General features: G+C 59.7%; 53 protein-coding genes, 3 tRNA genes and 2 pseudogenes (1 of these 58 running past the window's edge). 35 read left to right on the top strand and 23 right to left on the bottom strand.

Features of this window, described 5'->3' with window-relative positions:
• On the top strand, positions 1-28 hold the 3' portion of the coding sequence (locus tag FEV16_RS03220; RefSeq protein ID WP_138166136.1) for a hypothetical protein. 266 nt of this gene lie to the left of the window's left edge; only the last 28 of its 294 coding nucleotides appear in the window; its start codon lies off the left edge, out of view; its stop codon occupies positions 26-28.
• Positions 29-38: 10 nt separating this feature from the next.
• Here the strand turns inward: FEV16_RS03220 and FEV16_RS03225 are convergent, their stop codons facing one another.
• The 4 genes from FEV16_RS03225 to FEV16_RS03240 all read right to left on the bottom strand — a co-directional run bounded on the left by FEV16_RS03225 (position 39) and on the right by FEV16_RS03240 (position 3,608).
• Positions 39-1,865 carry an AsmA family protein gene (locus FEV16_RS03225; RefSeq protein ID WP_246657143.1) on the bottom strand — a complete coding sequence of 609 codons (1,827 nt, stop codon included), beginning with the start codon at positions 1,863-1,865 and terminating at the stop codon, positions 39-41.
• A 164-nt stretch (positions 1,866-2,029) separates the two neighbouring features.
• On the bottom strand, positions 2,030-2,467 hold the full coding sequence (locus FEV16_RS03230; RefSeq protein ID WP_138166137.1) for a response regulator: 438 nt from the start codon (positions 2,465-2,467) through the stop codon (positions 2,030-2,032).
• A 32-nt stretch (positions 2,468-2,499) separates the two neighbouring features.
• A complete protein-coding gene (locus FEV16_RS03235) occupies positions 2,500-2,910 on the bottom strand; it encodes a DUF423 domain-containing protein (protein WP_246657144.1) in 411 nt (136 codons plus the stop codon).
• A gap of 128 nt (positions 2,911-3,038) precedes the next feature.
• Complete coding sequence (locus FEV16_RS03240; RefSeq protein ID WP_246657145.1) at positions 3,039-3,608, bottom strand: polysaccharide biosynthesis/export family protein; 570 nt, start codon at positions 3,606-3,608, stop codon at positions 3,039-3,041.
• Between the two features lie 159 nt (positions 3,609-3,767).
• Between FEV16_RS03240 and FEV16_RS03245 the strand changes: the two genes are divergently transcribed.
• Both FEV16_RS03245 and FEV16_RS03250 read left to right on the top strand, forming a co-directional pair.
• Entirely contained in the window at positions 3,768-5,378 is a 1,611-nt protein-coding gene (locus FEV16_RS03245; RefSeq protein WP_138166138.1) for a hypothetical protein, read from the top strand.
• A gap of 116 nt (positions 5,379-5,494) precedes the next feature.
• Entirely contained in the window at positions 5,495-6,730 is a 1,236-nt protein-coding gene (locus tag FEV16_RS03250) for a M48 family metallopeptidase (protein WP_138166139.1), read from the top strand.
• A gap of 52 nt (positions 6,731-6,782) precedes the next feature.
• Here FEV16_RS03250 and nagA read toward each other — a convergent pair whose 3' ends face one another.
• A complete protein-coding gene (nagA, locus tag FEV16_RS03255) occupies positions 6,783-7,928 on the bottom strand; it encodes an N-acetylglucosamine-6-phosphate deacetylase (RefSeq protein WP_138166140.1) in 1,146 nt (381 codons plus the stop codon).
• The gene (locus FEV16_RS03260) at positions 7,925-8,959 is read right to left on the bottom strand and encodes an SIS domain-containing protein (protein ID WP_138166141.1); all 1,035 of its coding nucleotides are present in this window, start codon (positions 8,957-8,959) and stop codon (positions 7,925-7,927) included. The genes nagA and FEV16_RS03260 overlap by 4 nt, the downstream gene beginning before the upstream one ends.
• Positions 8,960-9,170: 211 nt before the next feature.
• Between FEV16_RS03260 and FEV16_RS03265 the strand changes: the two genes are divergently transcribed.
• Complete coding sequence (locus FEV16_RS03265) at positions 9,171-10,124, top strand: N-acetylmuramic acid 6-phosphate etherase (RefSeq protein WP_138166466.1); 954 nt, start codon at positions 9,171-9,173, stop codon at positions 10,122-10,124.
• An 87-nt stretch (positions 10,125-10,211) separates the two neighbouring features.
• Here the strand turns inward: FEV16_RS03265 and FEV16_RS03270 are convergent, their stop codons facing one another.
• The 3 genes from FEV16_RS03270 to FEV16_RS03280 all read right to left on the bottom strand — a co-directional run bounded on the left by FEV16_RS03270 (position 10,212) and on the right by FEV16_RS03280 (position 12,099).
• Complete coding sequence (locus FEV16_RS03270; RefSeq protein ID WP_138166142.1) at positions 10,212-10,508, bottom strand: hypothetical protein; 297 nt, start codon at positions 10,506-10,508, stop codon at positions 10,212-10,214.
• Positions 10,509-10,632: 124 nt separating this feature from the next.
• The gene (locus FEV16_RS03275) at positions 10,633-11,112 is read right to left on the bottom strand and encodes a ferritin family protein (RefSeq protein ID WP_138166143.1); all 480 of its coding nucleotides are present in this window, start codon (positions 11,110-11,112) and stop codon (positions 10,633-10,635) included.
• Between the two features lie 81 nt (positions 11,113-11,193).
• Positions 11,194-12,099, bottom strand: a complete 906-nt coding sequence (locus tag FEV16_RS03280) for a 2Fe-2S iron-sulfur cluster-binding protein (RefSeq protein ID WP_138166144.1) — start codon at positions 12,097-12,099, stop codon at positions 11,194-11,196.
• Positions 12,100-12,965: 866 nt separating this feature from the next.
• Between FEV16_RS03280 and FEV16_RS03285 the strand changes: the two genes are divergently transcribed.
• Both FEV16_RS03285 and FEV16_RS03290 read left to right on the top strand, forming a co-directional pair.
• Complete coding sequence (locus FEV16_RS03285; RefSeq protein WP_138166145.1) at positions 12,966-13,562, top strand: hypothetical protein; 597 nt, start codon at positions 12,966-12,968, stop codon at positions 13,560-13,562.
• Between the two features lie 675 nt (positions 13,563-14,237).
• Positions 14,238-14,495, top strand: coding sequence for a hypothetical protein (locus FEV16_RS03290; RefSeq protein WP_138166146.1), 258 nt, complete (start codon positions 14,238-14,240; stop codon positions 14,493-14,495).
• Positions 14,496-14,671: 176 nt separating this feature from the next.
• On the opposite strand, the gene FEV16_RS03295 is transcribed toward FEV16_RS03290, so the two are convergent.
• The gene (locus FEV16_RS03295; RefSeq protein WP_138166147.1) at positions 14,672-15,106 is read right to left on the bottom strand and encodes a four-helix bundle copper-binding protein; all 435 of its coding nucleotides are present in this window, start codon (positions 15,104-15,106) and stop codon (positions 14,672-14,674) included.
• 1,894 nt (positions 15,107-17,000) lie between these two features.
• Between FEV16_RS03295 and FEV16_RS03300 the strand changes: the two genes are divergently transcribed.
• A complete protein-coding gene (locus tag FEV16_RS03300) occupies positions 17,001-17,225 on the top strand; it encodes a hypothetical protein (RefSeq protein ID WP_016921284.1) in 225 nt (74 codons plus the stop codon).
• A gap of 87 nt (positions 17,226-17,312) precedes the next feature.
• On the opposite strand, the gene FEV16_RS03305 is transcribed toward FEV16_RS03300, so the two are convergent.
• Complete coding sequence (locus FEV16_RS03305; RefSeq protein ID WP_138166148.1) at positions 17,313-17,510, bottom strand: hypothetical protein; 198 nt, start codon at positions 17,508-17,510, stop codon at positions 17,313-17,315.
• Positions 17,511-17,949: 439 nt separating this feature from the next.
• Here FEV16_RS03305 and FEV16_RS03310 point away from each other — a divergent pair, with 439 nt between their 5' ends.
• Positions 17,950-18,219 (top strand): TIGR02300 family protein, encoded by a 270-nt coding sequence (locus tag FEV16_RS03310; RefSeq protein WP_138166149.1) that lies wholly within the window; start codon positions 17,950-17,952, stop codon positions 18,217-18,219.
• A gap of 445 nt (positions 18,220-18,664) precedes the next feature.
• Positions 18,665-19,993: a UDP-N-acetylglucosamine-peptide N-acetylglucosaminyltransferase gene (locus tag FEV16_RS03315; protein WP_138166150.1), complete on the top strand. Its 1,329-nt coding sequence runs from the start codon at positions 18,665-18,667 to the stop codon at positions 19,991-19,993.
• A 304-nt stretch (positions 19,994-20,297) separates the two neighbouring features.
• Here FEV16_RS03315 and FEV16_RS16780 read toward each other — a convergent pair whose 3' ends face one another.
• The gene (locus FEV16_RS16780; protein ID WP_171015118.1) at positions 20,298-20,462 is read right to left on the bottom strand and encodes a hypothetical protein; all 165 of its coding nucleotides are present in this window, start codon (positions 20,460-20,462) and stop codon (positions 20,298-20,300) included.
• 154 nt (positions 20,463-20,616) lie between these two features.
• Between FEV16_RS16780 and FEV16_RS03320 the strand changes: the two genes are divergently transcribed.
• The 9 genes and pseudogenes from FEV16_RS03320 to FEV16_RS03360 form a co-directional block, all read left to right on the top strand.
• Positions 20,617-20,946, top strand: a complete 330-nt coding sequence (locus FEV16_RS03320) for a hypothetical protein (protein WP_138166151.1) — start codon at positions 20,617-20,619, stop codon at positions 20,944-20,946.
• 996 nt (positions 20,947-21,942) lie between these two features.
• Entirely contained in the window at positions 21,943-22,245 is a 303-nt protein-coding gene (locus FEV16_RS03325; protein ID WP_138166152.1) for a hypothetical protein, read from the top strand.
• A gap of 257 nt (positions 22,246-22,502) precedes the next feature.
• Positions 22,503-22,725, top strand: a pseudogene (locus tag FEV16_RS03330) (transposase); the annotation flags it as partial.
• 379 nt (positions 22,726-23,104) lie between these two features.
• Positions 23,105-23,317 (top strand): cold-shock protein, encoded by a 213-nt coding sequence (locus FEV16_RS03335; protein ID WP_138166153.1) that lies wholly within the window; start codon positions 23,105-23,107, stop codon positions 23,315-23,317.
• A 463-nt stretch (positions 23,318-23,780) separates the two neighbouring features.
• Positions 23,781-23,918: a hypothetical protein gene (locus FEV16_RS17125; RefSeq protein WP_246657146.1), complete on the top strand. Its 138-nt coding sequence runs from the start codon at positions 23,781-23,783 to the stop codon at positions 23,916-23,918.
• 23 nt (positions 23,919-23,941) lie between these two features.
• Positions 23,942-24,211: a hypothetical protein gene (locus FEV16_RS03345; RefSeq protein ID WP_138166155.1), complete on the top strand. Its 270-nt coding sequence runs from the start codon at positions 23,942-23,944 to the stop codon at positions 24,209-24,211.
• A gap of 1,204 nt (positions 24,212-25,415) precedes the next feature.
• Positions 25,416-27,203, top strand: coding sequence for a DUF3363 domain-containing protein (locus FEV16_RS03350; protein WP_246657147.1), 1,788 nt, complete (start codon positions 25,416-25,418; stop codon positions 27,201-27,203).
• A 136-nt stretch (positions 27,204-27,339) separates the two neighbouring features.
• On the top strand, positions 27,340-27,570 hold the full coding sequence (locus FEV16_RS03355) for a hypothetical protein (protein WP_138166157.1): 231 nt from the start codon (positions 27,340-27,342) through the stop codon (positions 27,568-27,570).
• A gap of 27 nt (positions 27,571-27,597) precedes the next feature.
• Positions 27,598-28,683 (top strand): annotated as a pseudogene (locus FEV16_RS03360) (recombinase family protein); the annotation flags it as partial.
• Positions 28,684-29,193: 510 nt separating this feature from the next.
• Here the strand turns inward: FEV16_RS03360 and FEV16_RS03365 are convergent.
• A tRNA-Glu gene (locus FEV16_RS03365) sits at positions 29,194-29,269 on the bottom strand.
• A 153-nt stretch (positions 29,270-29,422) separates the two neighbouring features.
• Between FEV16_RS03365 and FEV16_RS03370 the strand changes: the two genes are divergently transcribed.
• The 3 genes from FEV16_RS03370 to FEV16_RS03380 all read left to right on the top strand — a co-directional run bounded on the left by FEV16_RS03370 (position 29,423) and on the right by FEV16_RS03380 (position 33,387).
• Positions 29,423-31,279 carry an ABC-F family ATP-binding cassette domain-containing protein gene (locus FEV16_RS03370; RefSeq protein WP_138166158.1) on the top strand — a complete coding sequence of 619 codons (1,857 nt, stop codon included), beginning with the start codon at positions 29,423-29,425 and terminating at the stop codon, positions 31,277-31,279.
• 322 nt (positions 31,280-31,601) lie between these two features.
• Positions 31,602-33,023, top strand: a complete 1,422-nt coding sequence (locus FEV16_RS03375; RefSeq protein ID WP_138166159.1) for an HWE histidine kinase domain-containing protein — start codon at positions 31,602-31,604, stop codon at positions 33,021-33,023.
• Between the two features lie 46 nt (positions 33,024-33,069).
• Positions 33,070-33,387: a response regulator gene (locus FEV16_RS03380; RefSeq protein WP_171015120.1), complete on the top strand. Its 318-nt coding sequence runs from the start codon at positions 33,070-33,072 to the stop codon at positions 33,385-33,387.
• Positions 33,388-33,436: 49 nt separating this feature from the next.
• On the opposite strand, the gene FEV16_RS03385 is transcribed toward FEV16_RS03380, so the two are convergent.
• The gene (locus FEV16_RS03385; protein ID WP_138166161.1) at positions 33,437-33,736 is read right to left on the bottom strand and encodes a GNAT family N-acetyltransferase; all 300 of its coding nucleotides are present in this window, start codon (positions 33,734-33,736) and stop codon (positions 33,437-33,439) included.
• Between the two features lie 172 nt (positions 33,737-33,908).
• Between FEV16_RS03385 and proS the strand changes: the two genes are divergently transcribed.
• Genes proS through FEV16_RS03400 form a run of 3 tightly spaced genes read left to right on the top strand, consistent with a single transcriptional unit; the run spans position 33,909 to position 37,215 of the window.
• A complete protein-coding gene (proS, locus tag FEV16_RS03390; RefSeq protein ID WP_138166162.1) occupies positions 33,909-35,249 on the top strand; it encodes a proline--tRNA ligase in 1,341 nt (446 codons plus the stop codon).
• Positions 35,246-36,526, top strand: a complete 1,281-nt coding sequence (locus tag FEV16_RS03395; RefSeq protein ID WP_138166163.1) for a lipoprotein-releasing ABC transporter permease subunit — start codon at positions 35,246-35,248, stop codon at positions 36,524-36,526. The genes proS and FEV16_RS03395 overlap by 4 nt, the downstream gene beginning before the upstream one ends.
• A 5-nt stretch (positions 36,527-36,531) precedes the next feature.
• The gene (locus tag FEV16_RS03400) at positions 36,532-37,215 is read left to right on the top strand and encodes an ABC transporter ATP-binding protein (RefSeq protein WP_138166164.1); all 684 of its coding nucleotides are present in this window, start codon (positions 36,532-36,534) and stop codon (positions 37,213-37,215) included.
• A gap of 7 nt (positions 37,216-37,222) precedes the next feature.
• On the opposite strand, the gene FEV16_RS03405 is transcribed toward FEV16_RS03400, so the two are convergent.
• Positions 37,223-37,792 carry a hypothetical protein gene (locus FEV16_RS03405; RefSeq protein ID WP_138166165.1) on the bottom strand — a complete coding sequence of 190 codons (570 nt, stop codon included), beginning with the start codon at positions 37,790-37,792 and terminating at the stop codon, positions 37,223-37,225.
• Positions 37,793-38,223: 431 nt separating this feature from the next.
• On the opposite strand from FEV16_RS03405, the gene FEV16_RS03410 reads away from it, so the two are divergent.
• Positions 38,224-38,916 carry an enoyl-CoA hydratase gene (locus FEV16_RS03410; protein ID WP_138166166.1) on the top strand — a complete coding sequence of 231 codons (693 nt, stop codon included), beginning with the start codon at positions 38,224-38,226 and terminating at the stop codon, positions 38,914-38,916.
• A 12-nt stretch (positions 38,917-38,928) separates the two neighbouring features.
• Here FEV16_RS03410 and FEV16_RS03415 read toward each other — a convergent pair whose 3' ends face one another.
• From FEV16_RS03415 to FEV16_RS03425, 3 genes are all read right to left on the bottom strand, one after another.
• Positions 38,929-41,220, bottom strand: a complete 2,292-nt coding sequence (locus FEV16_RS03415) for an EAL domain-containing protein (RefSeq protein ID WP_138166167.1) — start codon at positions 41,218-41,220, stop codon at positions 38,929-38,931.
• 12 nt (positions 41,221-41,232) lie between these two features.
• Positions 41,233-42,147 carry a crotonase/enoyl-CoA hydratase family protein gene (locus FEV16_RS03420; protein WP_138166168.1) on the bottom strand — a complete coding sequence of 305 codons (915 nt, stop codon included), beginning with the start codon at positions 42,145-42,147 and terminating at the stop codon, positions 41,233-41,235.
• Positions 42,148-42,365: 218 nt separating this feature from the next.
• Positions 42,366-43,718, bottom strand: a complete 1,353-nt coding sequence (locus FEV16_RS03425; RefSeq protein WP_138166169.1) for a multicopper oxidase domain-containing protein — start codon at positions 43,716-43,718, stop codon at positions 42,366-42,368.
• A 110-nt stretch (positions 43,719-43,828) separates the two neighbouring features.
• On the opposite strand from FEV16_RS03425, the gene FEV16_RS03430 reads away from it, so the two are divergent.
• The 5 genes from FEV16_RS03430 to FEV16_RS03450 all read left to right on the top strand — a co-directional run bounded on the left by FEV16_RS03430 (position 43,829) and on the right by FEV16_RS03450 (position 48,771).
• On the top strand, positions 43,829-44,146 hold the full coding sequence (locus tag FEV16_RS03430) for a hypothetical protein (protein WP_138166170.1): 318 nt from the start codon (positions 43,829-43,831) through the stop codon (positions 44,144-44,146).
• Positions 44,147-44,345: 199 nt separating this feature from the next.
• Positions 44,346-44,430, top strand: a tRNA-Leu gene (locus FEV16_RS03435).
• Positions 44,431-44,506: 76 nt separating this feature from the next.
• Positions 44,507-45,853 (top strand): trigger factor, encoded by a 1,347-nt coding sequence (gene tig / locus FEV16_RS03440; protein WP_138166171.1) that lies wholly within the window; start codon positions 44,507-44,509, stop codon positions 45,851-45,853.
• 193 nt (positions 45,854-46,046) lie between these two features.
• Positions 46,047-46,682, top strand: a complete 636-nt coding sequence (clpP, locus tag FEV16_RS03445; protein WP_138166172.1) for an ATP-dependent Clp endopeptidase proteolytic subunit ClpP — start codon at positions 46,047-46,049, stop codon at positions 46,680-46,682.
• Positions 46,683-46,761: 79 nt separating this feature from the next.
• Positions 46,762-48,771: an acetyl/propionyl/methylcrotonyl-CoA carboxylase subunit alpha gene (locus FEV16_RS03450; RefSeq protein WP_138166173.1), complete on the top strand. Its 2,010-nt coding sequence runs from the start codon at positions 46,762-46,764 to the stop codon at positions 48,769-48,771.
• A gap of 21 nt (positions 48,772-48,792) precedes the next feature.
• On the opposite strand, the gene FEV16_RS03455 is transcribed toward FEV16_RS03450, so the two are convergent.
• Both FEV16_RS03455 and purE read right to left on the bottom strand, forming a co-directional pair.
• Positions 48,793-49,872: a 5-(carboxyamino)imidazole ribonucleotide synthase gene (locus tag FEV16_RS03455; protein ID WP_138166174.1), complete on the bottom strand. Its 1,080-nt coding sequence runs from the start codon at positions 49,870-49,872 to the stop codon at positions 48,793-48,795.
• On the bottom strand, positions 49,869-50,333 hold the full coding sequence (gene purE, locus FEV16_RS03460) for a 5-(carboxyamino)imidazole ribonucleotide mutase (protein ID WP_138166467.1): 465 nt from the start codon (positions 50,331-50,333) through the stop codon (positions 49,869-49,871). The genes FEV16_RS03455 and purE overlap by 4 nt, the downstream gene beginning before the upstream one ends.
• Before the next feature lie 189 nt (positions 50,334-50,522).
• Between purE and FEV16_RS03465 the strand changes: the two genes are divergently transcribed.
• Positions 50,523-51,728 carry a sodium:proton antiporter gene (locus FEV16_RS03465; RefSeq protein ID WP_138166175.1) on the top strand — a complete coding sequence of 402 codons (1,206 nt, stop codon included), beginning with the start codon at positions 50,523-50,525 and terminating at the stop codon, positions 51,726-51,728.
• Between the two features lie 11 nt (positions 51,729-51,739).
• Here the strand turns inward: FEV16_RS03465 and FEV16_RS03470 are convergent, their stop codons facing one another.
• The 3 genes from FEV16_RS03470 to FEV16_RS03480 all read right to left on the bottom strand — a co-directional run bounded on the left by FEV16_RS03470 (position 51,740) and on the right by FEV16_RS03480 (position 53,766).
• Positions 51,740-51,958, bottom strand: coding sequence for a DUF465 domain-containing protein (locus tag FEV16_RS03470; protein ID WP_138166176.1), 219 nt, complete (start codon positions 51,956-51,958; stop codon positions 51,740-51,742).
• Positions 51,959-52,057: 99 nt separating this feature from the next.
• A complete protein-coding gene (locus tag FEV16_RS03475) occupies positions 52,058-53,476 on the bottom strand; it encodes a protein adenylyltransferase SelO (RefSeq protein WP_138166468.1) in 1,419 nt (472 codons plus the stop codon).
• Between the two features lie 110 nt (positions 53,477-53,586).
• Entirely contained in the window at positions 53,587-53,766 is a 180-nt protein-coding gene (locus tag FEV16_RS03480) for a DUF465 domain-containing protein (protein WP_138166177.1), read from the bottom strand.
• Positions 53,767-54,031: 265 nt separating this feature from the next.
• Between FEV16_RS03480 and FEV16_RS03485 the strand changes: the two genes are divergently transcribed.
• The 4 genes from FEV16_RS03485 to FEV16_RS03500 all read left to right on the top strand — a co-directional run bounded on the left by FEV16_RS03485 (position 54,032) and on the right by FEV16_RS03500 (position 55,284).
• Positions 54,032-54,106 (top strand) — tRNA-Val (locus FEV16_RS03485).
• 235 nt (positions 54,107-54,341) lie between these two features.
• Positions 54,342-54,542, top strand: coding sequence for a hypothetical protein (locus FEV16_RS03490; RefSeq protein ID WP_138166178.1), 201 nt, complete (start codon positions 54,342-54,344; stop codon positions 54,540-54,542).
• 129 nt (positions 54,543-54,671) lie between these two features.
• A complete protein-coding gene (locus FEV16_RS03495) occupies positions 54,672-54,887 on the top strand; it encodes a hypothetical protein (protein WP_138166179.1) in 216 nt (71 codons plus the stop codon).
• A 118-nt stretch (positions 54,888-55,005) separates the two neighbouring features.
• On the top strand, positions 55,006-55,284 hold the full coding sequence (locus FEV16_RS03500) for a hypothetical protein (protein ID WP_138166180.1): 279 nt from the start codon (positions 55,006-55,008) through the stop codon (positions 55,282-55,284).
• The last annotated feature ends 32 nt before the right edge of the window (positions 55,285-55,316 follow it).

Below are 55,316 nucleotides of genomic sequence, written 5' to 3' on the forward strand. Positions count from 1 at the left end.
GCACGAAACGCAGCTTGAGGAGGTCTAGCGGTCCTCAATCATTGCCGCGGGGGGCCGCGATCAGCCGGCGCGCCTTGTGGCGTCAGCAGCGGCGCGGCGGCGTCCGAGCGTCGGATGAACGCTTGCGTATCCAACCCTAGCGACAAGTCGTCCCAGCGGCCGACCACATCGAAGGCGATGCTGGGCGCAGACGGGTCTGTCTTGTCGGCGCTGGCCGTCTTACGCGCGATGGCTTTGAGAGCAAGACGGCGATCCGTCAGCGGCGCATAGCCGCCGAAGGCGACTGAGAAATCCGGGCCACGCGCGTCTCCTTCGGAAATCTCGGCGAGGCCATTCTCAATTTTAATCGCGGCGCTCGCGGCGTCGAGCGTCGAGCGGCCCGAGCGGATGTCGAAGGCGCTCGACAATGGGCGCTTCTCCAATCCCTGCAACGCCTTCTCCAAATCGATGCCGGAAATCTCTCCGTCCACGAGAGCGAGGTTCGCCCGGCCGTTCAGGCTTTGCATGAGCGTCGACATCCGATCGCCAAAGCCGTCGAATGCAAGAGTGGCGTTAAGGGCCCCGGCAAGCACTGGTTTGCCGTAGGCGTCCCAAAATAGCGGGCCTGCCTCCACCGCCGTCGCTTGCGCATTGGCCCGCAACGCGAGTCCGTCTGTTCCTGGCGTGATCGACGCTCGAACTTTAAGGCCGCCGCGATAGGCTCGCGCCTGGGTTATCGCGAATTCCGCAGCGCCGTCGCGTAGCGTGACTGCGATCGCCGCGTCTTCAATTTTGAGGCGGCCCAGTCGGGCGTGTCCAACCGCGATGTTAAGATCGACGTCGGCGCCAGCGAGATCGGGCAGTTCGAAGGGCTGCGTGCTCCACTGTCCGTCAGAGTCGACAAGGGGCGGCGCGTCGGCGAGAAGCGGCCTGAGCGAAAGAAAATCGCTCTGGAGCGCCGCCGTCACCGTCGGTCGGCCGCCAACTTTCCGAAAGTCGAGATCGCCGCGGAACTCGTTTCCGTCGACAAAAACGCGCGCGCCGCTGAAGTGCGCTTCGTCAGTTGCGAGCGTCGCCTGCGCGGAGAATTGCGCGTCATTGAAAGGGCCAGGCAAGGGCGCCGCGACGCCGAACAACTTAAGCGCCTCTCGTACGGAATCGGCGGCGGCGGCGGCGCGCCCCTCGAAGCGCGCGTTGGCGCCGAGTTGGGCCAATCCCTGCCCCTCGAAATGGAAGAGTGAGCCGTCAAGCCGCGAGGTGACGACGGATTGTTCGCCGCGCAGCAGCGCGCCCGGACGCGCGACCCACAGGATGCTCTCGAGCCGTTCTCCATTGAGATCGAAGGCGGCTGTCAGAGCGGCCGCCTCGCCAATGCGACGCCAGTCGAAGTTCGCGTTGACTTTCTGCAGCCTGTATAGCCGGCCGCGATAGGCGATCTTCACGTCGCCGTCGACGATCGACACGGTTCCAAATCGCACATTGTCCGCAGCCGCGGCTTCGAGCGTCGCCGGTTTTGCCGCGGCCGCCCGGGCTGCCGCCGCCGGCGGGCCGACTGGCCTCTTATCAAAATCGATGAGCGCGCGCGGCCGGACCAGCTTTGCCGCCGCAACCTTGAGCCGTCCCGCTAGCAGCGCCAAGACGTCGACGTCGCCATGGAGCTCGTTCGATTCGATCAGCAGCGCGCCGTTGCGATCCGCGAAGACAACGCCTTCGACGGCGATGCTGGGGCGTGGCAAGAGCGAAAAGCTCGTGCGTCCGCGGGCGACGACATAAAGCCCAGAAGAGCCTTGAAGCTGATCGGCGACAGCGTCGATCAGGGCCGCAGGCGAGAACAGCCAAGGCGCTATCGCGGCGGAGATCGCGACAAAAGCCACGGCGGTCGCCAACGCCGCTCCTAGGGCGCGCGCCGCTGCGCTCGAAAAGCGAAGTTTAGCTGACGATGGCTTGTCGCTTACGGCGGATGGCTGCAACCAGCAATGCTCCTGAGCGAGTCTTTGGACTTCGCTTGTCGCGGGCAAGCGCGGCGATAAAGTGGCGAAAATCCGAGAGTCTAACGCTCTTCTGCGCGTGCGAGCTCGGCGCGTAGCGCGGCCAGAATCTCCTCGACATAAAATGGCTTTTCGACCATGGCGCGCTCGAGATGCGCCTCGGGCAATCCAGCCCGCCCACAGCCCGTCGTAAAGATGAAGGGGCAGCCGCGGGCGGCGAGCGCGTCGGCCACGGGATCGATCTTTTCGTGACCGATGTTGACGTCGAGTAGGGCGAGATCGACGCCGTCTCCGCGCGAAAGTCGAACCGCCTCTTCGAGGCTGCGCGCCATCCCCGCGATAATTAAGCCAAATTCCGAAAGGGTCTCTTCCAGGGCGAGCGCAATGTAAGGATCGTCTTCGACAATGAGCAGCCTTCGCCCGAGCAATGGATCGCTCGCGCGCTGGGAGTCATCGCTCGGCGAGGCCGAGGACGAAAGGTCGGAATTGGAGACCGACATAAATGAATGGTGGGGCGCTTTGCCACAGATGTCTAGCTTTCGGGCGGGGTCTGCAGCGAATTTGCACGCAACATGGCGAACGCCGCCCACACGGCCAGAGCGCACCAGCTTACGATCGTCAGCCCGCCGCCGATCGGCGCGGCGAGAGGGAAAAGTTTCCCGTTCAAAACGACGCGCGCCGTAAGGTCGCCTGCGAAAAGCGTAACCCCTGCCTGGAGCGCCAAGGCGATAAAGGCGAGCCAATTCGCCGCGCGCCGCGGCGTGGTGCGCACAAGCGCGGCGAGGCCGAGGCCAGCGGCGGCATGTATCATTAGAAATTGGCTCGCCGTCGCCAGGAGCGGAGAGGACTCGACATGCGCGGCGGCGCCCGCGAGAGAAACGCCGGCCGCGCCTTGCAAAGCGGCGATGCCGGCGATCAAGAACGCTAATCTCAACGACGACATTCGCATCTTAGCCTCTGTTCAACAGGCGTCGCCAGTTTAGGAGCGCACAACCCAGATGTCGAAAAGGATCGATCAGTTGGCGATGGAGAACACTTCCGCGATTCTCTTTTGACCGCGACCGCGGCGCTTCAAAAGGCGTCTTGAAGAACAGTAATCGTGTCTCCGGGCCGCACTGGGACATCGAGCGTCACGCATGCGGTCACAGGGCGGCGGTCGATCAAGCGCGTCAAGTGGGCGCCGCCCTCATAGGCTCCAGGCTTGAAGCCGCCGGCGGCGGCGATTGCGCTTCGCACCGTCATGTTCTCAACAGAGGAATATTGGCCTGCCCTGGCGACTTCGCCGAGAACGAAGAAGGGCTGAAAAGCCACGATTTGAACGGTGACTTTTGGGTCTCGAATATAGCCGTCTCGCAGCCGCGCGGCGATGACGCGTTCAACGGCGGCGGCGCTAAGTCCTTGCACCTTGACGAAACCGATGAGCGGAAAGGCGATGCGGCCGGCGCGATCAACGAGATAGTTCTTGGAAAGCTCTCTTTGGCCAAGGACAGCGACGCGCAGCCGGTCGCCGGCGGCCGCCGTATAAGATCTCTGCGCCGTCTCAAGTTCGATTTCGGGTCGACAGTCAGTCGTTGGAGATGCGCAGCCTGAAAGCAACGCGCTGATCAGCGCGCCGACGGCGACAATCCTCCACCTGGCCATCTCGACCCGACTGCTTTCTTAAACTTCGATCAATCGTCGCCGCGCGACCGGGCCTTTTTAGTGCTGTATGGTTAACAAACGTTCACCTATGCGCGGGCGCCGGTTAACTTCGCTTAAACCATGAATTTGCGATGGTCTTTGCTGAACTTGGAGCAGGTAATGCCGTCCGGCGATGCAGCGAATGGCGAGGGCGCGGATCGCCCGGGAATCGATCGCGTCAGGAGATGCTGGCGGATTATCGGACCCACGCTCCTGGCCTTCGTCGGCGCCCTGCTTTTCATCGAAATCCTTGGGCCGGGCTATTTCGTCGACGCGCCGCCCTCCGCTGAAAAATCAGGGACGCCTCCTATCCGCGCTGACGAAGGACTCGTCGCCGATTTAAAAGCGCAAGTCGCCGAGGCGGAGGCGCGAATCAAAGAGCGTCGCGCCCGGTCGAACGCCGCCGCCATTGCCGCACAGCAAACTGGCGAACTTGGCGAACTCAACAACCAGTTATCTTCGGCGCGCGCTGCGCAGGCGGATGCGCATGGAAAGGCGAGCCTGCTGAAAAACGCGTTGCGTCAGGGACGAGCCAATGAGGTTCCGGACATCGCGAAGAGTGAGACGATGCGGCGCATCGAAGGACGACGCATCGCGCTTCAAGCGCAGCTTGGGCGAGAATCGCGCACATTCCTGTGGAAGCATCCACGCATCAAGAAGTTGCAAGCGCAGCTTGCCGATGTTGATGCGGAATGGCGTATAGCCGCTGAGCGCGACGCCCGCGTCTATGAAAACGAGGCGCGCCTGGCCAGCGCGCGAGTCAATGACCTGCAGCGTGTAATCGAAGAGAACAGCCGCATCGCTGGCGACGCAAGCGCGCAAGAAGCGCATCTGCGCAAGCTCGAACGCGCGGCGAGACTGGTGAAGGAGCAGTTGGAGACGGAGACAGCAAAAGATCAGTCGGCGTTTGTGCGCGAACGTCAGGCGCCCTCCGCCGCCGGCATCGTTCAGCGCGTCACAGCGCGGCTATTTCCCGCGTTGCCACGAGAGACAGTGATTATCGGTCTTGCGACGCTTGTGGCCTTCATTCTCGCAATCGGAGCGATCGTTTCCAGGGAACTCCTCAGCGGCGCTTCCAGAAACATCGCTCCCGCGCAGACGCGGCAATTGAAGTTTGAAGCGACTTCGCAGGAAGACGTCGGCGATGCAATAGCGTCGGTCCGATCACCCGACAGCGCGAAGGAGATAACTTGTCTGACCCGCGTCGCGTGCGTGAAAGTGTTGGTCGCGCCGTGCGACGCAAATCACAAATCGCAGGATGCGGCGATCGCGCTCGGCCGAAATCTCGCGCGTCGCGGCCGCGCGTTGCTGATCGCAGCCGATCGCGGTTTGACGCGCATTGACGCCTTGGCGTCCCCCGACGGCGCATCCAAAGGCCTAGCCGACCTTCTAATTGGAGAGATCTCCTATTCCGACGCGATTTACCGCGACGCCGGATCTTGCTTGCATGTCGTTCCAGGAGGCGTTGGCGATAGCGAAGAAAGCGGAGACGCCAGCGAAAGCCAAGACGAACTCGAATCGGCGATCAACGCTCTCGCTCACGCTTATGATTTTCTCGTCGTCGCCGGATCGTCGGAGACCGCGCGTCGCTTGGCGCCCATCATTGATCTCGCCTTCGTCATCGGCGGCGCCGAAGCCGAGAACTTGCGCGCCGAACTCGCCGGCGCGGGAGCTGACGCCTTTTTGCTGGAAGAGGGCGTCGACGCCGACGACCTAATCGCAGCGGAATAATCAGCCAATCAGGTAAGCCACGCATCCTCGACGCGACTCTCGTTCAGATAAGGCGCTCTCTCGCAAAGGAGACCGCGCTCTCCTATATTGCCGCAAGAGAATTTTGGGAGCGAAGAATGAGCGCAATTGGCCTAGTGATTTGTCTGGCGATAGCCGCTTCGGCCGGTTTGGGCGTTTATCTGCGGCTCCGACAGATGGCGATGGTTAAAGCCAACCGCGATCAAGTGCCGCCGGATTTCGCGCGCGAAGTGACGCTTAGCGATCATCGTCGCGCCGCCGAATATACGATGGCGAAAACGGAGTTCTCGATTGTCGAAACAATTTTCGACGCCGCGATTTCGATTTTGTGGCTGGCGTTGGGACTTGCGCCGCTCTATGCGGCGATCGCCGCCTTTGTTGAACCGGGGCTCGTGCGCAGCGTTCTTTTCGTTCTCGTCTTCGGCGTGATCGCCAGTTTGATCGACATGCCCTTTGCCGCGGCGCGCGCCTTTTGGCTTGAGGAGCGGTTTGGATTCAACCGCCTGACGCCGGCAAAATTTCTCCTCGATCAAGCGAAGTCCGGCGCCTTGGAGCTTGCTATCTCAACGCCTTTGCTCTTCGGCATGTTCTGGCTGTTGCGCGCCGCGCCCGACACATGGTGGCTTTTCGCCTATATCGCCTTCATCGCGATTGCGATCGCCATGACCGTGATCTATCCGACTGTCATCGCGCCGCTCTTTAATAAATTTACGCCGCTCGAAGAGGGCGACATGAAGCGGCGCATGGAGGCGCTGCTCGCCAGATGCGGCTTCGAGACGAAAGGCCTCTATGTGATGGACGCGTCGACGCGCTCCACGCATGGCAATGCTTATTTCAGCGGATTCGGCAAAGCCAAGCGCATCGTCTTCTTCGATACGCTGCTCGCGAAACATTCGCCGGACGAGATCGAGTCGATTCTCGCGCATGAGCTCGGCCACTTCAAATTCGGCCATGTGCGGCAAATGTTGTTACAAGGCGCCGCGATCGCTTTTGTTGGCTTTGCCGTGCTGTGGTGGGCCTTCGGCTCCGACATGTTCGCCGGCTGGTTCGGTCTGCCGAACGATCCGGGCGTCGTTCTTGTCGCGCTGCTGCTTGCGCGCGACCCGATCTCGCATGTCCTAACGCCGTTGCTCGCGTGGCGTTCGCGTCGCGCTGAATTTGAGGCCGACGCCTTCGCGCGCGATCTCGTTGGCGAAGAGCCGATGATTTCCGCGTTGACGCGGCTCACGCGCGACAACCTCGCGACGCTGACCCCCGATCCGCTTTACGCCACTTTCTATTTCTCGCATCCGCCGGTGCCGCTGCGCGTCGCGCAACTGCGGGCTGGCGCGTAGCTCGAACGCCTTTAGACGCGCTGGTGAGCGCGTCTGCGTTCTCGCGCCATCGTCAGGATTTCTTTCCAGCGACCCAGGTCGCGACAATCGACAGATCAGTCGGATTCAACGCGACGATGTCGGCGCGATAGCCTGGCGCGAGTCGGCCAAGGAAATGGCCGACGCCTAAGAAGTCGGCCGGTTCGCGAGAGGCAAAACGTAAGGCGCGCTCTAACGGCAGCCCCAAAAGCCGAACGCAGTTTTCAACGGCAGTCGCCATGTCGAGCGACGATCCTGCGAGGACGCCGTCCGGCGTAACGCAACGTCCGTCGCCAACCGTGATCTCTTCGCCCTGGAGCATGAATTCTTGCTTCGATCCGCCAACAGGCGGCATGGCGTCGGTGACAAGCATCGGATGGCCGGCGCCGCGGATGGCAAGACCCAGAGTCGCTGGGGCGACATGTTCACCATCGACGATGATTCCATAATAGGCGTTTGCCGATTCAAGCGCTGCTGCAATCGGTCCAGGGTCGCGGGCCGTGAGAGGTCGCATGGCGTTAAATAAATGCGTGAAGCCAGTCAGCCCCTCCGCCATCGCGGCGCGTGTCTGCTCATAAGTGGCCATCGAATGGCCGAGCGAAATCTTGGCGCCCGCCGCAACGAGTTTCGCGATGAAGCCCGCAGGCGCGACTTCCGGCGCTAAGGTGACGAGCAACACGCCTTTCTTGAAAGAGGCGAGCATTTGAAGGTGATGCGGTTCGGGGCGCCGAATGAGGTCGCGGCGATGCACTCCGGGCTTCTCAGGCGACAAGAAGGGGCCTTCGAGATGGATGCCGAGAATGCCGGGCTCCTCTGGCAGCATCGTCTCGATGGCGTTCAGCGCCGCAACCATGATCTCATCAGTGTCGGTGATCAGCGTCGGCAAAAGCGCCGTTGTGCCGAACCTTCGATGTGCGGCGACAATTCTCGCGAGGCCGTCGGGCGTCGGATCAGCATTGAATAACGCGTCGCCTCCGCCATTGACTTGTACGTCGATAAAGCCCGGCGCAAGCCAGGCGCCCTTCGGCGCTTGGAAAACCTCGACGGATTCAGATAGTTCGTCGCGCGGCGTGACTGCCGCGATCTGCGAATCATTGATGAGGATGGCGGCGTCTCGATGAACTATCGCGCCGTCGAAAACGAAATCCGCGACGATGGCGTGCAATCTAGATTCGCTCATCGCGTGCGGGTGATTTTTTTCAAGTGACGGGGCTCGTCTACGTTGACGCCTCGTGCCGCCGCCAGTCGGACGACCATCGCATAGAAGCTTTGGATCTGGCAGATCGCATCGGTTTCCGGCTGATCGGCGGCGAGCGTCTCGAGTTGACCGTGCGGCGCAATGTTCGAACCCGTGGCGAACAAAGCCGCTCCCTTCGTTATCAGATCATGAGCCAACTGGTTCGTGCCCGCGGCTGCGGCGTCGGTTGGCGTGAATATCAAGATCGGATAATCCGAAGAGACCAGGGCGATCGGTCCATGCTGAAATTCCGCCGCAGAAAACGCTTCGGCATGGAGACGCGAAGTCTCCTTCAATTTCAGCGCCGCCTCCCTCGCGATGGCGAGCGTGGGGCCTCGCCCAATAGTGATCAGACTCTCCGCTCGGTTGAGAACGCCAATCAAATTGCTCCAATCGAGTTCGCTCGCGGCGGCGAGACGGTCTGGCAGACGCCGTAAAGCGCCGGCAAGCGCCTCATGTTCCGCCCATAGCGCGGTAAGGCGCGCTAAAATCGAGAGGGACGCCACGAAAGTTTTGGTGGCCGGAATACTGAGCTCCGGCCCGGCCTCCATCGGCAGGACAAACTCACAGCTCTGCGCAAGCTCGCTCGCGGCGTCATTTGTAATGCAGGCGGTGACGGCGCCGGATGCCCGCGCCGCGACGGCTTGCTCGATAAGATCGCCGCTTCTCCCGGACTGCGAAATGGCCAAGAAGAACTGGCCGTTGAGATTAAGACGCTGATGGTAGATTGTCGTAATGCTCGGAGCCATCGGGGCGACGACAATACCAAGGTATCGCTCGATCAAATGTTTGCCGAAGGTCGCGGCATGCGCGGAACTGCCACGCGCGCAGGTGACGACGACTTGCGGCGGCTTGCGCCGTAGCCGCGCGACAAGCGCGGAGAGGACGTCCGTTAGAGGCTGCTGCTCCTGCCGCCTCACGACCTCTGGAGCGGTTCGCAGCTCGGCGGTCATTTGGAAGTTGTCGATGCTCATTACATTGCATTGTTAGCGCTAGCCATTTTTCAATAATCGCATAAGATTCCAAGCGAAGCGAACGTGAAAGAGCGAGTTCGAAGAAGCTTGTTTCGAGAACGCCAGGATGCGCCTGGGCCAAGCTTTTAGTTCCGCCCCTCGGTCACTCTCTTGAATCTGCTTCATAGGTGGGCATATCCCAAAAACCTCGCGATCGCGGTGAATGACGCCGATGGAAACTGAACGCCCGAGCCCTCGTTATTGCAACATCGACCTCTGGGAGCCGGCGGAGATCTTGGAAGCGATGATTGAAGGGCAGTTCGCCGCCGTCGCGGCCGTGCGGGCGGCCCATCCCGCCATTGAAAGCGCAGGGCTTGCGATAGAGCGGCGGCTAAAGCGCGGCGGGAGGCTCGTTTACATGGGGGCCGGAACGTCCGGCCGCCTGGCCGTCCAGGACGGCGCAGAACTCATGCCGACATTCGGTTGGCCAGAGGAGCGGCTCCTGCTGCTCATGGCCGGCGGGAAAAACGCGCTTCTTCAAGCCGTCGAGGGCGCCGAGGATCAGGAGGCGCAGGCAGTAGAGCTTGCGCGGCGCAATGCTATCGGTCCGGCGGACGTCGCTATCGCGGTGGCGGCGAGCGGCACCACGCCGTTCACCGTCGCGTGTTTGCGCGCGGCAAAAGAAGCGGGCGCTCTTGCAATCGGCGTCGCCAACAATCGAGACACGCCGCTCCTTAAGGAAGCCGATCACGCGATATTTCTTGATACGGGCCCCGAAGCGATCGCCGGTTCGACGCGCATGAAAGCGGGGACGGCCCAGCGGATCACCCTCCTTCTGTTATCCTCTCTTGTCATGATCGCGCTCGGACGCGTGTATGACGGCTTGATGGTGGATGTGCAGGCGTCAAACAAGAAACTCGTCCGCAGAAGCGAAAGAATATTGTCGCGCCTGAGCGGCCGATGTCACGAAGATGTGCAAGAGGCGCTGTGCAGGGCAGGGGGAAGCGTTAAGCTCGCCTTTCTTCTTCTCCAGGGATATGGCTGCGACGAGGCGCAGGCCGCGCTCGATCGCGCAGACGGGCACCTACGCCGGGCAATGAGCCTGATTGGCGAATTTCATGAAGACGCTCTTGAAGGAACGCAGCCTTCGACTTCCGGCTCCAGGGCGCGCGCGACTCATGAATAAGCGCGCGTCGCATTGCGGAATTCTCCGATTGTAGAGAACCGGCTTACTCTAGCCCGGACTGGCGCGCCGCTTCCAGAATAAAGCAGGTTAACTGCTCAGCTTTGACTGTTTCGAGCGACGTTGACTTTCCGCGTAAATTTTTGCCGCAGCGAAATGACCTTCGTGACCTTTAATTTTCATATATTCAGCGCAATCCGAAAGGCATCTCAATAGTTTTGGAGACGCATTAGGAAGCTTTATAATACGGTGAATGACCTTCCCAATAATTTTTTGATTAGCGAAGTCTTCTTCGTAAGAAATTTTTCCAACTGCTAGAATGTGAGACACAATAAATAGCATACTCTCTTCAGATATTTCGCTATCCCCCTCTAACGTCTCAGCCATTCATCGTCCTAGGGCGTCTCGCGTGCGCACAGCTTAGATTGGGTAACGAATATTTAGATTGTGAGGCGGCCATCGTATGAGACCGCTACCCATACATAGATGGAGACATGTGCAAGCAAAGAGCTCAACGATTGACCGTCGGCTTTTGCCCAACTTTATTCGCGACAATCCATTTTTTGAGTTCAGCGACGTGAGCCTGCTCCTCAGCGACAAATTCACGAGCGAGCGTCTTTACTTCGGGGTCGGATGTGGCGTCGAGCACGTGCTTGTAATATTCGAAACCAGCAGTTTCGGCGGCGAGAGCGATCTCGAGCGCCTGTTCCCGTCCAATAGCCGGATCGGCGGCCCAGATGGCCGCCGTTTCCGGGCTTTCCAATCCAGGCCAAACAAAATCGCCTGGTTTCATCTTGGGTATTTCGCGGAAGCCGCCTCGGGCGCGCGCGTCCGCTAAATGCAGTCTCGAATAATCCGCCAATCGACGAAATAGTTCAGCTACCTCGCGATTGCCGCATGACTCCATGGCGTCGGCCAATAGTCCATAACGGATTGCTGCTTCGAGTTCGAGGTTGATCGCATAAGCGAGAAATTCCTCGACCGATTCCATACCCAACCCCCGCTGTTGATTTCGCAAGTCAAGCGAACGTGACGCCCGCCCGCCCGCCAATCTCGGGCCGATAAGGCTCCCTCAAGCGTTGTGGCTGGGCGGATTCTTTATGGCCCACTCTTCGCGCGTGATCCAGGCTTCGAGAATCTTTACATGCTCGGCCTCTTCTTTGACGAATTCCTTGGCCATCGCCTCGATCTCTGGCGATTTCGTTTTGGCGACCACAGACCGGTAAAATTCGTAGCCTCGTCTTTCACCCTGCAGAGCGGCCTTCAGCCCGTCCAATCGCGATAATGATGGGTCGGCAGCCCAAATTTCGGTGCGCTCCGGAGTTGCGTGATTGGGCCATACGTAGTCAGGCGGGATGACCGTCGTAAGGTCAATCGAACCGGCGCGCTTCTTGGCTTCGGCGAGGTGCAGGCGCGAAAAGCCGGCGAGCTGCCGAAACAGTCTGGACACTTCCTGGTTGCCGCATTCCTCCATCATGGACGCGAGTTCGTCGAAATGGATCGCGGCGTCTTCTTCGACCTTCACCGCATATCCCAGGAATTCATCAACTGTGGCGATTTCGACGCCGCCCGTGAATCGTTTTGCGGCGTGCGTGATATGGGGGCCTTGCGCGGGCAAGGTTTGATCGCCCTCGAACTTGACGAGGATATCCTCGTTGCGCACGAAACATTGGCAAGCCAAGCGATAGCGCGGCGGCATGTCGTTGACTTCGGCGTCCTCGATCTCGGCTTTGGTAATCTTGCCGAGCTGACGCAACATCTCCTTTTCTTTTTCGGTCAGCGCAATCCCGTATTTGGGGTTTCGACTGAGATGCGTGACCTCGACGAGGCAGGAGCCGCATTCGCCGTCCTGACAATCGAACGGAATGGGGATTTTATGGGCTTTAGCCACTGCCAAGATCGTGCCGCGGTCTCCGGCGACGGCGTATACAGTGACGTCGCGTGCAAGGACGGGCGACGAGAATGTCACATTAGCCACGTTTCTTCCTCCATTGCTCTCTTTTGGACATTGTCCTGCATCCGAAAGTGCGATCCAGTCGAGTCTACGAAAATTGATGCTTTCCGGAGCGGAAATCTAAGCTAATTATTTTGTCAGAGATTTCACAAAGCAGAAATCCTGCCATGTAATACCCCTCAAATACGGACATGTTGTCGCAGTAATAGGGTCCAATACGGACAAATCGTCGCAGTAACATAGATTACTATAGACAAATTGTCGCAGAAACACTGCTCTACTGAACACGAATGCGATAACGCTTGACCAGATTCTCCGAACCTTGCGGCCGCGAAAAATCGGGGATCGTCTGGTCACGACGTATTGATTGGCATAGGAGAAGTCGCGGGCGGTAAATGCGCCAATGAAGATTACCGAAACATTTTTAGCGTCAGCCGCATCGAAGCGATGAATGCGCCTTTGAAGCGGTCGACGTGATTGCTCACCCGACAACGTCACGCGATACGCTAGATAACATTCGCAACGCTTCTTCCATTTATTTGGGAAGAATTCGGCGCTCGAAAATGGCATTCTTATTCCGGAGCGGCTATTGGCGCCCAAGGGGATTCGAACTCCTGTTTTCGCCGTGATGAGCGACGTCTGGGCCCTAGACGATGGACGGGTTGCGCGGGCTGATCGCGCTCTTCGCCCTACTTCCCAGCAATTGATCTTTTGCGACCGCAAGGGCGCTGGCGCCTACTACGTTACTGGCCACTGCTTTCGCGCATTCAAATCAACGCGCTACAGCTGGACAGCAAGATCAGCCGCATTACCTAACGACTTTGATCGCAGCGGCTCGCCCTCGGGGAAGTTCCGGCGGCGCAACTGGCGACGAGTGCTGGGAGGTAAAATTGTCCAGCAGTTCCATCCCCAAGGTCCCCGCACCTGAGAACGAGAAACTGGGGCGCGAACAACTACTCGCGCTCTTGCGCGATGTAACCGAGCAGCGTGACAATCTACTTTCTCAATACGAAGCTATGGCGTTTCAAGTCGACGAGTCGGTCCGAGAAATCGCCGCCGATGTGCTGGACGCGCAGGAAAACGCCAGGAAGGCGGAGGCGTGCGAGCATCGCGCGGAGCAGGAGGCCACGCGTATCGCTGAGCTTTCGCGCCAGCTCAATGAAGAGCGCCGTAAGAGGGCGGAGATCTCCGCCGAATTTGCCCGTTTCCGTGATGCCATGGAGCGTGCGCCGGTTGAAGACCCGTGGAGCGTATTGTGGCGCGCGGTTTCGCAGATCGTCAGCGATTGGGTCGCCTGGGCGCGAGCAAAAATCCCGCCAGACAGTCGATTTTTGCCGTGGTTCGACCGAGCGGTCGAATTAGCAAAAGCAGCAGGGCGCCTCGCATGGAGATTGAGTAAGGCCGTCTTCGAATGGGCGAAGCCGCGCGTCATTGAATTATGGAAATGGCTCAAAGGCGAAGTCGCGCGGCGCATCAACAAGGATTAGCGCAACTTCAAGCGCCAGCTACGAAAAGGATCTCGAAGATCGAGTTTGCGCTGGCGCGCCGCAGTCGACGAAGATGGGCGAATATTGCTTCGCGCGCTATGACGGTGCGCGTTAGAAAGCGCGAAAGTACACCGTGGCTGGACCTCTTTTCCGAAGCCACTTTCTTCGGGGTCAACTGCTCTGCTTCCCCCTTTCCTCGAACCAGCTAACCTCGGACTCGCGCTTGGTGGCGTAATGTTCTCCCAATGCGCCTGACGGTAAGTAGTCGTCGCCACTTCCTCGCTTCATTCACTGTCGGAGCGGCGGCCGATCGGGCGCCAGATGTGCGTCGCTCTGCCTGCGTAAGTCATGATAATTGTTGACTTTCTGGGCCGCGCTAAATTCACTCATGACATTTCAAAGCCCCAATGGAGACAATCAAAAAGGGGGCTTGTAAGCTTGAAGGGAGAATCAAATGGGCAAGATGTTGCTAGTGATCGCCGCGACGCTGGTCGCCACAACATTGCCTGCAATCGCGCAAAACGAAGAGCACGAGAGACATAGCGCAATGTAGCATATTGGCGGCCACGCGCGACACGGGCACCGCGATTGGAGTGACGCTCGGGGACGTGGCCACGTGCATAACGTCTGTTGGGAGTGGGACAGTGGGTTGCCCAATGACAAGGGAGGCTCGACATGAAGAACGATAGACTCAACGGTTCAGCGCTGGCGGTTGCCGCCGTGTCGCTCGTCTTGGCTGGCACCGTTGCCCCGGTCGCCGCGGCGACTACCGCCAAAGTTCATTGCCTTGGCGCGAACAGCTGCAAAGGCAAATCGGATTGCCATACTCCAAAGAATGCATGCAAAGGCATGAACGCCTGTAAGGCGCAGGGGTGGGTGTTCAAAGAAACCGCGCAGGCTTGTGAAGAAGCGGGTGGCAAGGTTCTGGATTAGCGGCCGCAGCATTTGTGTCGCCGCCGTTGCTCATCGCGGCCTCGGCGACGGGTTCATTAGAAGCCTTGTTTTTGAAGCTGGCGCGCCTCGCTTCTTGATCCCAGCGCCCGGAACAAGAAAACGCCCCGACGCCGGATTGGGGCGCGGGGCGCTTTTATGACTCAGATCAACCAGTTCTATGCTGCAATCTTATGGCATTCTTCAGCACAGGTTTTGCACGCGGCGCCCATGGCGTTGCATTCAGCCACTTCCGGAAACTTATCGCACTCTTTCTTGCAGGCCTCACAAATGGCGGCCACGGCCTTGGCCATCGTGGGCGTAAAGGGAGAGTTGACTGACGAGAGGCTTTCCAGCGCTGCACAACCGGCGATAGTGTCAAACGTCGCCTTCGTGCAGGCCGCCATGCTGGTATCATCCATGGACAGCATGCCGAAACAGTGGCGGAGGCAGTTGTTGCCATCTAGCACGCACTTAGCCGCCGCATCCGACAGCGCCTTATATTGCGCTGGATGATGATGGGCGACAGGCTTTTTATCTTCGGCGAGCGCTGAAGACACAGACGCAGCAGCCGCGACAACGCCAAGCGTAGAGATGAATTCACGACGTTCCATGATTGTTTTACCTCTTCCTTAGAACGAACATCCCTCAGCCGGCGTCCGTTACTTTTTTTTCAAACATAGGGAGCGAACCACTAATCGCACTCAAGGCTCTAGCGGTTTACCGGCAAGAACATGCAGCCTTTAGATGTGCATGCGTGAAACTTTTGCCTAGATCATGGCGGCATTTTTATCAGTGGCCCTTGGTGGTGCATGCCGCCTCTATGACCCGTCCAGCGCATGCCGCAATTGTGACGCATCCAACCTCCATCCCATTGACACGCCGCCTTATCAGAGCGGCGTCTCTTTCAAAGATCGCCGGCCGCCTCTTTGTTGAGCGGACTCCCGCTCTATTCGCCGAGATAGAGTCGGCCGCGCGAAGCTCTACGTCCGCAAGCGAGGCGCGGAAGGAACGATGCGAATCGGGCTCATGCATGGTCCGATAGCGTTTCTCTAGACCGAACTGTTGAAGAACTTTAGATGAAGAGTAGTCGAGCGTCCCGCTTGCTTTCGTCGCAGGCGATGCGCGCTAACATGTCGCCTAAATCAAGGAACGAGATCTCGATAGAGCATTCGTCGGCGCGTTGATCCGCGGTCGCAGGGGCGCTTTGCGCACGATCGTCGCCGCATCCGGCGGGAAAATGGCGAGAATTGGCGTTCCCAGCCTTGTTCCGAAGTGGCGCGCCGGACAGGACAAAGGCGCGAACACTTATGTGGTTGAAATATTACTGTGAATTCTCTTGATGACAAAAAGAGCGACGCCATCAGCTATCGCCTTCTAAGAAGAGCTAGTCATGCCCGTCGGGCTGCTTGGCCGGGAGGAATCTCTACACCTTCGTCAGTCCAGAAAATTCATGATCCGAGGCGCAGCCGGACGGATTCGGCCAGTTCCTCGGCGAAGCGAAGCGTAGATCGAAGGACGGCCATTTCATTCCGGGCCGCGGTTCCTTCATCGTGCACCGCGATTGGAAATTCCACTCTACCCTCGCTGGTCTGAACGCGAACGCTGAAGAGCAATCTTCCGTCAGGGTGCTGTTCGACTTTCGCCAGCTGGATATCGGCCATGGATCACCTCTTAGGGATTTATTGACGCGGACACGCATGCCTTAGCCGCCATCCACCCAATTCCAGTTATAGGCTGCACTCGCTGCTAAGCAGCCCTGTCTTTCGCGCTCACCCTCTGTTGGATAACGACGCAAAGCCTGAGCACGCGGCTCGCTCCAAAGACGGGCATTCCCCTTGCTAGAACGAGCGTGCTACCTAGTCCATCAAGAGACCCAGTGCCCTGTTCCGGCCGTCCGATGCCATTGTCCGATATTCTAAACCGCCAGTTGACGCCGAGAGCCGCCAAGACTCTGCTTAACAGCGTAGCCAATCGTGCAAGATTGAAACGGCCGTCCAGAAATCTCAAAAACTGAATGCCTGACGATATTTTCGGAAGCGACCTTAAAGTCACCGAGAAAAGATCGACTATCTACGGCTACGTTAAGATCGCAATCAAGCACCAGCAAAGGGTCGTGCACAGTGTCAACGATTGCTTGTGCGATTACCGCCGCATACCGGGGGTCGTGAGGTTGCTTGGTGATTACGAAAATTCCTTGGACTGCATCAAGATCGCCACGCATAAGTGTAACAACAGTCGTGAATGTGGAGCGAATCAGCAAGCGAGGCTTCACGCTTTTTCGGGTCCGGCTTGGGAACAGATTGCGTCCTCGCTCATTGACTTGCGATCGCATCGATCGTGATCGCTATGATTTTGGGCGGCGTAATGTTGCTGCTGCAGTGAGGTCTTTTGCCATACCTCAGACGCAGTTCGTCCTAATCGAGGCTCGGATCTATCCGGCCAAAGAGAGTGCGAATACGACGATGCGCAAAGCGACTGCGACCGTGACACCTAGAAGGAGCAAAAATGAACCATAGAACCAAGATGGGAATTGCCCTGGGGATTGCAGTTTCTGCCGGGCTCACATCATTTTTGCTCGCCTTGCTCCTTTTGGCGCTAGCGGGGTTTTTAATTGTCTGGGGCAAAGAACCCAAGCGCACGGAGGAATTTGTTGGGGGGTTGCCGTTCGGCAATTACCTTCTCAAGGCAATGGCTCAATTAGATTCAATTATCTCCTCGCGGGAAAATTGAGCAGCCTGGCGCATTGTAGGTAATGAGTGAACCGCTCCGACGCACGATGATAACGCGACGTGATGGCGGCTAGGACAATAGCGCCGGCTAATTTGAATTTTCGTCAGCCAAATTCCATAGCTGGTCCAGCAGGATTTTCAGATCGGCGTGGCAGCGTTCGATATGATCTCGAATGACAACTCGATCATCGTGCGTCAGAGTATCCAGCCTGATGTTAAACCACTCGCGCCGGATAGTTTCACGCAGCGATTCTATTTCTCGGATTAGTTTCTCGGCTTCAGTCATCAGATGGGTCCTTGTGCGCTCGGGCTGCCCAGCTTGCCTCGGCGTGATTCAGAGCTCGTGGGCCGGCGGCGGCTTGCAGAGCGACGATTGTTAGCGCCCTTGCCCACGTTCACAGCCGCGGCGGCTCATTCAGTTTCACTCCAGGCTCGTCGCCGTGTTCATCAGTTAAAGCCGACGCGGCGGTCGTGCGGCCTTGTGTACTGGCCACGGGATACCCAAATAGTGCTTTATCGGGTTTCCGCATCATTTCCCTACTGCCTTCAAGCGCCGCGCGCGGAGCGGCTATGCTGACGCGCGGTTAGCCGACATAGCGGCAACGGCCAATACCAACGGCCAATATCCGGCGCGCCACTGGCGTCGAAAGCCGTGCCGGCGCCGACGTATAACATGTGGCTGCACAGAAAGTCTGCCGGGCCCAAACATCGAAGGACAGATACTCATGGCCAAAGCCGAACTTGGCGCGAAGCGCCGCTGCTTGACGTGTGGGGCTCCCTTTTACGATCTCAATCGCATGCCGATCGTCTGCCCCAAGTGCGCCGCCGCCTTTCAGGTGGTCGAGATCGTGCGTTCGACGCCGAAGCGCGCACCGTTGTCTCGGGCCGCGTATGCGCGATCGACACCTGTCGCGCCGACGATCGTCGACGCCGACTTATTGAAGGAACATGCGGAAGACGGTGAAATGGAAGATGGGGAAGCGCCCGCGATCTGAACCGCGCGCCAAGACGCCGTCAGGCGCGAAGCAGCCTCTTCGCATTGAGCTAGCCCAACCCGTCAGCGAAGCTTTGCGTCGATCGTCGCAGCGGCAGGTTCTCCGCCGATAGGATTCAGCTCGTCGCGTAATTCGAACCTGCGCATGACGCCTTTCGCGTGGCTTATGCGTGCGGGCCGGCGTGTTCGGTGCGCAAACCAGATTGGCCGAAAGAAGGGCAGATCGCGCATATGCGATCCATTCGAGAGCGACGAATCTCCGTTGACACCTATTTCGCCCAAGGGCAGCGAAGAGACACGCGCTTCGGCGCGCCATTCCTTGGCGCGGCTATTGCATAAAAATAAGCTGCGATCGCTTTTTTCCGCATGTCGTGGCTTGCAGACGAGCGCATGAGACGGTTTGCCGTCGGAAAGGCGCGATGCGCTCGTTCATTCGAGCTCGCCGAATGTGCGAATGGGATGATTTCGCCGGCCGTCGAAGCTTTGTGCGCGCCCGATTAGCGGAACCGAGCGCGGCGCTTGTCCCACCCTTCGTGCTGCTCGCGGAGCCCGGCTTTTCCGCCGCGGAACAACGCATCTGTTCTGAAATCTGGATGCGCACGCGGCTGGCGGCGGCCGCTCTGGAGCGCGAGCGGCTCGATTTTCGCTTTAATGCGACACGCCAAGGCGCCGCAAAATTAAAGCTCGGCTATCTCTCAAGCGACTTTCAGAATCATGCGACCGCGCATCTGCTGGTTGAAATTCTCGAAGCGCAGGACCACGCGCGTTTCGAGCTTCATGCCTTTTCCTATGGCGGCAGCGATGGCGGCGCCATGCGCGCACGGCTGTCTCGCGCCTTCGATAGTTTCAATGACATCACGCCGCTTTCCGACGCTGAGGCGGCGAAGGCGATTTATCGGAAAGAGATCGACATTCTCATCGACCTCAAAGGCTTCACTCAGGCGACGCGAACGTCAATCCTCGCACTGCGCCCGGCGCCGATACAGGTAAATTTCCTGGGCTATCCCGGCACGCTGGGCCCGGGGCTGTGCGATTACATCATCACCGATGTTTTTTGCACGCCGCCCGGTAGCGCCGCAGATTATGCGGAATCCTTCGCCTATCTGCCCCATTCCTATCAGCCACATGGACGCCACGATGCTGTGGAGTTTGCGCCGCATCGCGTCGTCGCCGGTCTGCCGGAAGAAGGATTCGTCTTCTGCTGTTTCAATCAGACCTTCAAATTCACTCCAGCAATTTTCGACATTTGGTGTCGTCTGCTGCGCAGCCTGCCGGAGAGCGTTCTGTGGCTTCTTGCGGCCCGTGAGGCAGAAGGCAATCTTCGCAACGAGGCGTGGGGGCGCGGCGTCGATGGTTCGCGGCTGATTTTCGCGCCGGACCTACCGCATGGCGAACACCTCAGGCGTCTCCAACTCGCCGACCTCGTACTCGACACGGCGCCCTATGGCGCCCATACGACCGCGAGCGATGCTCTTTGGGCTGGCGTCCCGATCGTGACGCGGCCCGGCGCGACATTTCCCTCGCGCGTCGCCGGCAGCCTCTTGCACGCCGTCGGACTTCCCGAATTGATCATCGAGGATCAAGACGATTACTTCGACTTGGCCTTCGCTCTTGCGACGGATAAGGAAAGGCTGAGCGGGCTGCGTCTCAGGCTTTCCGGCAACCGGCTGAGCGCGCCCTTATTCGACGTCAAACGCTATACAGTCGCGCTGGAAGCTCTCTACAGTAGGATGTGGGCGCGATATAGATCAGGACTGCCACCAGCCGCAGTCTGAGCCGCCGTCGATCGATCGTCTCCTGGAGAACGATACCGTCGATGCTGGATGCGTCCTATTGCGTCCAGATGGTCAAGCGGAGCAACCTTTAGAACAATTGATCCGAGGGGCGCGCAGTCGCGCATGAAGCAGAAAGGCCTATGGAATCCTCGCCATGTATGAAGGCATCTTTAACGCCCGAATGAAGGTCGAGGAACGCGAAGGCGGAATTTATGTTGGCAGCGTTCGAATCTATACGAGGGACTCGACAGGTCGGCTTGACGATAATGTGCAAGAGGTGCTCGGACTCTTCGATCACGCGCGCCTAAAGCGATGCTGCCAATGTCATGGCCGCTTCATTGGCCACCATGCTGCGCATTGTTGTTCGCCTGAATGTGATCATGCCGCGCGCCAGATCGCGCAGGAAAACGCAAGCGAGAGACGCAAGCGGCGATAGCTCGCCCTGCGCGTTGTTCAGCGCCAGCGCCATATAGGCGGTCGCGGCCTGCATTAAAAGGTCCCGCGAAGCCCGAGGAGAGGTCCTTTGCGTAAGGCGGCGTCGAGCCGAAAGCGCGAAAGACTCTCCATCGGCCCGCGCTGCGCCGGCGCTATAGCTTGTAGATTCAGTCTGCTATATTGCCGTCATGCACGAGATCTCTCGCCGCCAATACGCCGTCGCAGCCGCCATTGCGAACATCGCCAAATCCTCCGATGCCGCTGTCCTCGATGCGCTTTGCGTGAGGATGACGTCGCTCGCCGGCACTGGCCGCATGATGAAACGCCCTTGGCAGGAGCAAGAAGCCCGGAAGATACTCGCCATCGCCGAAAGGCGGCTTGCGGAGTTGCGGGCGAGGGCTGCCCTGACGCCGGACACGATGTATGGCGCAAAGTTGCAGAACTCGCCGCAGACTACTGCCAAGACGGCGATTTCGCGTTTACTGGCGATCAAATGGCTTGGCGCATTCTGGCGATAGCGTTCCGAGGAGACGCGCCGTCATTCTCGGTCAGAGCCACTGGAGATGCTGTCGCCGATAAGAGGCCGGCGGGGCATCCCCTGAACCTTCCAAAGGGGATCACAGTCGGCAAGAAGCGCCGAGAAGATCAGCGAAGCGCTCCAGCGTCGCCGACTGCGACGGCGGCGTCAAACTCATCGTACGCTGGATTCTAATTGCGGGAATCCGTTCTGCTAGGCGCAAACGATCACAGAAATTGTAATCTGTCCGTATGGATCTACGAGCCGGCCGCGGGCCTCGCTTCTGAGGGCTCCGCGATCTTTCCTAGGCGCAGTCGCTCCACGACTTGTGGTTCAGGTTTGGGTCGAACCGCGGAGTCGAGGATAATGCTTAGGTTTGAAGAGCATTTTCTCCTGTTTCGGCGTCACTGGCTATTTCGACGCCATTTCGTGTTTGCCGCGGTCCTGGATATGTGCAACCAACTTAGCTGGAAGCGCGAAGTTAAACCACAACGCAAGAGTTCCGCTGGACAGCCAAGCTGGACATCATCGTCGAGAAGCGCCTCCTTTGCTGCCAATGCCATCTACCGTTTGAAGCCGAGCTAAACTGACTCCAACTGCTTGTTCGTTTCTGTGCGGTGGGAACGAAGTGGCCTACATCAGCACGGCAGTGAACGCTTCCAATATTGGCGGAACCGTCGCGGCCTTTCCCAGGGGCCGTTAAATGACGCCGCAAACAAAAAATGGGGTGAAGCGCGAGTTGGAGGGTGAGCGTCACCTGAAGCAAATCGCGGAGCAGTTGAGGAAGAACTTCGCGTCAGTCGTTGCAGAACCGCTACCCTCCGCGATGCTAGATTTGCTAGACGCGCTCGATCAGAATCCCGCAAGCTCCATTTCGCCTCGGCGAAGTCCAAATTCAGAGTGATGTGTCCTCCGCTTCAATCCGGGCGATTCCATGCCGCAATGCTACCACGGTACGTTGAAACCACTGGCGAGGTCGCGAAACAAGGCAATTATTATGTTTGCGAACAAAACCGCGATTGAGCGCGCCTTTGATTTGGCCCGTTCAGGAGAGTGCAGTCGCATTTCGGACCTTACACGACGCTTGGACCGCGAAGGCTATAACAGCGCCCAAATTTATGGACCGCTTCTCAAGAAGCAGCTCGCAGGCTTAATTGGCGCGGCAAAGAATGCGCATGCTGAAGATGCAGCGGACTTTTCTTTAGACTGCAGCGATGGCGAGCTGCGCCGCCATCGTCGAGTTGCACTCGGAAAACGCGACCGACTTTCCCCTCAGACCGAGGACCTGTCCCCTCTCTAAGGAAGTGAAGGCTCAGCCACTGTCGCGCACTGCCTCTGCACTCCGCGCGCTTGAATACCATCTCGATTGGTCTGAATAGCGCCAACGCGATCTTCTGATATCCATCGGCATCAACTCTCCGTCGTCAACCCGTAACGAATAGCGCCGATCCAATCGCCCGGCGGGATCGTGATGTCTGGCGTCAGGGCCTTTGAGACAAACTGGGCGGATTGCTGAACGGAGGATTTCTGGCTCATCGTAACCGTCAGGGAGTGAAGATGAGCCAGAAATCCGATAGCCTGAAACCGTCGTCCGAACGGCTTGTGAGAGACATCCGGCGCGCGACGCCGGCATTACTCGGCCGAAGAGAAGATACGCATTGTGCTCGATGGTCTGCGCGGCGAACACAGCATCGCTGAGCTGTGCCGGCGGGAAGGCATCGCCGAGAGCCTGTATTACTCCTGGTCGAAAGAGTTCCTCGAAGCCGGCAAGCGGCGCCTTGTCGCGAAATGGGTTTGTTTGGCAGATGGCGTTCCAACGCGCCAAAGCAAGTTAGTTCCGAATATTATTCTCAAATTTGCGTTCAGTCGTAATTTTGAATCTTAAAACAATCGAAGTGTTGGCTGTAATCTTGTATACGGATCAAACATCAAAGGTTGGTTGCATACTGTTGTTCGGCGCAGTTGTTCGGTTTTGGTTGCAAGGCGACGCTTGTAATTTTGCAAATATGCGCTACCTATACATTATCGAAATTTGGCCGAACGATCTTGCTTTCGCTCTCTCTTTGCGCGTCGGCTCCTGACTTCCTCTCCAGAACTTCGATCCACAGGCGCTTTGCAATGGTCAAAGCGCAGTCAGCTTGTTCTTGAAAGGACATGTCATGCAGACCGGCACAGTAAAATGGTTCAACGGCCAAAAAGGGTTTGGCTTCATTCAGCCTGAGTCCGGCGGCCCGGACGTATTCGTCCACATCAGCGCGGTTGAGCGCGCAGGGCTGCTCGGCCTCGCAGAAGGTCAGAAGGTCACTTACGAAATTGCCGTCGACGGACGTAGCGGCAAATCTTCGGCGGACCAGTTGCAAATCGCAGCCTAGCAGGGCTTCGCCCCTGGCGGTTGATCCGCATAGTGATCCCCTCGTCAGCGCGTGAATTCTACTCCCGCCAAAGCGCTTGGGCATCGCTGCCCAAGCGACCATGAAGTCGTCCATATGAGGGGCAAGACGTGGCAAAAGGTCAACGACGCGGGAATCGCGAAGTGAAAATACCCAAGAAAGATAAACCTCATGATGGGAGCGCGGTTGCGGGCAAGGGATCGTCTTGGCTGACTGTTGAGAAGCTCCAAGCGCGCGAAGCCGAAGCGAAACGTCGGCGCTGAACGATGCGCGAGCGGCAGCCTAGCCGTTTACGTCTGATAAAATCTAGGAGCGCTTCCAGGTGTCGAATGACAACGAAAATGCCGCGCGCGCGCGACATCAAGCACATCGCATCATTTCCCGGCCAGCGCATAAATTTCCGATCGGCGTCCGCGTGATCCAAAGGTTCGGGGCGCCAACTGGCATGGGTTCGTTCCACATCACGCGCCATCTTCCCGATGACGGCGCCGGTTTGCAGTATCGGGTGAAGAGAGAGAGCGATGGCCAGGAAAGGGTCGCTATCGAATCCTCTCTCGAACTCGTCCGGCGGGACGACAATTAACTTAAGAGCTTCTGGAGGCGAGCGTGGACGCGAAGGACTACAGAGCCGAAGCCGCCCTCTTTTTTTGCAAGGCGACAAATGCAAATTACAGATCGCTTAGCTTCCGGCGGTTCGCGCGCGCGTCAGAGGCCATCCGCTTTGCGGTAGAGGAGCTTGTGCCAAGGGCCTTGGCCAGTTGCTCCCTGGAAGTGGATCAACAGCACTTTTTTGGCCGCGAGATTCGCTCGCTTTACGACAGCCCCGACTATCCGTTACGTCGCCGGCCGGCAAAGTTCTATATGCGTCGCGTGTAAAAATGTGACTATTGCTGTGCGCAGGGAAGGCTCGCGCGGGGCCTCGCTCTGACGATCGCGTGGGCGTTGACCGGACGGCGCGGCGGTGAGTCAGTCTCTCTGCATCGCCTCAACATAGTTCTACACGCGTTTCGACAGCGCCGATCGTACCGCGCTTAGGCTTGTCGCCGTCATATCCCGCATGAGACCCGCTCTCGGGAGTCAGCGGAAATGCCGTCAAGTTGCATTCCGACTGCAAGAAGTCTGCGGGTGGCGTAAACAAAGGTGGCCCGACAATCGATCGGCGTTCGGTAAACCTGTCATCAGGCAAGGGCCAATCCAAGGTCGAGTATCTTATCAGGAACCGGGCGCGCGACTCTCCATCTTGGCCGGACGAAGTACGTCGAGGCCGGATCGGTTGATGCAGATTGTGAGGTCCACTTCGAACACAACGCTTGCAGTCGGGCAGGCCATACGTTGCTTGTGGCCGTTTAGCCGGACCACGCCGGAATGCCTGTGACGCTGCTCCGTGAATCCGATGGCAATATGCGCCTAGACGGATCCAGAGTCGCTCGACTGTTGCAGCCGAGCGACGAAAATCAGGCCGTCGATGAGCGCGGAAGAGCGCACGGCGCGCCAGAACTCTTGCCTGTCAAAGAGCTGCTTGCTGCTGAAAAGTTTAGAGAAGACTATCGTGCAAGATCGGAGAGACGACGATGTCGAAGAAGTCCACGAAAATGCGCCCGATTAAGAGGGCAAGATTAAAGCAATCGTGCCGATTGCGTGTAAGGTTTTGTCTGCACATTGTTATCTTCGTGTGAAGCGATTCTTCACAGTGTGCGTCTTTCCGCGTTTCATTTCTTTTTCAACGCCATGATGCGAGCTGCGCGGATTTGCGCTTGTTTTGCAGTCGCGCCGGCGCAAGCTCTTGCGCATGGGCAGCGACCACACTTCTGACCTTCGACTCCGAGCCGGAAAAATTCGTGATCGAGGCGGCGTCGCCTCGCGGCGACCTCGCTCTTTCGTTGCGCAAGTGATGAAGGCCGTGACGAAAGCGAAGGGCGCCGGGATCGGGCCGTCGCCGAAGCGCGGTGGCCGATCCGATCGGCGGCGTGATGGCGCGTCGGGTCGAAGCCGGAAAGGGAGATGCTGCCGCATCGGTCGGGGACAGTCGGCGGCCGATCGATTGAAGCTGGTAGCGGAAAGGCGTGGGCCGAGCGAGCGGATGCGCCGGGTCGTCGTGAAGGCTCGGATCGTCCGTTTGAAACTCGGAAGCAAGGGCGCTGACGCGCATCTGCGTTACTTGCTGCGGGACGGAACCGACCGGCAAAGAGAGAAAGGGAGGCTTTGCGGAGCGGAAACTGACGCGGCGGATGGTCGCGCGTTTCTGGAGCGCGGGCGCGAGGATCGGCATCTGTTCCGATTCATCGTCGCGCCCGAAGACGGCGATCAGCTTTCCGACCTTCGCGCCTTCACCCGCGATATGATGAAGCAGATGGAGGAGGACCTCGGAACGAAGCTCGACTGGGTCGGCGTCGATCACTTCAACACTGGCCATCCGCATAGCCATGTCATCGTCCGGGGCAAGGATGATACCGGCAAGGATTTGATCATCGCCCAGGACTACATCACGGACGGGATCAGACAGCGCGCCCAGGAGCTGCTCACGCTCGAATTGGGGCCGGAGACCGACCTCGAACTGCGATCGAAACTCACCGCGGAGATCGCCGCCGAGCGCTTCACCCGGATTGACCGGGCGATGCTCGCCGAGGCCGGCGTGGGAAGGCTCGACCTGAGGCCCGAGACGGGCCAGGTCCGCGCTGACTTCGATCGAACCTTGCGCATCGGCAGATTACAGACTCTCGCGCGCTACGGCCTCGCCACGGAGAGTGAGCCGGGCGTCTGGACACTGTCCGACCAGTTGGAGCCGACGCTGCGCGAACTCGGCGAGCGCGGCGACATCGTCAAGGCGATCAACCGGGCGCTGAAGGCGTGGGGCGAAGAGCGCGCGCTCGAAAGCTATTCCCTTCACGGCGAGGAAGCCAAAACCCGGATCACAGGCCGGGTCATCGACAAGCGGCTGACCGACGAACTCGACGAGCAGCTGGGCCTCGTCGTCGACGGCGTCGACGGGCGCATCCATCATGTCATGCTCGGCTCTGAGGCAATGGCGAGCGCCGCAGAGGAAGCGTCCATTGGAGCAATCGTGGAGATCGCCCCTGCGCCGGCCGGACCGCGACCGGCCGACCGCAACATCGCACAGCTCGCCGGCACGTCAGGCGAGTATCGCCCAAGCATTCACCGCGCCATCGCTGAGGCAAGCCGGGTGCGCGTTCCTGGCGGCGACTATGACGCCTATGTCGATAGCCATGTGCGGCGACTGGAGGCGTTGCGCCGGGCGGGGATCGTGGAACGGATCGACGCCGACCATTGGCGTCTTTCGGCCGACTTCGAGGCGGGCGCCGCAGACTATGACGCTCAGCGGCGCGGACGGGTCATGCTGCGCGTGCTTTCCACTCTCGACCTCGAATCGCAGATCGACGCCAACGGCGCCACCTGGCTCGACCGGGAGATGACATCGTCCAATCGTGCGCCAATCGTGCGCGCCGGATTTGGCGCCGAAGTCGATCGGGCGATGAAACAACGCAGAGAGACACTCGTCGAAATGGGTCATGCCAGGCGCACGCCGGATAACGTCATTCGCGCGCCGGGGGACTTGGTCAGTCGACTGGAGCGGAGCGAGATCGAGCGCGTCGGGAAATCCATGGCGGCGAATAAGCACGCCCCCTTCAAAATGAAAGCGGAGGGGGAGCGCATCTCGGGCGTCTTCACCGGCACGACAAACCTCATCTCCGGTAAATACGCCGTCATCGAGAACGCCTATGAGTTCACGCTTGTTCCGTGGCGGCCGGTCATGGACGATCGGCTCGGACGGCAGATCAGCGGCGTCGTACGCGACTCAGGAATCTCGTGGGACTTTACGCGGACTCGCGGGATCGGAATTGGGATGTAAATACCGACCGCTTCTCGTCGCCATATGCGTGCGCCAGCGCCTCCTTTGATTTCTTCTTTCGCGCTGGCATACGCGGCGTGCTGTATCGAAGGATTGGGCCCTTCGCGCCGCAAATATTTGTCGCCATCCTGCCGGCATGGTTCAGCAGCGCCGCGAACGTCGCAGGATTGCCTCTGTCGATGATGGAAATGACGATGGCGTTCGCGCGCCGACGCGGTATGATTCAGCCTTAAGGAAAGCAGTCACAACTGACCAAATCGTCGTCGACGATTGGCCCGCCGAGGTTCCGATCACCGCCGCCGAGGTCGACGTGCTGGAGATGTTTCTTGGCGATTTACTGGACGCCTTCCTTCGGCCGCGCCACTGAAGCCTAGATCGACCTTGGGAGCCTCGCATGACCGAACTTATTCGCGCAGCGCTTTATTTGCGGGTTTCGACGAGTCGGCAGGCGGAGGTTGATCTTTCCATTCCTGACCAGCAAGCGCAGACCAGCACTTATTGCGCGCGGCATAGCTGGCGCGTCGTCGCGGAATATGTCGAACCGGGCGCTTCAGCCATGGACGACAATCGGCCAGAGTTTCAGCGCATGATCGAGCGCGCGTGCGATGACGATCATCCGATCGACTCCATCGTCGTTCATTCCTTCTCGCGCTTCTTTCGCGACGCGTTCGGCCTGGAGATGTATGTCCGCAAACTCGCCAAGCACAACGTGCGACTCGTTTCCATCACGCAGGAGCTTGGCGACGATCCGGCGCAGGTGATGATGCGGCAGGTCATCGCGCTGTTCGATGAATATCAGAGCCGCGAGAACGGCAAGCATGTGTTGCGGGCCATGAAGGAGAACGCCCGCCAAGGCTTCTACAATGGCTCGCGCCTGCCGCTCGGCTATAGTCTGAGCGAGGTCGATAAGCGGGGCCACCGCACCAAGAAAAAGCTCGTCATCGATCCTGTCGAAGCCGAGACGGTGCGGCTGATCTACCGTCTGTATCTCGAAGGCGAGGCCGGGAAAGGGCCGATGGGCGTCAAGGAGGTGACCAAGGCGCTGAATGCGCGAGGGCTACGGACACGGCTTGGCGCCCGTTTCGGCGTCGCTTCGGTCCACAAGATTTTGACGAACCCTGTCTACGCAGGGCGCTGGCGCTTCAATCAGCGCGAAGCCAAGACCGGGAGGACCAAGCCTGCTGGCGAGATCATCGAAGTTGCGGCTCCCGCAATCATCGAACAGGAAGTTTTCGACAGGGCTCAGACGAGCCTGAAAGCGCGCGATCCCCGCATCCTGCCGCCGCGCGTTGTCACGGGGCCGATCCTTCTCACGGGCCTGGCGCGTTGCGCGACATGCGGCGGGGCGATGACGCTACGCACCGGCACCTCGAAATCCGGCAAAGTGCATCGCTACTATTCGTGCTCGACGGCCGTCCGGGTTGGCAAGACGGGCTGTAAAGGCCGATCCATCGCCATGGACCGACTCGACGGGCTGGTCACAACCCATCTTGCCGATAGGCTGCTTGGCCCAAATCGTTTGGCGGGCCTTCTGACGTCGCTGGCCCAAAAGCGGGCATCGAGCGACGCTGAAGTCCAGAAGCGGGCGCGCATCCTGCACCAGGAGATCGCACAGGCCGACGAAAAGCTACGCCGGCTCTACAAATTGGTCGAGGATGGCGTCACGAATATCGACGCGACGCTGGCTGAGCGGCTCGCAGCACTCAAGTCTGACCGCGACCGCGCCAGAGCGGCTCTCGAACGCATCAAGGTTCAGCTTGCGCCGGAGATCACGTTGGAGCCGGATCAAGTCGAGCGCTTTGGCGCTTTCATGCGGGAGCGGATAACGACCGGCGAGACCACATTCCGGAAGGCCTATCTACGTTCGATCGTTGGCGTCATCGAGGTCGACGACAAAGTCATCCGCATCCACGGCTCCAAAGCCAGCCTCGAACAGGCCGTCATCGCCGGAGAACAAATCGGCAAGGGTGTTCGCAGTTTTATACGCAAATGGCGCGCCCAAGGGGATTCGAACCCCTGTTTTCGCCGTGAAAGGGCGACGTCCTAGGCCTCTAGACGATGGGCGCGGGTCGCGCGGCCGGCTCGCGGCGGCGCGAGGGCGTGTATAGAGGCGCGGACCGCGCAAGACAAGGCCGGCGGTGGCGCCACATCGCCGCGCGACGTCTCGTTTGCGCCCTCAGTTTGCGCGCCCTCCGGCGAGGCCCTAAAGCATCGCGGCGATGCTCACGATCAACGATCTTGTCTACCGGCTCGGCGACCGGCTGCTCTTCGACCATGCCGGGGTTTTTCTCCCCGGACGATCGCGCGCGGGCTTCGTCGGCCGCAACGGCGCGGGTAAAACGACGCTGTTTCGGTTGATCAGCCGAGAAATCGCTCCCGAAAGCGGGGCCATTTCGCTGCCAGCGCGCACAAGGCTCGGACGCGTCGAGCAGGAGGCGCCGGGCGGTCCGACGGCGCTCATCGAATTCGTGCTGGCGGCTGACGCCGAGCGCGCCGAATTGCTGGCGCGCGCCGAGGCCGCGCATGATCCCCATGACATCGCCGAAATCCAGACGCGTCTCGCTGACATCGACGCGCATTCGGCGCCCGCCCGCGCCGCCGCCATTCTGCATGGGCTCGGCTTCGACGCGGCGGCGCAGCGACGCCCATTGTCGGAATTTTCCGGCGGCTGGCGCATGCGCGTCGCGCTCGCGGCGGTGCTGTTCTCCCAGCCCGACCTGCTGCTTCTCGACGAGCCGACCAACTATCTCGATCTCGAAGGGACGCTGTGGCTCGTCGATTATTTGTCGCGCTATCCGGCGAGCGTGATCGTCATCAGCCATGACCGCGATCTGCTCGACGACGTCGCGACTCACATTCTGCATCTCGAGCGCGGCAGGCTGACGCTCTATAAGGGCGATTACTCTTCTTTCGAGAAACAGCGGCGTGAGGCGCAGCTTCTCGCCGCCAAAGGCGCCAAGAAGCAGGAAGAGCAGCGCAAGCATTTGCTGGCTTTTGTCGATCGCTTCCGCGCCAAGGCGACGAAGGCGCGTCAGGCGCAGTCGCGCCTAAAGCTTCTCGCCAAAATGGAGCCCGTCGCGGCGATCGTCGACGATTCGATCCTGCCGATTCATCTTCCATCGCCCGACAAGCCGCTGTCGCCGCCGATCATCGCGCTGGAGAGAGTGGCGGTCGGCTATGGCGATCACGTGGTGCTGTCGCGGCTCTCTTTGTCGATCTCGAACGACGATCGCATCGGCCTGCTCGGCGCCAATGGCAATGGCAAATCGACTTTCGCCAAATTGCTTGCGGGACGTCTTGCGCCTTGCGCGGGCGAGATGGTCCGCGCGCCGAAGTTGGAGGCGGGATTTTTCGCGCAGCATCAGATCGACGAGCTGAACGAGAGCGAGACGCCATACGCCGTCTTTGCGCGGCTGATGCCGGGCGCAGTCGAAGCGCGCATTCGCGCGCGCGCGGCGCAGACGGGATTTTCCGGCGCGCGCGCCGATACGCCGATCGCCAATCTTTCGGGAGGCGAGAAGGCGCGCCTGCTGCTCGGCGTCGCCGCCTTCAACGCGCCGCATCTTTTGATTCTCGACGAACCGACGAACCATCTCGACATCGACAGCCGCGCCGCGCTGATCGAGGCGATCAACGATTACGAAGGCGCCGTCATTCTGGTCTCGCATGACCGCTATCTGCTCGAAGCCTGCGCCGATCGGCTGTGGCTCGTGGACGACGGAACGGTGCGCGCGTTCGACGGCGATATGGACGATTATGCGCGGCTGGTGCTCTCAAAGTCGCGCGACGAAGAACCGAAAGGCGCGCCCGCAGTGGCGCAGGAGAGACCAAAGCAAGAGGCGCCAAAGCGCCGCGACGCTGCGCAGACACGGCGTAAGCTTGCCGCCGCCGAGGAGCGCGTCGAGAAATTCACGCAGCTTCTCGCCCGCGTCGACGAGGCGCTCGCCGAGCCGGACGCCTTTGCGCGTAATCCGCAGGAGGCGGTGCGGCTTGCGTCGCAGCGCGAGGAATTGGCGCAGGCGCTCGCGGCCGCTGAAGAACAGTGGCTGGAGCTCGCAGCCGAGGTTGAAGCCTAGGGCGGCATTGTCCAGGCGTGGATGGCCTGGACAAGCCGGGCCATGACGGCTAATCGGCCGTCACAACGAGGACAGACGCTCATGGAACTAACCAATGCGCAGCGTTTCCGTCGCGTCATGCCCGGCCTTGAGCCGGGCATCCACGCGGCGCAAATGCATCTGCCTTGCTGCAGCGCCACGACGATAATGCCGCATATCGCAATAAAATCAGAATTGATTTTGGCGAACTCTGCCCTATCCAGATAAGGTTGTTCGCCTTCAGCTGGAACAGCTATGCTTGAGGGTTGCGGAACAAAACAGCCAGCCAACTCGGCGGCGTCTCATGGCTAAGCCGGGACATGCCCATCGACCAGCGGCTGTCTCGCCCGCAGCGACAGATGTGTTGAGCGAACATTCGCTGACGTCTGCGATTGTCGAAACCATCGTTGAACCGCTTTTGGTCCTGGATGGGGGGCTGCGAGTCGTGGCGGCCAATCCCGCCTTCTATCGCCATTTCAAGGTAGAGCCTGCCGAAACTCTTGATCATATGATCCTTTCACTCGGCGATGGCCAGTGGAATATCGCTTCGTTGCGACGCCTGCTTGGCGAGGTTTTGAAGAAGGATTCGAAGGTCACCGAGTTCCGCGTGGAGCATGAATTTCAATCCATCGGCGAGCGAGTCATGCTACTCAACGCCAATCGGATGCGCCGCGAGGGCGAGGAGGACGCCATCCTCCTTACCATTAACGACATCACAGAGAGAGAGCGTCTACGCTTCGAAGTGGAAGGCGAACGGGATTTCGCCGAGAAACTCATCGACAGTATTCGAGAGAGCATATTGGTCTTGGGTTGGGATTTGCGTGTCCACTATGCCAACCAGAGTTTTTACGATCATTTCGTCGTTTCTAAGAAAGAAACCGAAGGCGTTTTTGTCTGGGAGCTCGGTAACGGCCAATGGAACATTGCTAAATTGCGCACCCTATTGGAGCGAATTCTGCCAGAGCAGAACAGTTTCGACGACTACGAAATCGAACATGACTTCGAAATAATCGGTCGCCGAACGATGCTGCTTAACGCTCGCCGACTGGATCATTTAAATCTCATTCTTCTCGCCATTCGCGATGTTACCGAGGAGCGCCACAATGAGGTGCGCCAGAAAGCCTTGATGGGCGAACTGCAGCATCGTGTCAAAAACATACTCGGTAAAGTGCGTTCTATGGCGAGGCAGACGCGAAAGCGCCACCGTAGCTTAGATGAGTTCATGGAAGCATTTGACGGGCGACTGGATGCGCTCGCAAGGACGCAAGACCTGTTGCTGACTGCGCCGTCCGGAGCCGTTCAGCTTCGGGAGATTGTGGTCAGTGAGCTGGAGGCTGGCGGCGCGGAACTGGGATTAAATTGTGCGGTTGACGGGCCGGCGGTCGCTCTTTCGCCCCGTGACGCACAGGCCATGGGGATGACGGTTCACGAATTGACGACAAATGCGGCCAAATACGGCGCTCTCAAAGCCGTAAAGGGACGGATTGACATCAGTTGGCGCCTAGATCGAACGACAGTGGGCCAGCATTTGAAGTTTGGTTGGCGAGAACATGGCGTAAAGGTCGATGACGTTGCCCCTGTCCGAGGGTTTGGCGCTGAGGTCATCGAGAGAAGCTTGGCTTACATGCTTGGCGGGAGCGCGCGGCTTACCTTTGCCCCAGACGGCGCCGATTATCGACTTGAATTTCCTTTGCCGCCCGCAAACACGGTGAAGCATGATGGATGAGCTCCTAAAAGGTCTTCGCATCTTAATCGTGGAGGATAACTTCGTTATGGCGCTCGATCTCAGCATGATGGTTGAGGAGCTGGGCGGCGCCGTGATCGGTCCGGCGGGACGACTCGACGAAGGCGTGGCTCTTGCTGAATCCAATAAGCTTGACGGCGCAATTTTGGATGTGAATCTGGACGGCGCGAATACGTACTTTTTGGCCGACGGTCTATTGGCGGCGGACGTTGCGGTGATTTTTGCGACCGGCTACGATGTCAAGATGCTGCCCGAACGTTTTGCGCTGACCCCGAAGCTTTCGAAGCCATTCAGCGCGGTTACAGTCGAAAAGGCGCTTCGCGAAGCTTTCTCGGATCGTTTGTAAACGCTCGCTATCGTCCTCCGCTCGGCCCGACCGGTTTCGTAAGATGGGCTTACGGGACCAAGTCCTGGAACTCCGGATGTTTTTGCACATAGTCCGCGACGAAGGAGCAGTCGGCCTGGACCTTTAGTCCGCGGGCGCGCGCGAACTCGAGGGCGTTGCGAATGAGCTCCGACGCGACGCCCTGGCCGCGCAGTCTTGGCGGCGTCTGAGTCGAGGTGAAGACCATCACGCCGTTGTCGATGCGGTAATAGGCGACCGCCGTATCGCCATCGACGTCGAGTTCGAAGCGATTGAGTTCGGGGTTGTCGCGGACGCTCCCCCAGGGATGTCTGGCTGCAGCCTGACCCATTGCCGGCCTCCTCAAGAGTTCATCTCCCGAAATGGGCGCGGTCCGCCGAAAAGGAAAGGCGCCTTTGGCTTGCGTTTTCGGCCGCGCCGGGGTTCAACAGCGCCGCCCGCGCCGTTTTCTCGCGGCGGACGGGCTATGCTCGCCGTTCTCCGATTCGCCAACTGGACCCGACATGCGACTTTCCCGCTATTTCCTGCCCATTATTCGCGAGACGCCGAAAGAGGCGGAGATCGTCTCGCATCGGCTGATGCTGCGGGCGGGCATGATCCGACAGGAGACGGCTGGCATTTACGCCTGGCTCCCGCTCGGGCTGCGCGTGCTGAACAAGATCAACGCGATCATCCGCGAGGAGCAGACCCGCGCCGGCGCCATCGAATGTCTGATGCCGACCATCCAGCCCGCCGATCTGTGGCGCGAGTCGGGCCGCTATGACGCCTATGGCAAGGAAATGCTGCGCATCGCCGACCGCCATGAGCGGGAGATGCTCTACGGCCCCACCAATGAGGAGATGATCACCGAGATCTTCCGGGCCTATGTGCGCTCATACAAGGATCTGCCGCTCAATCTCTTTCATATCCAATGGAAGTTCAGGGATGAGGTGCGGCCGCGTTTCGGCGTCATGCGCTCACGCGAGTTCTTGATGAAGGACGCCTATTCCTTCGATCTCACGCCGGAAGCCGGCCGCCACTCCTATAACAAGATGTTCGTCGCCTATCTGCGCACCTTCGCGCGCATGGGCCTGACCGCCATTCCGATGGAGGCGGAATCCGGTCCGATCGGCGGCAACAGCCATGAGTTCATCATTCTCGCTTCAACAGGCGAGAGCGAGGTTTTCTGCCACAAAGATTTCCTCTCTTTCGCGCCGCCGCCAGCGTCCACCGATTTCGACGATGCGGCGGGGCTGCAGGCGGTCGTGGACAAATGGACCAGCCGTTACGCGGCGACGAGCGAGATGCATGACGCGGCTGCTTTCGCCGCCGTCCCCGAGGAAGCGCGGCTCGCGGCTCGCGGCATCGAAGTCGGCCATATTTTCTACTTCGGGACCAAATATTCCGAGCCAATGAAGGCCGTGGTCAACGGTCCGGACGGCAAGGAGGTCGTCGTGCAAATGGGCTCCTATGGCATTGGGCCGTCGCGCCTCGCCGCCGCCATCATCGAGGCGAGCCACGACGATGACGGCGTCATCTGGCCCGAGTCGGTCGCGCCCTTCCATGTCGGCGTCGCCGATCTGAAAGTCGGCGATCAGGCGACCGGCAAGGTCTGCGCCGAGCTCGTCGAGCAGCTCGAGAACGCGGGACTGGACGTTCTGCATGACGACCGCGACGAACGCCCGGGCGCGAAATTCGCGACGCTCGATCTCATCGGCCTGCCCTGGCAGGTTCTAGTCGGACCAAAAGGCCTCGCCGAGGGGAGGGTGGAGGTGAAGCAGCGCCGCACCGGAGAGCGCGAACTGCTTGCGCCGCAGGACGCTGTCACCCGCATTGTTGCAGCCATAAGACCGGAGCAGGCATGACCGATGCGGCGCGGCCGGCGAGGAGCGCCGGCGCTTTTTCCGCTTTCGAGCGGACGGTGGCGCTACGTTACTTGCGCGCCCGTCGCGCTGACGGCTTCGTGTCGGTCATCGCCGGCTTTTCTTTTCTCGGCATCATGCTCGGCGTCGCGACTCTCATCGTCGTCACCTCGGTGATGAACGGATTTCATCGCGAGCTGATGGACAAGATCATCGGCGTCAATGGCCACGCCTTTCTTCAAGCGGTGGAAACTCCTTTCACCGATTGGGATCAGGTGTCCGCAAAGACCGCGAAGCTGCCGGGCGTTCGGCTCGCAATTCCCATGGTCGAAGGCGCGGCCGGCATATCGACTCAGTTCGGCCAATCGGGCGTGCTTGTGCGCGGCGTGCGCGAGAAAGACCTGACGCGGCTGCCCGGCGTGGCGAACAACGTCAAAAGCGGCGCGCTTGCGGGATTCGACAAGGCGGGCGGCGTCGCCATCGGCCAGCGTCTGGCCGAAACGCTGGGCGTCGGCGTCGGCGACCCGGTTAGTCTGCTTGTCGCCAAGGGCGTGCAGACGCCGTTCGGCGTCGCGCCGCGGATCAAGGCCTACAAGGTCGTCGCCATCTTCTCGATCGGCATGTCCGAGTTCGATAATGTCTTCGTCTATATGCCGCTCTCCGAGGCGCAGCTCTTTTTCAATAAGGACAATGAAGCGACCGTCGTCGAAGCTTTTGTCTCAGACCCCGAAAAGATGGATGATTTCCGCATCAACGTCGAAAAGGCGATTGAGCGGCCGCTCATCGTCACCGACTGGCGCCAGCGTAACAAGACTTTTTTCGACACGCTGCAGGTCGAGAAAAACATCCTCTTCATCATTTTGGCGCTGATCGTCGTGGTTGCGGCCTTCAACATCATCTCCGGCCTGACGATGCTCGTGAAGGATAAAACTCAGGACATCGCCATATTGCGCACCATGGGCGCGACGCGAGGCGCAGTGCTTCGCGTCTTCCTGATCATCGGCGCCTCGATTGGCGTTGTCGGCACGCTGGCCGGATTTGCGCTTGGTTTGGCGCTGGCAAAAAATCTCGACGCCATTCGTGTTTGGGTCAACAAGCTCTTCGACGCGAATCTCTTTCCTGCTGAGTTCTACTTTCTCTCGCGGCTTCCCGCGATCGTCGACCCGCGTGAGGTGACGGCGATCGTGGCGATGACTCTGGCGCTCGCCATTCTCGCCTCGATCTATCCAGCTTGGAAAGCCGCTTCGCTCGATCCGATCGAAGCGCTGCGGCACGAGTAATCGCGATGAATGCGGCCGTTCTCGAACTGCGAAACATTGCACGCCACTATCGCGAGGGTGAGGCGCGGCTCGACATCCTCCTCGAGGTCAATTTGTCGATCTACCCCGGCGAGACGGTTGCGCTGATCGCGCCGTCGGGCGCCGGAAAGTCGACGCTGCTTCATATCGCCGGGCTGTTGGAGCGTCAGGACGGCGGCGAAGTGCTGATCAAGAATGCGCCGACGTCGCGCATGTCGGACGCTGAGCGGACGCGGCTGCGGCGCGCGACCATCGGCTTTATCTACCAGTTCCATCATCTGCTGCCAGAGTTCTCGGCGCTCGAGAATGTGGCGCTGCCGCAAATGATCAATGGCCTCAACAGGAACGAAGCGCGCTTAAGGGCGCAGCAACTGCTGGATTACTTGCGGCTCGGGCCGCGCGCGTCGCACCGACCTTCAGAGCTTTCCGGCGGCGAACAGCAGCGCGTGGCGATCGCGCGCGCGGTCGCCAACGCGCCGCATCTGCTGCTCGCCGATGAGCCGACCGGCAATCTCGATCCGCGCACGGCGGAGCATGTTTTCGGAACTTTGTTGGCGCTTGCGCGCAGCACCGGACTCGCTGCGCTCATCGCGACTCATAATCTTGAGCTCGCGAAACAGATGGACCGCCGCGTAACCCTACGCGACGGTCGAATTGAGCCTTTGAGCTGAAGTGAGCTTAAGCCTTCGGCTTCTTGTCCATGAACTGCTTCTTGTACCAGAGGCCGAAGCCGACGGCCGCCAGAGCCGCGAAGAACACCGCGATCGTTATTTCCCTGGACTGTGTCAGACCAACCGAAAAGGGGAAGCGCGCAATATATTCCTTCGTGCCGTCATCGCTCTTCGCCTTAACGAGGCCAATGAACTTGCCTTCCTGCGGAAAGACGTGCTCGAAAGTAAGCGTGCCGGTTTTATACTTCTTGGGTGGCGAGTAATACTCAGTATTGGCCTCGACATTCTCGTTATCGTCCTTCTGACCAATGTCGCGGATAACGCGCATCTCGAGGTTCATGTCGCGCAACTCGTCCTGTTGCGCGTCGAGCGTGATGATGGTGGGGCCGGCGTCGGGAATATCGTCGCAAAACTGCTCGCGCGACTTTTGGGGCTGATAACCGGTGAACGTCATCGTGTCCGGGCCGATTTTCATCAAGCACTGGCCCTGATTGACGCCGACGTCGCCATGGGCGTGCGCTTGCGTGACCCAGCCGGCCGCCGCCACCAGCACTGCGGCCAAAAATCGAATGATCATCTGGTTCTCTCCCTTTTGGACCAGCCGCTCTGACTAAGCGATCTTGTGGGCGTTCGGGTCCGGTTCCGACGCAGCTATGTCTCGCATACTCTCAATGCGAAAGCGAGCTTCGACGACCGGCTCTGGGCTTCCAGCAGAGCTTGAGTTAATATAAATCAGGACCGCGGCCCTTGTCCCGCGACCATCGGCCACACGCTCTAGAAAAAGTAGCAAGGCCCGGCAATTGTACAATCCCGTCGCCAGACGATGAATGCTCTTGTCGCGTGACGACAAATTTTTTCGCTCGGGTTGAAAGTGCTGAAATGAACTAATTATCATTGCCTTATAAAAAATCGCGGCGCGACGATTAAGCAATCGTTAGCTACCGGGTTGGCGGTCTTAAAATTTCATTTAACTTTGTCCCACCTCCACAAACAAATGGCGGGACGGACATGTTGAACTTCCCTTATCTTCGCGACCAAGCTGAACTTTCTGGGGCCGGCGACGGGCTCTCGACCGTATGGTTGAAGGATCACAAGGCTCTAGTATTGCGCAAGACTCGACCAGGTTTTGACGCGCCAACCACCAAGACGATTACTGATATCTTGTCGTCAATCGAGCGAAGCGAACTAAAGGAGCTTCGGTACCTCGTCTACGATTTCGCGCATGGGACGCGCGAGGCGCCAAAGCCGGCGGACGGCTTCGGAGAGGTCGCCGCCCTGAATTCTGAGCTGATCGTCGACACGCCGGTCATCACGCTGGCTTGGGCCCGCGGCCTGATGAGCGGCTCCGACTTCGATTTCGCCATGCATTGCTCGGCGCTCGTGGCGGAAAAGACGGCGCATTTCTCGTTCTCGGGAGATCCGTCAGACCTCCTGGGCCTTTACGCCGCAGTCGGTCGGACATTGGGGTTCGTCAAGGCCGAGCGTCTCATGGAGAGCAATACGACGCTCACCGCGGAAGAGGCGCATGATCTACTGATCGTCCGAGACGTCGTCGAGCCGCAGCCGGGAGTCGCCGCAATTGAAAATTACTTGGCGCAATTCGGCCGGCGCTATAATGCATCGCACGCGATTTTCCGCGCGCAGCGTATGGTGCAACCTTTGGTTGATAGACGGAGCCTAGCGGCGCTCGAGCGCAACTGAGCTCTGCATGCCTCACGCCGCGCTGACGAGGCGCGGCGCATCGCGCCAATAAGCGAGGAGCGGTTTAAGCTCCTCGATTGGCCGCGGTCGCGTGTAGAGATAGCCCTGAATGAGGAAAATATTTTTGCTCGCCATGAAGGCGAGTTGAGCATCGGTCTCTACGCCTTCGGCGACGAGATCGATAGAGAGATCTTGCGCGAGCGCGGAAATCGCCGACACGATCGCTTGCGTTTTCGGCGACTCAATCGCCTGTCGCGCGAAGGAGCGATCAATCTTGACCTTCTTGACTGGGAAACGATTGAGATAGCCGAGGCTGCTATAGCCGGTTCCAAAATCATCGAGTGAGAGACGAACGCCGAGCGCCTCGATCTCGCGAAGTTTGCCTTCGACGTCGTCGGATTCCATGAGCGTCGTTTCGGTGATTTCGAGCTCCAACCGATCGGGCTCCAATCCTGAATCGCGGAGCGTCTCTGCGACCAGTTCAGCAAGTTCCTTCTGCTGAAATTGTCTTGGCGCGATATTAACTGCAACGCGGACGTTTGAAGGCCAGGATTTGGCGTCCTTGCATGCCTGCCGAAGCACCCAGGCGCCGATTTCGATAATCATGCCGGTCTCTTCAGCCACCGGAATGAATTCGCTCGGCGAAATCATGCCTCGGATCGGATGGCGCCATCGTAACAGCGCCTCCAGGGAAACGATGGTCGCCGTTCGGGAATCGACGACCGGCTGATAGTAGACGACGAGTTCATTCGCGAGAAAGGCGTGACGCAGTTCAGTGTCGATCTCGCGCTTTCTGGTCAGCGCGTCCTGCATCTCCTGGGAATACCAGATCGCCTTGCCGCGCCCCCCGGCTTTTGAGCGGTAAAGCGCGAGATCGCTGCATTTGAGCAGGCCACCAGAGGTCTCTGAATCCTTGGGCGCCGCCGCTATGCCGATGCTTGCGCCGATGTTAATGACATGGTTTTCGACGATATAGGTGCGATGCATCTCGGCTAGTATGGTCGCGGCCAGCGCATCGACGTCAGGAAGTTTGTTGCCGGCGCGCAGCAGCACGCAGAACTCGTCGCCGCCGAGCCTTGCCACAACATGCGGATGTGGCACGCAGGCGGCGAGACGCGCGCCGACGACCGACAGCAGCTGGTCTCCGATGGAGTGACCCAGCGTGTCATTGACCTCTTTGAATCGATCGAGGTCGATGTTCAGCAGCACGGCGTGAAATCCGCTTTGCTTGAGTTGAAGCATCTCTTCTTCAAGCGTTTCCTGGAACTGATAGCGATTTGGCAAATTCGTCAGGTCGTCGAAATGCGCCATGCGCTCAATCTCGCGAAGCGCGCGCTTTTGAATCGTCACGTCCTCGATCACGGTGATGAAGGATCCCGCTTCGGCTCGCTCGCAATGGAATTCGAAGAAGCGCTCGCCGAGCTTATGCGTGAAGACATTCGCATGCGGCATTGCGACGCGTCGCTTCCACTGCTCAATAAAGATTTCGCTTTCCTGCGACGACAGATCGGCGCTCCGGCCGATTGCATGCGCAAGCGCTTCGAGACTGATCGGCGTCGTCGCCGCCACAATGCCGAAGAAATCGATCAGGCGCCGATTTACGACTGTGACGGACAGGTCGGCGTCGCCCATGCACAGGCCGTGCGTCATGGAGTTCAGAGCCAGACTGAATTTCTGTCGCTGGCGTGAGGCGTCCAAACCGTTGCGCAGCGCCGATTCCAGATGGCCGTGCAGAAATTTCGTTGTCTTAATCACCGCGAGGGAACCCAGCACCAAAAATGCCGAGAGACCCCAGTACCAAGTGGAAAAACTCCATAACACGGTGATGGCCAGCGGCATGGTGGTTCCAAGAACTTGCCAGAAAACGATGTTGGGCCGCGCCGCATTGCGACTCGCGAGAACGCCAGTAACGCCAGTCATTATTATTACGCCGTAATACGCAATCATTTGATTGTGGTGTTGGTGAAATAGAATAGCGGCAGAAAGGCCGAGCAGCGCCATGAATGAGATTGCGCCAAATGCGTAGTGACGCTCCCACTCGCGAGCCTGATGGCGCCGAAGGCTAACGGGCGTGCGGTTGTGCATGAAGAGGAGGCGTAAGCGATAGGCTCCGATCAAAGACATACACAACACTAATACCAAATAGACTGACTCTCCCGTGGAGAGCCAAGCCACCATGGGAGCCAGCAAGCCGGCAAGGATGCCCATAATGAGCGTTTCGGAGGTGTCAAAAAGCGTTTCGACAAGGTCCGCATAGATTTCTGCGTCGGAGCAACTTTGAGCGGCGGTATGATCGGCGCACATCGGACCTGATCCTTAATTGGAGCAGTCTGATGGGGCGTCAGGAGAGCGCATATGTGAAAGACGACGCTGCGCCCGGATCAGCCGCTCCATGTGTCGCAGATCATTGGGACCTATACGGCAGGAGGTTTCTGCCCATAAATCCGTAATACGAATTAATTCATCGTAGGTGATGGGGTGCGCGCGCCGACGCGCTTCAGCGATCACGCGCCGTCGTCGCCAGCTGGTTTCGCCGTTTGCAGCCATCCAAGAGCGCGCGGCTGAGCGGATGTCGCCCGGCGCCGCCAGCGCGTCGACTATTTCGAGGTCATACATCTGCCGTCCCGAATAAGAACGTCCTTCCAGGATGATCCGCTGAGCGAGGGCAGGTCCAACCTTGCGCGACAGCATCGTTACAGCACCCATGCCAGGAAAAGTGTTAAACATCACTTCGGGTAGGCCAAACATCGCATTTTCTTCGGCGATGATGAAGTCGAACGCCATTGCGGCTTCCATCGCGCCGCCCAGGCACTGCCCATGCACCGCAGCCAGGGTAACTATCGGCAGATCGAGACTTCGCGAATAGCTATATACAAGATCGACGCAAGCGTGAGCGTAAATACGAAGTTTAGCTAAATCATTGTTACGAATAGCAGTAGAGAAGCTTTCTAGATCTCCCCCGAGCGAGAATACATCTGCTTTCTTCGATGCCATTACAAGGTAGCGGCACGGCCAGATTGCGTTCATCTTGGCATGATAAAAGTCACGTAGAGAGTCGCGAAACTGGAGTAACTCTAGTAACATCAAAAGTGTGTAACACTGCGGCGCATCAGTTCTGTAATTCATCCAGATCGATTGAGTTTCCGCTTGATATTCGATGTCCAGCGTTCCGAACTGCCAATTCGGAAACTCCCCAGGGTCCTTGGGAGGCAAAGTCTTCAACGCCGACATTGTCTTCGACCCCAATTTCTATTTTACAGGGAGATTTCAGCTAGAGGGCCGCTGTAAAGGCAAGCTCAGATGAAGGCTAAATGTTATTGACGTCCCTCTATATAGGATCGGCGCAACGTTATGCGGGCTATTTTCGCCTTTGATTAAGGCAACGTGCCAGGCAATCGCAAGAACTGCGTCCGGCCGCAAGAAGTTATTCGCGGTCTATTCAGCTTTCGCTATGCGACTTCGAACCAGGTCGCCAAGCCGCCGGCTTCGTGTTCCAGAATATCATCATGGATCGCCCATTTGCCAGGCGACGCCGCGACGAAAGCGGCGTGTTTGGTTTTCCCAGGCGGAATGATCACGCCGTTGCGCCAATAGGGCTCCCAACCATCGTCAAGGTCATGCAGCAGCCGCATGCATTGACCGTGAACATGCATCGCCAGCGCGACGTCCGACTTGTTGATGAAGCCCAGCGTCACCGGGGTTCCAGCCGTGACTTTGAAGAGCGGCGGGCCCTCGTAGGCTTTCGTCGGGCCGCCATTGATCATCCAGGCCGGCCCGGCGCCGCTTTTGCGCGGCTCGATCGCCAGATCGACCTTTTTGGCGTCGCCAAGCCTGATCTCTGGCGGAAGAGCAGGATTTTCGGGGAGCGACGCTATAGGCGGACGTCTCGAAGCTTTCGGGCCTTTAGCCTCAACGATCAAAAGGTCGCGATCTTCGCCATTCGGACCCCGCAGGGTCAGATTGGCCTTTGCGCCCTCAGTCTCCGGCATGTCGAACATCAGTTCGAAGCGCGCGCCTGGCGCGACCGGGACGCTGCGTTTGATTGGCTCAAAGGCCTCGCACGGTTGGCTGTCGATGGCGATGACGAAAGGCTGCGCGCCCACAACGGACAGGACCATGATGCGCGCATTGCTCAGGTTCGCGAGGCGCAACCGCACCCTGGCGCCAGGGGCGAGGCTCTGCGTGGCGGGCGCAGCTTTGCCGTTGACGCAAAGCAGCGGGCCTAGCCGGCCAATGCCTCGTGCAGCCGCCGGATCGTCGAACCCGCTAACGATCAGACCATTGTCGTCGAGCCGCCAATCGTCGAGCGCGAGAAGCAGGTCGGCGTCGGTTGGCAGCGGGTTTTGCTCGTCCACGACAAGCAGGCCTTTAAGGCCGCGCCCCATAAGCTCCGGCGTCAAGCCGTAGACACTTGGCCTATAACAAAAAAGGCCGGGATCAGCGAGCTTGCGGCGATAATCAAAGGAGGCCCCAGGCGCGATCGGCGCCTGCGTCAGCGGCGCGACGCCCTCCATCGCATTGTCGCCGCGCAGCCCATGCCAGTGAATGGTCGCTGGCCGGTCGAGCTTGTTCAGGAAGCGCACGGCGAGTTCGTCGCCCTGTTTGTAGCGCAGAACAGGTCCGGGCGTGACCCCTTCGAAACCGAGAATGCTCGTCTCAGGGGCGCCGGACAGCCGCGCCTTTCCCGGCCGCGCTTCGATTATGCGCAAGCCGGCGGAAGGAACCTGTCCAAGCGCAGGCAGCGCCGTCAGGCTGACGGCGACGCCGGAAAGCACGGCGCGGCGAGAGAAAGGCTCTGACATCGCGCCTAGCTATGGCCCAGAGCAGCCGCTAGGGCAACGACCGGCGCTCAACTCTTCACGGGCGGCTAAGAGAGCGCTAGAACCGCCAAAAACATAAGGAGAGTCGAGACATGACAGCGCCACGCATCAAACTGGCCGCCGCCCTTTTCGGTTTCTTCGCCGCAGGCTGCGTTCTGCCGCTCAATGCTTGGGGTCAGGCTTCGCAAGGCTATTCCGATTATCGCCAATCGCTGATGGCGGGCGGCTGGAAGCCGAACGTCGGCTACGGATTAAAAACCGCGGGGGGCAAGGCCCTATACAAGTTTCCGGAAGTCGTCTGCGGTCCGACGCTCTGCAACGCGAAGTGGCGCGACCCGCAAGGACACGAAAAACTCATCACCCTGATCCGCGGCCTCGACGGGGCGGACCACCGGGTCGCGCCCCAGTAATCGCGGCGGACTGGCGTCACGCCGCGTCCATGCTATAGAGCGGCGCCCGGTGAATCGAGTTCGCGCTTCTGGATCGCTTTGGCGAGCTACGGCGCGTCCTTTCGGGGACAGGATCGTTTGAGAGGAAGCCGTTCGTTCGATTTCGTCTCAAGCGATTCCGGTTTGCCGGGCAGGGATTAAGGCGGCCCTTCCGCCGATCGCGGGCGTGGCGGAACTGGTAGACGCGCCGGATTTAGGTTCCGGTGACGAAAGTCGTGGGGGTTCGACTCCCTCCGCCCGCACCAGAGTCGTACGACCGCGGCAGTCGAATAACCGTCGTCGCTCGCCGGCGGCGTCGCAGTCATTAAGAAGGCTATAGAAATGGAAGTTACGCAAACCTCCTCGCAGGGTTTGAAGCAGGAATACAAGGTGGTGCTGCCGGCCGGCGAACTCGCCGCCAAGCTCGCCGCACAGCTCACAGAGCTTCAAGCGAAAAGCCAGATCAAGGGCTTCCGGCCCGGAAAAGCGCCGATCGGTCACCTCAAGAAGCTCTACGGAAAGAGCATCATGAGCGACGTATTGCAGGAGGCGGTCAACGACGCCAACCGCAAGATCGTCGAGGAGAATGAGCTGCGCATCGCCTTCGAGCCGAAGATCGATTTCCCTGGAGGGCAAGAGGAAGTCGAGCGCGCGCTCTCGGCCGAGGGGGATTTCTCCTATGTCGTCACTTTCGAAACGCTGCCCAAGTTCGACATTGGTTCTTTCGACGACATTTCGCTCGAGCGACCCGTCGCTGAAGTGGCGGACGGCGACATCGAAAAGGCGCTTAACTCTCTTGCGGAGCGCGCCCAGGAATTCGAAGCCAAGGCCGAAGGCGCCAAGGCGGAGAAGGGCGACAAGCTGACCATTGATTTTACGGGCAAGCTCGACGGCGAGCCATTTGAAGGCGGCACGGGCGGGGACGTCGATCTGGTGCTGGGGTCGGGAACTTTCATTCCTGGCTTCGAGGAGCAGCTCGAGGGCGCCGCCGCTGGCGAGCAGCGCGTCGTCAAGGTCCGTTTCCCTGATGACTACGCGGCCAAGCAGCTCGCGGGGAAGGAGGCCGAGTTCGACGTGACCGTGAAGTCCGTCTCGGCGCCCAAGACGCTGGGCCTCGACGAGGACCTCGCCAAGAAATACGGCTTCGAGTCGCTTGAGGCGATGAAGACCGCTGTCCGCGGCAACTTGGAGGCTGATTTCCACAAGGCTTCGCGCGAAAAGTTGAAGCGCGCGCTGCTAGATGCGCTCGACAGCCGCTATTCGTTCGAGCTGCCGGAAAGCCTTGTAGAACAGGAATTCGCCAATATCTGGGGCCAGCACGAGCAGGAAAGCAAACGGGCCGGCCAATCCATCGCCGAAGAAGGCAAGACCGAGGAAGAGACGAAGGCCGAGTTCCGTAAGATCGCCGAGCGACGCGTGCGCCTGGGGCTGGTTCTCGCGGAGATCGGAAAAAGCGCCGGCGTGAAGGTGGAGGAGAAGGATCTGACGGACGCCTTGGTCGAGCGGGCGCGCATGTTCCCGGGCCAGGAAAAGGCCGTCTGGGACTATTACCGCAACAATGAGCAGGCGCTCGCCCAGCTCCGCGCCCCGATTTACGAGGAGCGCGTCGTCGACCACCTCGCCAAGCTGATCAAAATCGCCGACAAGACCGTCTCCCGCGAAGAGCTGTTCAAGGAAGACGAGGAATAGCCGGCCATTCGACTGTCGCTCCTCGCAGGCGGCGGCGCTTAATTGGCGTGGCGGGCTTCCTGCGCACGGTACGTCAACCGCGGGGCGATGACCGCAATGTAATCTTTTCGTCCGGCGCGGGCGCGGATATATGACGGGTCCAAGAATTCCGGCGCTGGCATCGGCCTCCGCCGGCCCACAGAGGCGATACGCGATGCGCGATCCAATCGAAAACTACAACCAATATCTTATCCCGCAGGTCATCGAGAACACCTCGCGCGGAGAGCGCGGCTTCGACATCTATTCCCGACTGCTGCGCGAGCGCATCATCTTCGTCACCGGGCCGATCGAAGATCATATGGCGTCGGTCATCATCGCGCAGCTCTTGTTCCTGGAGTCCGAGAACCCCAAGAAGGAAATCTCGCTCTACATCAATTCGCCGGGGGGCGTAGTGACCTCCGGCCTCGCCATCTACGACACGATGCAGTTCATCAAGCCGAAAGTATCGACGCTGTGCGTCGGGCAGGCGGCGTCGATGGGTTCGCTTCTGCTTGCCGCCGGCGCTGACGGTCTGCGTTACGCGCTCCCCAACGCGCGCGTCATGTTGCATCAGCCGTCCGGCGGCTTCCAAGGCCAGGCGTCGGACATCCAGCGCCATGCCGAAGACATTCTGAAAGTTAAGAAGCGGCTCAATGACATCTATGTTCGTCATACGGGCAAGGATTATGAAACGATCGAGCGCACGCTCGACCGCGATCATTTCATGTCGGCGGAGGAAGCGCGGACATTCGGAATTGTCGATTCCGTTCAGGAGAGGCGGCCTGACGAAGAGAGCGACGCAAAGCGCTAAAGGCAGTCGCGGGGGCGCCGACGGCGTTTTCTGAGCGCCCCCGCCAATATGCTTGAAAAATTGGGGCAGCAGGGCGGGAATGTTTCGTAAAATTCTGATCGCCAATCGTGGCGAAATCGCTTGTCGCATCATCAAGACGGCGAAGCGCATGGGACTTTCGACCGTCGCCGTCTATTCCGACGCTGACGCCGACGCGCTGCATGTCGAAATGGCCGATGAAGCGATCCATCTTGGCCCTCCGCCGGCCGCCCAATCCTATCTCCTGATCGACAAGATCGTCGCCGCTTGTAAGGAAACCGGCGCCGAAGCGGTGCATCCGGGCTATGGCTTTCTCTCCGAGCGCGCCGCTTTCGCCAATGCGCTCGCCGAAGCGAATATCGTCTTCATCGGACCCAATCCGCGGGCGATCGAGGCGATGGGCGACAAGATCGAATCAAAGAAATTCGCGTCCGCCGCCAACGTCAGTGTCGTTCCTGGCTATCTCGGCGTCATCGAGAACGCCGAAGAGGCGGTGAGAATCGCGCGGGATATCGGCTATCCGGTGATGCTGAAGGCGTCGGCTGGCGGCGGCGGCAAGGGCATGCGCATCGCCTTTTCCGACGCAGAAGTGATTGAAGGTTTTACGCGCGCGCGTTCGGAGGCGGCGTCTTCCTTCGGCGACGATCGCGTCTTCGTCGAGAAGTTCATCGTCAATCCACGCCACATTGAAATTCAGGTGCTTGGCGACAAGCACGGCAATGTGATCCATTTGAACGAGCGTGAATGCTCCATTCAGCGTCGCAACCAGAAGGTCATCGAAGAAGCGCCGTCGCCGCTGCTCGACGAAAAGACCCGTCGTGAGATGGGCGCTCAGGCCGTCGCGCTCGCCAAGGCCGTGAACTACGATTCGGCCGGCACGGTCGAGTTTGTCGCGGGTCAGGACAAGAGCTTTTACTTCCTTGAGATGAACACGCGCTTGCAGGTCGAGCATCCGGTGACGGAGCTCATCACCGGCATCGATCTCGTCGAGCAGATGATCCGCGTCGCGGCGGGCGAGCCGCTGCAACTCAAGCAGGAAAACGTCAAGATCAACGGCTGGGCGGTCGAGAGCCGCATCTATGCCGAGGATCCGACCCGCAACTTTCTCCCCTCCATCGGACGGCTGGTCAAATATCAGCCGCCGGAAGAAAAGCGCGAAGGCGGTGTTACGGTGCGCAACGACACGGGCGTCACCGAGGGCCGCGAAATCTCGATCCACTACGATCCGATGATCGCCAAGCTCGTGACGCATGCGCCAGACCGTCTTCGGGCGATCGTCGCGCAGGCCGACGCGCTCGATCGCTTCGTGATCGACGGAATTCGTCACAATATTCCGTTCCTGTCATCGCTGATGCAGAGTCCGCGTTGGCGCTCGGGCAATCTTTCGACGGGCTTCATCAGCGAAGAATATCCGGAAGGATTTTCTCCGCAGGAGCCTCAGGGAGATCTGGCGCATACGCTCGCCGCGATTGCGACTCTGATGGACCACATTGGCAATGAGCGCAAACGCAAGATTTCCGGTCAGTTGCGCGGCGGCCGTCCGGTTGAATTCGAGCGCGAACGCGTGTGCATGCTGGGCGACCAGAGATTCGACGTCTGCGTCGAGGCGCAAGGCGAAGCGCTGATCGTGCGTTTTGCCGAGGGCGATCAGCGCGCTCATCGCGTCTCAACTCAATGGCGCCCGGGCGAACTCGTGCTCGAGGGCGAGGTTGACGGCCGCACGGTCTACGTGCAGGCGCGATCGATCCTCAATGGCTACGCACTGTCGCATCAAGGCGTCGACGTCACGGCGCGCGTCTATACTCAGCGTGAAGCCGAACTCGTCGCTTTCATGCCGAAGAAGAAGGACGCCGGCGCCTCCAAGCACCTTCTGTGTCCGATGCCTGGCCTCGTGAAGACCGTCGACGTGGCGGAAGGTCAGGAGGTCAAAGCCGGCGAAGCATTGTGCATGGTCGAAGCCATGAAGATGGAGAACGTGCTGCGCGCCGAGCGAGACGTGACCGTCAAGAAAATCCTGGCCAAGCCTGGCGACAGCCTCGCTGTTGACGCGGTTATTATGGAGTTCGCATAGTCGCGTCAGCGACTGGCTCGTTTAGTCGTCGAAGACGCGCGTCACATGGCCCATCTTGCGGCCCGCGCGCGTTTCCTTCTTGCCATAGAGGTGCAGACAGGCGCCGTCTTCACGCAGCAGTTCCGGCCAGGCGTTGACGTCGTCGCCGATCAGATTGCGCATTTCGACGCGGCGCCCATGGCGGCGCGTTGAGCCGAGCGGCCAGCCGGCGACCGCGCGCATATGCTGCTCGAACTGCGAGGTCAGCGCGCCGTCGAGCGTCCAATGTCCCGAATTGTGCACGCGCGGCGCAATTTCATTAACGACCAGCGCTTCGCGCTCGCCATCGACAACGACGAACATTTCGACTGCGATGACGCCGACGTAATCGGCGGCCTCCGCGATGCGTCGTGCGATGTCGATCGCCTTTGTCGCCGTGTCTTTGGCGATCTCCGCTGGCGCCAGAGTCTGCGCCAAAATGTGGTGCTCATGGAGGTTTTCGCACACGTCATAGGCGCGATATTCGCCGTTCAATCCGCGCGCCGCCACGACAGATACTTCTTTCGTAAAGGGCACGACGCTTTCCAGAATGCATGGCGCGCCGCCGAGCGTGCGGAAAGCGACCGCAAGATCGCCGCCGTCGCGCAATTGGGTCTGGCCCTTCCCGTCGTAGCCGAGACGTCGCGTCTTCAAGATCGAATTGTGGCCGAGCTGCGCCACCGCGCGGGGCAGGGCGTCCGCATTGTCGACCGCGACGAATTCGGCCGTCGCAATGCGCAGGCTCTGCACAAATTCTTTTTCGACGAGCCTGTCCTGAGTGAGCGCCAACGCCTTCGGATTGGGTCGCACGGGCCGATGCGCTTCGAGCACTTGCGCCGTGCGGGCGGGCACGTTCTCGAATTCATAGGTGACGACGTCGACGGATTCGGCGAAAGCGGCGAGAGCCGCTTCGTCGTTAAATTCGGCTTGCGTTCGCGTCGCGCAGACATCGAACGCCGGGTCGTCGGCGACGGGGGAGAAGACATGCGCCTTCAGCCCGAGCCGCCCGCCGGCCATCGCGAGCATGCGCGCGAGCTGACCGCCGCCGAGGATACCGATCGTCGCGCCGGGCGCGAGCCTCATGCGCCTTTGCGCGGCGTTTCCGCCACGCTCTCCGTCTGATGAGCGCGATATTCGGCGAGGCGCGTGGCGAGCGCCTTGTCGGCGCGGGCGAGAATTGCGGCGGCGAGCAGAGCGGCGTTGATTGCGCCCGCCTTGCCGATGGCGAGCGTTCCCACCGGCACGCCGCCCGGCATCTGCACGATGGAGAGGAGCGAATCCATGCCCTTTAACGCTTCCGATTCGATCGGAACGCCGAGAACCGGCAGCGGCGTCATCGAGGCGGTCATGCCAGGCAGATGCGCGGCGCCGCCGGCTCCGGCGATGATAACCTCGAAGCCTTCCGATTCGGCCGCCCTGGCGAAGGCGAACAAGCGCTCGGGCGTGCGATGAGCCGAGATGATGCGCGCGTCACAGCCGATATCGAGCGCCGCGAGAGTTTCGACGGCGTGGCGCATCGTCGCCCAGTCGGATTGCGACCCCATGATAACGGCGACGGGCGGTCTGGACTTGCCCACTCTTGCTTCCTCTACAAAGGGAAGCCATGCGGCATAGACGATGGCTCCCCGATAGGCAAGCGCCCGATCGGCGTGGGTGGTGGGCGGATTTCGCTTCGCGAGCCGGCGGCGCGGGGCTAAGGAACAGCGCGTGATTCTCTTATCGGCGGACGCATCATGGACGAAAGCCTGAGGCAAGCGGTCATCGTGCTGGCCGTGGCGATGATGGTTGCGATCGCCGCGCGTCAGATCAGACTGCCTTATACGGTCGGGCTTGTCATCGTGGGGGCGGTGGTCGCGCTATCGGGCGTAGGCGCGCCACACCTGACGCACGAACTGATTTTCGACTTGATTTTGCCGCCGCTCCTTTTTGAGGCGGCGCTGACTCTCTCCTGGCGCGAGTTGATCCGAGATTCGCTGCCGTTGCTCGCGCTCGCAGGCGTTGGAACGCTTGTTTCCGCGGTTGTCGTCGCGAGTTCGATGACCATGCTGCTGGGCTGGCCCTTATTTTCGGCGCTCGTCTTCGGCGCTTTGATAGCGGCGACCGACCCGGTGGCGATCATCGCCATGTTCAAGGATAATAAAGTCAAGGGCCGCATGCGGCTTCTCGTTGAAAGCGAAAGCTTGCTCAACGATGGCGCGGCGGCGGTGCTTTTCGTCATGGCGCTGACGTTCGCGCAAAGCGGCGGCGCGGATCAGACCGCCGCGGCGACCGCGATGACTCTCGCGAAAGTCGTATTGGGCGGCGTCATCGTCGGGGCGCTGTCCGGCGGCGTCGCGATCCTTGCATCGCTGCGCACTTCCGAACATTTAATCGAAGCGGCGCTGACGACGATCGCTGCGTTCGGCTCCTTCCTCATCGCCGAATATTTTCATGTCTCCGGCGTGCTGGCGACGGTGACGGCTGGCCTTCTCATGGGAAATCTCGGCCTTCTGAGCGAGCGAGGCGGCTTCATCAGTCTCAAGGGGCGCGAATTCGTTCTGTCCTTTTGGGAGTTCGCGGCGTTTCTCGCCAATTCCGTGATTTTTCTATTGATTGGCGCGGACCTGGCTATGATTCCTTTTGGCGTCGTGGGGGCGAAGCCCCTGGGCGTAGCGATCGCCACAGTTCTCTGCGCGCGCGCCATCACCGTTTATCCGCTGAGCTCGCTCTTTCTCGCGTCGCGTTGGAAGATTTCGTTGCGCGAGCAGCATGTGCTGTGGTGGGGCGGCTTACGTGGCGCGCTGGCGCTCGCTCTCGCGCTGTCGCTTCCAGACGATCTGCCGCAGCGAAACGAGATCGTCGCCATCACTTTCGCGGTGGTGGCGTTTTCGATCGTGGTTCAGGGCCTCACTATGCCGCTGCTGTTGCGCGCGCTCGGCTTCCTGCCAAAGTCATCGTAACAGCGCCGCGTCTAAGCGATAATGTCAGGCGTGAGCTGGTCTTCGAGATAGGCGATGCGGTCGCGCAGCAGCAGCTTGCGTTTCTTCAACCGCTGAATCTGAAGCCGATCCGCCGCGCCAACGGCCAGCAGCGCGCCTATCGCGGTCTCCAGATCGTGATGCTCCAGCCGCAGCCGTTCAACCTCAGCGCGGATGGCGTCCTTGTCGATCTCGTTCTGATTTTCGTTCATCGACAGCCGCCCTCGAACGTCGTTAGACGCTCGGGAATCGATTTATCCGGTGCGCAATTATCGCGCGGCGGCCAAGGGCAGTTCAAGCGAATTGCTCCCTCATGATTTATAGGCGCTCCGCATCTCGTCGATGGCCGCGATCTTGGCGTAAAGCGGCGCCCAGTCGTCGTTTTCGGCGATGGGCGTCCAAAGCGCCTCGACTTCGTCGATTAACATGGTGCAGGGCGTCTCGTGCTGGAAATAGGGGTGATCCAGTCGCCCATTGGGGGCTGGCCGATGTTGAGCCAAGGCGGCGCGAACCGGCGCGAACGCTTCAGCTTCGTAATGGGCAGCCGACGGGCTGCCTTTCGCGCGCTCAGTGGACGCCAATCCGCCGCGCCAGTCGAAGAAGGCCTGTTCGAAAGGGGCCTTCGTCGTTGTGAGAAAGTCAACGAAAGCTTTCGCAAGCGCGGCGTCAGCTTCTTCGCCGGCCGAGGCGAGGCCGAGACGATTGAGCAGCGCCACTCGAAATTCCTGCTGGATGCGGCCGGGAAACGTCGCGAGAACCTTCTCGGCAAGCTTTGGTCCGGTGAGGTGGATCAGGCATTCCGCTAAGCGGGAAAGATTCCAGCCGAGCGCGCCGGGCTGTCGGCCAAATGAGTAAAGCCCGATTTCGTCGAAATAGGCGGCGGTGAAGGTTGGATCATAGACTGGCGCGAAGCGCCAAGGTCCGTAGTCGAAGCTCTCGCCCGTGATGTTGATATTGTCGGAATTCAACACGCCGTGAACGAAGCCTGACGCCATGTAACCCGCGCCGAGCTTAGCTACCCGCGCCACGACCTCTTCGAGAAAGGCGAGGGCTCTATCGGACGCCGGCAGATCGGCGATGGCTGGAAAATAATAGCGGCAGACGTGATCGAGGAGCGTGTCGATCGCTGCGGAGTCATCGTGGAACGCGAGGCGTTGAAACGTGCCGATGCGAATATGCGAATGCGACAGGCGCACCAGCACGCTGGAGCGCGTGGGCGACGGTTCATCGCCGCGCATGAGCGCCTCGCCAGTTTCAATCAGGCTGAAGGTCTTGGAGGTGTCGACGCCAAGCGCCTCCAGCATTTCGGTCGCGAGAATTTCGCGAACGCCGCCCTTGAGCGTCAGTCGTCCGTCGCCACGCCGCGACCATGGTGTCTGGCCGCTGCCCTTGGTGCCGAGATCGAGCAGGCGTCCGTCCTGCGCGTCGCGCAATTGCGCAAAGAGGAAGCCGCGGCCGTCGCCGAGATCGGCGTTGTAAACGCGAAATTGGTGCCCGTGATAGCGCAGCGCTAAGGGATGCGCGAGCCCGCCCGGCAGCGGCGAAAAACGCCCGAAATGCTCGATCCATTCCGCGTCGCTGAGTCCGTCGAGCCCGACCCGCGCGGCCCAGCGCTGATTGCGATAGCGTAGCCGATGTTTAGGGAAGGTCGCGGGTTCGACAAGATCGAAGAAAGGTTCGCCCAGACCCTCGTGCAACGTCTCGGCGCGGTAAAGCTCGGTGACCGGCATAAGGACGAGGTCTCGCAAATCGCGCGCCGCGGCGCGAATGCTTCAAAAAATAAGGCGGAGATCTCTCTCCGCCCATGGCGATTAAGCAGCAAGGGAGCGAGCTGAAAACGCTAGTGGCGCGTTTCGCTACACGACAGTTTGGCGAGCTCATCCTTGATTTGCAATTTCTTGCGCTTGAGTTCCGCTATTTTCAATTCGTCCGCGTGGGGGTGCAGCTGTTCCTCCTCGATCTCCTTCTTTAGCGCCTCGTGACGGCGTTGGAGTTCGACGATGTGGCCCTGCAAGGACATGCGAAACCTCCTTAACTTCTCTCCGCTGGACGAGCGGAAGGGTAATAAGTCTGCCACAAAGCAGGCTCGCCGCAAGACTTGAAATCGCGCAACGTCACAAATCTTTTGCGTATAGGGAGGCTCGGTCTTTACCGAACGTCAATTTTTTCCATAGCTTGCGCTGGAAGGCGATCCACAGCGTCGCAGGGAGGGCGCGCGCTTGCGCGCCGCCACGTACGCCAGTATAGACGGGCGCTCCGGCCCATGGCGCTTACATGTGGCTTAGGGGCGCGTAGCTCAGCGGGAGAGCACTACGTTGACATCGTAGGGGTCACAGGTTCAATCCCTGTCGCGCCCACCATTCAGTCGGCCCCACACGGGCCGTTTTGCTTTCAGCCACAAAGCAGAGACGTCACCTGAACAGGTCCGGCCCCGGTCAGGACCCTACGGCGGGTTTCCATTCCCTCAATTCGATCCGAAGACTGAGCCGTCGCGGACTGAGACTTCACCTTTAAATTCAAAACATTATGAACTTAAATTCAAAACATTGTGGGAACTACGTACGCGTCAGTTCGTTTAGATGTCAGGAGGTCGTCATGCTCCCGACAAATCGAACTGACGACGATCGGCCCTCCTTGGTGATCCAGCGAGACGTGGGCATAGCGCTGCGACTCTCTTTCGAGGCTGTCACCCGTGAGCCGCTGCCCGAGCAAATGGCCATTTTGCTGCTGCGCCTGGCTTTGGCTGAGTCGCTAGGGTTTACTTTCGAGGAGGGCGAGGCGGAGGCAGAGTCCTGATACATTTGTCGCCAACCGTGGCGCCTTAACCGCAATCTTTGCAGTTTCTAGTTCTTCGCTTCGATTGGCGATAGCGTTATGCGCCGAGGTCACTTGACCGGCCGGCAACAAGCGCGAAGGACTGTCCTTATGACATACAAAAAACTGCTGAGCGTCGCTGCGCTCAGCGCGAGTCTTGCGTTGGCTTTCATCCCCGAAGCGGACGCCATGCCGGTTCAAGCCCCGGACAACTCCCAGAGTTCTGTGCATCTCGTCTATGGCGGCTGCGGTCCTTACGGCCATCGGGGACCCTGGGGCGGATGCCGCCGCGGCGGCCAGTGGAGCGGCTGGCGACGCCGCTGGTAAGCGCACCCGCAATCGTAACGAGAGATTGGCGGCTCGCCTCGCCAATCTCGATTGTCTCCAACTGTCTTCCCGTCCATAGCTGCCTTCGCGCCCAAACTGAGCGAAAGCGGAGAAGACCATGGACCTGCCTGCCATTGACCCGTTGATCGCAGTCGGCGTCGCCGCCTCGACCGCCATCACCGACGCGGTCTATGTGTTCTTCAACGCCGCTGTGTCGGAGCGCAGGCGCATCGCCGCTGCAAGTTGGAGCAGCGTCTGGTATCTGCTCTCGGCGTTCGCCGTCATCAGCTACACGTCGAATTGGGCCTATGTGGCCTTCGCGGCGGTTGGCGCCTGGATCGGCGGCTTCCTGTCGATCACAGTGCTGAACCGCCTCGTGCCCAGGCGCAAAGCGTGAGGAATTAAACGCAAAAAAAAGCCGCTTGCGGC

This window comes from Methylocystis sp. B8, from assembly GCF_005771425.1.
In the GTDB taxonomy this organism is placed as follows: Bacteria; Pseudomonadota; Alphaproteobacteria; order Rhizobiales; family Beijerinckiaceae; genus Methylocystis.

Excerpts from the sequence above, each read along its gene's own strand:
- FEV16_RS03230 (WP_138166137.1), bottom strand. The coding sequence starts at position 2,467 with ATGTCGGTCTCCAATTCCGACCTTTCGTCCTCGGCCTCGCCGAGCGAT.
- FEV16_RS03235 (WP_246657144.1), bottom strand. The coding sequence starts at position 2,910 with ATGTCGTCGTTGAGATTAGCGTTCTTGATCGCCGGCATCGCCGCTTTG.
- FEV16_RS03240 (WP_246657145.1), bottom strand. The coding sequence starts at position 3,608 with ATGGCCAGGTGGAGGATTGTCGCCGTCGGCGCGCTGATCAGCGCGTTG.
- FEV16_RS03245 (WP_138166138.1), top strand. The coding sequence starts at position 3,768 with ATGCCGTCCGGCGATGCAGCGAATGGCGAGGGCGCGGATCGCCCGGGA.
- FEV16_RS03250 (WP_138166139.1), top strand. The coding sequence starts at position 5,495 with ATGAGCGCAATTGGCCTAGTGATTTGTCTGGCGATAGCCGCTTCGGCC.
- nagA (WP_138166140.1), bottom strand. The coding sequence starts at position 7,928 with ATGAGCGAATCTAGATTGCACGCCATCGTCGCGGATTTCGTTTTCGAC.
- FEV16_RS03260 (WP_138166141.1), bottom strand. The coding sequence starts at position 8,959 with ATGAGCATCGACAACTTCCAAATGACCGCCGAGCTGCGAACCGCTCCA.
- FEV16_RS03265 (WP_138166466.1), top strand. The coding sequence starts at position 9,171 with ATGGAAACTGAACGCCCGAGCCCTCGTTATTGCAACATCGACCTCTGG.
- FEV16_RS03270 (WP_138166142.1), bottom strand. The coding sequence starts at position 10,508 with ATGGCTGAGACGTTAGAGGGGGATAGCGAAATATCTGAAGAGAGTATG.
- FEV16_RS03275 (WP_138166143.1), bottom strand. The coding sequence starts at position 11,112 with ATGGAATCGGTCGAGGAATTTCTCGCTTATGCGATCAACCTCGAACTC.
- FEV16_RS03290 (WP_138166146.1), top strand. The coding sequence starts at position 14,238 with ATGAAGAACGATAGACTCAACGGTTCAGCGCTGGCGGTTGCCGCCGTG.
- FEV16_RS03295 (WP_138166147.1), bottom strand. The coding sequence starts at position 15,106 with ATGGAACGTCGTGAATTCATCTCTACGCTTGGCGTTGTCGCGGCTGCT.
- FEV16_RS03300 (WP_016921284.1), top strand. The coding sequence starts at position 17,001 with ATGAACCATAGAACCAAGATGGGAATTGCCCTGGGGATTGCAGTTTCT.
- FEV16_RS03305 (WP_138166148.1), bottom strand. The coding sequence starts at position 17,510 with ATGACTGAAGCCGAGAAACTAATCCGAGAAATAGAATCGCTGCGTGAA.
- FEV16_RS03310 (WP_138166149.1), top strand. The coding sequence starts at position 17,950 with ATGGCCAAAGCCGAACTTGGCGCGAAGCGCCGCTGCTTGACGTGTGGG.
- FEV16_RS03315 (WP_138166150.1), top strand. The coding sequence starts at position 18,665 with ATGTGCGAATGGGATGATTTCGCCGGCCGTCGAAGCTTTGTGCGCGCC.
- FEV16_RS16780 (WP_171015118.1), bottom strand. The coding sequence starts at position 20,462 with ATGGCGCTGGCGCTGAACAACGCGCAGGGCGAGCTATCGCCGCTTGCG.
- FEV16_RS03320 (WP_138166151.1), top strand. The coding sequence starts at position 20,617 with ATGCACGAGATCTCTCGCCGCCAATACGCCGTCGCAGCCGCCATTGCG.
- FEV16_RS03325 (WP_138166152.1), top strand. The coding sequence starts at position 21,943 with ATGTTTGCGAACAAAACCGCGATTGAGCGCGCCTTTGATTTGGCCCGT.
- FEV16_RS03335 (WP_138166153.1), top strand. The coding sequence starts at position 23,105 with ATGCAGACCGGCACAGTAAAATGGTTCAACGGCCAAAAAGGGTTTGGC.
- FEV16_RS17125 (WP_246657146.1), top strand. The coding sequence starts at position 23,781 with ATGGGTTCGTTCCACATCACGCGCCATCTTCCCGATGACGGCGCCGGT.
- FEV16_RS03350 (WP_246657147.1), top strand. The coding sequence starts at position 25,416 with ATGCGCCGGGTCGTCGTGAAGGCTCGGATCGTCCGTTTGAAACTCGGA.
- FEV16_RS03355 (WP_138166157.1), top strand. The coding sequence starts at position 27,340 with ATGGTTCAGCAGCGCCGCGAACGTCGCAGGATTGCCTCTGTCGATGAT.
- FEV16_RS03370 (WP_138166158.1), top strand. The coding sequence starts at position 29,423 with ATGCTCACGATCAACGATCTTGTCTACCGGCTCGGCGACCGGCTGCTC.
- FEV16_RS03375 (WP_138166159.1), top strand. The coding sequence starts at position 31,602 with ATGGCTAAGCCGGGACATGCCCATCGACCAGCGGCTGTCTCGCCCGCA.
- FEV16_RS03380 (WP_171015120.1), top strand. The coding sequence starts at position 33,070 with ATGGCGCTCGATCTCAGCATGATGGTTGAGGAGCTGGGCGGCGCCGTG.
- FEV16_RS03385 (WP_138166161.1), bottom strand. The coding sequence starts at position 33,736 with ATGGGTCAGGCTGCAGCCAGACATCCCTGGGGGAGCGTCCGCGACAAC.
- proS (WP_138166162.1), top strand. The coding sequence starts at position 33,909 with ATGCGACTTTCCCGCTATTTCCTGCCCATTATTCGCGAGACGCCGAAA.
- FEV16_RS03395 (WP_138166163.1), top strand. The coding sequence starts at position 35,246 with ATGACCGATGCGGCGCGGCCGGCGAGGAGCGCCGGCGCTTTTTCCGCT.
- FEV16_RS03400 (WP_138166164.1), top strand. The coding sequence starts at position 36,532 with ATGAATGCGGCCGTTCTCGAACTGCGAAACATTGCACGCCACTATCGC.
- FEV16_RS03405 (WP_138166165.1), bottom strand. The coding sequence starts at position 37,792 with ATGATCATTCGATTTTTGGCCGCAGTGCTGGTGGCGGCGGCCGGCTGG.
- FEV16_RS03410 (WP_138166166.1), top strand. The coding sequence starts at position 38,224 with ATGTTGAACTTCCCTTATCTTCGCGACCAAGCTGAACTTTCTGGGGCC.
- FEV16_RS03415 (WP_138166167.1), bottom strand. The coding sequence starts at position 41,220 with ATGTGCGCCGATCATACCGCCGCTCAAAGTTGCTCCGACGCAGAAATC.
- FEV16_RS03420 (WP_138166168.1), bottom strand. The coding sequence starts at position 42,147 with ATGTCGGCGTTGAAGACTTTGCCTCCCAAGGACCCTGGGGAGTTTCCG.
- FEV16_RS03425 (WP_138166169.1), bottom strand. The coding sequence starts at position 43,718 with ATGTCAGAGCCTTTCTCTCGCCGCGCCGTGCTTTCCGGCGTCGCCGTC.
- FEV16_RS03430 (WP_138166170.1), top strand. The coding sequence starts at position 43,829 with ATGACAGCGCCACGCATCAAACTGGCCGCCGCCCTTTTCGGTTTCTTC.
- tig (WP_138166171.1), top strand. The coding sequence starts at position 44,507 with ATGGAAGTTACGCAAACCTCCTCGCAGGGTTTGAAGCAGGAATACAAG.
- clpP (WP_138166172.1), top strand. The coding sequence starts at position 46,047 with ATGCGCGATCCAATCGAAAACTACAACCAATATCTTATCCCGCAGGTC.
- FEV16_RS03450 (WP_138166173.1), top strand. The coding sequence starts at position 46,762 with ATGTTTCGTAAAATTCTGATCGCCAATCGTGGCGAAATCGCTTGTCGC.
- FEV16_RS03455 (WP_138166174.1), bottom strand. The coding sequence starts at position 49,872 with ATGAGGCTCGCGCCCGGCGCGACGATCGGTATCCTCGGCGGCGGTCAG.
- purE (WP_138166467.1), bottom strand. The coding sequence starts at position 50,333 with ATGGGGTCGCAATCCGACTGGGCGACGATGCGCCACGCCGTCGAAACT.
- FEV16_RS03465 (WP_138166175.1), top strand. The coding sequence starts at position 50,523 with ATGGACGAAAGCCTGAGGCAAGCGGTCATCGTGCTGGCCGTGGCGATG.
- FEV16_RS03470 (WP_138166176.1), bottom strand. The coding sequence starts at position 51,958 with ATGAACGAAAATCAGAACGAGATCGACAAGGACGCCATCCGCGCTGAG.
- FEV16_RS03475 (WP_138166468.1), bottom strand. The coding sequence starts at position 53,476 with ATGCCGGTCACCGAGCTTTACCGCGCCGAGACGTTGCACGAGGGTCTG.
- FEV16_RS03480 (WP_138166177.1), bottom strand. The coding sequence starts at position 53,766 with ATGTCCTTGCAGGGCCACATCGTCGAACTCCAACGCCGTCACGAGGCG.
- FEV16_RS03490 (WP_138166178.1), top strand. The coding sequence starts at position 54,342 with ATGCTCCCGACAAATCGAACTGACGACGATCGGCCCTCCTTGGTGATC.
- FEV16_RS03495 (WP_138166179.1), top strand. The coding sequence starts at position 54,672 with ATGACATACAAAAAACTGCTGAGCGTCGCTGCGCTCAGCGCGAGTCTT.
- FEV16_RS03500 (WP_138166180.1), top strand. The coding sequence starts at position 55,006 with ATGGACCTGCCTGCCATTGACCCGTTGATCGCAGTCGGCGTCGCCGCC.